Source organism: Streptomyces sp. NPDC002853 (genome assembly GCF_053591915.1).
Genome location: NZ_JBSFUS010000019.1, coordinates 54,986 through 109,066, shown reverse-complemented (window position 1 = coordinate 109,066; position 54,081 = coordinate 54,986). Strand labels below are relative to the sequence as shown.

Annotated in this window: 58 protein-coding genes and 2 pseudogenes (1 of these 60 running past the window's edge); 37 read left to right on the top strand and 23 right to left on the bottom strand. The window is 70.1% G+C overall.

Annotated features, from left to right (window positions below; all coding sequences use genetic code 11):
- Positions 1–166, bottom strand: the beginning of a protein-coding gene (locus ACWD02_RS39535; protein ID WP_451220705.1) for a hypothetical protein. It extends 491 nt beyond the left edge of the window; 166 of the gene's 657 nt are visible here — the first part of the coding sequence; the start codon lies at positions 164–166; the stop codon falls past the left edge of the window.
- Positions 167–463: 297 nt separating this feature from the next.
- Here ACWD02_RS39535 and ACWD02_RS39530 point away from each other — a divergent pair, with 297 nt between their 5' ends.
- The 5 genes from ACWD02_RS39530 to ACWD02_RS39510 all read left to right on the top strand — a co-directional run bounded on the left by ACWD02_RS39530 (position 464) and on the right by ACWD02_RS39510 (position 5,053).
- Positions 464–1,876: a helix-turn-helix domain-containing protein gene (locus tag ACWD02_RS39530; RefSeq protein ID WP_451220702.1), complete on the top strand. Its 1,413-nt coding sequence runs from the start codon at positions 464–466 to the stop codon at positions 1,874–1,876.
- Entirely contained in the window at positions 1,873–2,442 is a 570-nt protein-coding gene (locus ACWD02_RS39525; RefSeq protein WP_451220699.1) for an NUDIX hydrolase, read from the top strand. Before ACWD02_RS39530 ends, ACWD02_RS39525 begins: the two co-directional genes overlap by 4 nt.
- Before the next feature lie 117 nt (positions 2,443–2,559).
- Positions 2,560–3,405 (top strand): LLM class flavin-dependent oxidoreductase, encoded by an 846-nt coding sequence (locus ACWD02_RS39520; RefSeq protein ID WP_451220696.1) that lies wholly within the window; start codon positions 2,560–2,562, stop codon positions 3,403–3,405.
- Positions 3,406–3,470: 65 nt separating this feature from the next.
- Positions 3,471–4,100 carry a DUF6461 domain-containing protein gene (locus ACWD02_RS39515; protein WP_451220693.1) on the top strand — a complete coding sequence of 210 codons (630 nt, stop codon included), beginning with the start codon at positions 3,471–3,473 and terminating at the stop codon, positions 4,098–4,100.
- Between the two features lie 86 nt (positions 4,101–4,186).
- The gene (locus ACWD02_RS39510; protein ID WP_451220690.1) at positions 4,187–5,053 is read left to right on the top strand and encodes an LLM class flavin-dependent oxidoreductase; all 867 of its coding nucleotides are present in this window, start codon (positions 4,187–4,189) and stop codon (positions 5,051–5,053) included.
- 70 nt (positions 5,054–5,123) lie between these two features.
- On the opposite strand, the gene ACWD02_RS39505 is transcribed toward ACWD02_RS39510, so the two are convergent.
- A complete protein-coding gene (locus ACWD02_RS39505; protein WP_451220774.1) occupies positions 5,124–5,729 on the bottom strand; it encodes a maleylpyruvate isomerase family mycothiol-dependent enzyme in 606 nt (201 codons plus the stop codon).
- Between the two features lie 135 nt (positions 5,730–5,864).
- Between ACWD02_RS39505 and ACWD02_RS39500 the strand changes: the two genes are divergently transcribed.
- Both ACWD02_RS39500 and ACWD02_RS39495 read left to right on the top strand, forming a co-directional pair.
- Entirely contained in the window at positions 5,865–6,338 is a 474-nt protein-coding gene (locus ACWD02_RS39500) for an NUDIX hydrolase (RefSeq protein ID WP_451220687.1), read from the top strand.
- A 109-nt stretch (positions 6,339–6,447) separates the two neighbouring features.
- Positions 6,448–7,392, top strand: a complete 945-nt coding sequence (locus ACWD02_RS39495) for a TIGR01777 family oxidoreductase (protein WP_451220684.1) — start codon at positions 6,448–6,450, stop codon at positions 7,390–7,392.
- Between the two features lie 116 nt (positions 7,393–7,508).
- Here the strand turns inward: ACWD02_RS39495 and ACWD02_RS39490 are convergent, their stop codons facing one another.
- Entirely contained in the window at positions 7,509–8,171 is a 663-nt protein-coding gene (locus tag ACWD02_RS39490; RefSeq protein WP_451220681.1) for a hypothetical protein, read from the bottom strand.
- Positions 8,172–8,484: 313 nt separating this feature from the next.
- The gene (locus ACWD02_RS39485) at positions 8,485–9,669 is read right to left on the bottom strand and encodes a MalY/PatB family protein (protein ID WP_451220678.1); all 1,185 of its coding nucleotides are present in this window, start codon (positions 9,667–9,669) and stop codon (positions 8,485–8,487) included.
- 226 nt (positions 9,670–9,895) lie between these two features.
- Between ACWD02_RS39485 and ACWD02_RS39480 the strand changes: the two genes are divergently transcribed.
- Positions 9,896–10,480 (top strand): MSMEG_1061 family FMN-dependent PPOX-type flavoprotein, encoded by a 585-nt coding sequence (locus tag ACWD02_RS39480; protein ID WP_451220675.1) that lies wholly within the window; start codon positions 9,896–9,898, stop codon positions 10,478–10,480.
- Between the two features lie 102 nt (positions 10,481–10,582).
- On the opposite strand, the gene ACWD02_RS39475 is transcribed toward ACWD02_RS39480, so the two are convergent.
- Positions 10,583–10,999, bottom strand: a complete 417-nt coding sequence (locus ACWD02_RS39475; protein ID WP_451220673.1) for a peptidase inhibitor family I36 protein — start codon at positions 10,997–10,999, stop codon at positions 10,583–10,585.
- Positions 11,000–11,238: 239 nt separating this feature from the next.
- Here ACWD02_RS39475 and manD point away from each other — a divergent pair, with 239 nt between their 5' ends.
- Complete coding sequence (manD, locus tag ACWD02_RS39470) at positions 11,239–12,453, top strand: D-mannonate dehydratase ManD (RefSeq protein ID WP_451220671.1); 1,215 nt, start codon at positions 11,239–11,241, stop codon at positions 12,451–12,453.
- Positions 12,454–12,634: 181 nt separating this feature from the next.
- Positions 12,635–15,067, top strand: a complete 2,433-nt coding sequence (locus ACWD02_RS39465; protein WP_451220669.1) for an RICIN domain-containing protein — start codon at positions 12,635–12,637, stop codon at positions 15,065–15,067.
- A gap of 83 nt (positions 15,068–15,150) precedes the next feature.
- Here the strand turns inward: ACWD02_RS39465 and ACWD02_RS39460 are convergent, their stop codons facing one another.
- On the bottom strand, positions 15,151–15,324 hold the full coding sequence (locus tag ACWD02_RS39460) for a CsbD family protein (protein WP_363212974.1): 174 nt from the start codon (positions 15,322–15,324) through the stop codon (positions 15,151–15,153).
- A gap of 248 nt (positions 15,325–15,572) precedes the next feature.
- On the opposite strand from ACWD02_RS39460, the gene ACWD02_RS39455 reads away from it, so the two are divergent.
- Positions 15,573–15,743 carry a hydrophobic protein gene (locus ACWD02_RS39455; protein ID WP_451220668.1) on the top strand — a complete coding sequence of 57 codons (171 nt, stop codon included), beginning with the start codon at positions 15,573–15,575 and terminating at the stop codon, positions 15,741–15,743.
- A 148-nt stretch (positions 15,744–15,891) separates the two neighbouring features.
- Here the strand turns inward: ACWD02_RS39455 and ACWD02_RS39450 are convergent, their stop codons facing one another.
- The 3 genes from ACWD02_RS39450 to ACWD02_RS39440 form a co-directional block, all read right to left on the bottom strand.
- Entirely contained in the window at positions 15,892–16,638 is a 747-nt protein-coding gene (locus tag ACWD02_RS39450; protein WP_451220666.1) for a class I SAM-dependent methyltransferase, read from the bottom strand.
- 382 nt (positions 16,639–17,020) lie between these two features.
- On the bottom strand, positions 17,021–17,692 hold the full coding sequence (locus ACWD02_RS39445) for an AIM24 family protein (RefSeq protein WP_451220663.1): 672 nt from the start codon (positions 17,690–17,692) through the stop codon (positions 17,021–17,023).
- Between the two features lie 49 nt (positions 17,693–17,741).
- Entirely contained in the window at positions 17,742–18,344 is a 603-nt protein-coding gene (locus ACWD02_RS39440) for a hypothetical protein (protein WP_451220660.1), read from the bottom strand.
- A gap of 143 nt (positions 18,345–18,487) precedes the next feature.
- On the opposite strand from ACWD02_RS39440, the gene ACWD02_RS39435 reads away from it, so the two are divergent.
- Positions 18,488–18,748 carry a hypothetical protein gene (locus tag ACWD02_RS39435; protein WP_451220657.1) on the top strand — a complete coding sequence of 87 codons (261 nt, stop codon included), beginning with the start codon at positions 18,488–18,490 and terminating at the stop codon, positions 18,746–18,748.
- 218 nt (positions 18,749–18,966) lie between these two features.
- Here ACWD02_RS39435 and ACWD02_RS39430 read toward each other — a convergent pair.
- Positions 18,967–19,290 (bottom strand): annotated as a pseudogene (locus ACWD02_RS39430) (MmyB family transcriptional regulator); the annotation flags it as partial.
- 43 nt (positions 19,291–19,333) lie between these two features.
- On the opposite strand from ACWD02_RS39430, the gene ACWD02_RS39425 reads away from it, so the two are divergent.
- Positions 19,334–19,945: an aldo/keto reductase gene (locus ACWD02_RS39425; protein ID WP_451220655.1), complete on the top strand. Its 612-nt coding sequence runs from the start codon at positions 19,334–19,336 to the stop codon at positions 19,943–19,945.
- Positions 19,946–20,026: 81 nt separating this feature from the next.
- Here ACWD02_RS39425 and ACWD02_RS39420 read toward each other — a convergent pair whose 3' ends face one another.
- Together ACWD02_RS39420 and ACWD02_RS39415 are read right to left on the bottom strand one after the other, a co-directional pair.
- On the bottom strand, positions 20,027–20,341 hold the full coding sequence (locus ACWD02_RS39420; RefSeq protein WP_451220652.1) for a hypothetical protein: 315 nt from the start codon (positions 20,339–20,341) through the stop codon (positions 20,027–20,029).
- A 250-nt stretch (positions 20,342–20,591) separates the two neighbouring features.
- Entirely contained in the window at positions 20,592–20,888 is a 297-nt protein-coding gene (locus ACWD02_RS39415) for a hypothetical protein (protein WP_451220649.1), read from the bottom strand.
- Between the two features lie 89 nt (positions 20,889–20,977).
- Here ACWD02_RS39415 and ACWD02_RS39410 point away from each other — a divergent pair, with 89 nt between their 5' ends.
- From ACWD02_RS39410 to ACWD02_RS39400, 3 genes are all read left to right on the top strand, one after another.
- A complete protein-coding gene (locus tag ACWD02_RS39410) occupies positions 20,978–22,138 on the top strand; it encodes a cupin domain-containing protein (RefSeq protein WP_451220771.1) in 1,161 nt (386 codons plus the stop codon).
- A 10-nt stretch (positions 22,139–22,148) separates the two neighbouring features.
- Entirely contained in the window at positions 22,149–23,045 is an 897-nt protein-coding gene (locus ACWD02_RS39405; RefSeq protein WP_451220646.1) for a sucrase ferredoxin, read from the top strand.
- Between the two features lie 87 nt (positions 23,046–23,132).
- On the top strand, positions 23,133–23,645 hold the full coding sequence (locus ACWD02_RS39400) for a DUF4760 domain-containing protein (protein ID WP_451220643.1): 513 nt from the start codon (positions 23,133–23,135) through the stop codon (positions 23,643–23,645).
- A gap of 101 nt (positions 23,646–23,746) precedes the next feature.
- Here the strand turns inward: ACWD02_RS39400 and ACWD02_RS39395 are convergent, their stop codons facing one another.
- Positions 23,747–23,977 carry a chaplin gene (locus ACWD02_RS39395; protein ID WP_371750002.1) on the bottom strand — a complete coding sequence of 77 codons (231 nt, stop codon included), beginning with the start codon at positions 23,975–23,977 and terminating at the stop codon, positions 23,747–23,749.
- A 175-nt stretch (positions 23,978–24,152) separates the two neighbouring features.
- Complete coding sequence (locus ACWD02_RS39390; RefSeq protein WP_451220641.1) at positions 24,153–25,397, bottom strand: cytochrome P450 family protein; 1,245 nt, start codon at positions 25,395–25,397, stop codon at positions 24,153–24,155.
- Between the two features lie 504 nt (positions 25,398–25,901).
- Between ACWD02_RS39390 and ACWD02_RS39385 the strand changes: the two genes are divergently transcribed.
- The 5 genes from ACWD02_RS39385 to ACWD02_RS39365 all read left to right on the top strand — a co-directional run bounded on the left by ACWD02_RS39385 (position 25,902) and on the right by ACWD02_RS39365 (position 29,484).
- Positions 25,902–26,099 carry a hypothetical protein gene (locus ACWD02_RS39385; RefSeq protein ID WP_363212987.1) on the top strand — a complete coding sequence of 66 codons (198 nt, stop codon included), beginning with the start codon at positions 25,902–25,904 and terminating at the stop codon, positions 26,097–26,099.
- 223 nt (positions 26,100–26,322) lie between these two features.
- Positions 26,323–27,285 carry a phospholipase gene (locus ACWD02_RS39380; RefSeq protein ID WP_451220638.1) on the top strand — a complete coding sequence of 321 codons (963 nt, stop codon included), beginning with the start codon at positions 26,323–26,325 and terminating at the stop codon, positions 27,283–27,285.
- Between the two features lie 54 nt (positions 27,286–27,339).
- On the top strand, positions 27,340–27,879 hold the full coding sequence (locus ACWD02_RS39375; protein ID WP_451220635.1) for a GNAT family N-acetyltransferase: 540 nt from the start codon (positions 27,340–27,342) through the stop codon (positions 27,877–27,879).
- 124 nt (positions 27,880–28,003) lie between these two features.
- Positions 28,004–28,630, top strand: coding sequence for a TetR/AcrR family transcriptional regulator (locus ACWD02_RS39370; RefSeq protein ID WP_451220632.1), 627 nt, complete (start codon positions 28,004–28,006; stop codon positions 28,628–28,630).
- On the top strand, positions 28,627–29,484 hold the full coding sequence (locus ACWD02_RS39365; protein ID WP_451220629.1) for an alpha/beta fold hydrolase: 858 nt from the start codon (positions 28,627–28,629) through the stop codon (positions 29,482–29,484). Before ACWD02_RS39370 ends, ACWD02_RS39365 begins: the two co-directional genes overlap by 4 nt.
- Positions 29,485–29,605: 121 nt before the next feature.
- Here the strand turns inward: ACWD02_RS39365 and ACWD02_RS39360 are convergent, their stop codons facing one another.
- Positions 29,606–30,163 carry an STAS domain-containing protein gene (locus tag ACWD02_RS39360; protein ID WP_451220626.1) on the bottom strand — a complete coding sequence of 186 codons (558 nt, stop codon included), beginning with the start codon at positions 30,161–30,163 and terminating at the stop codon, positions 29,606–29,608.
- A 127-nt stretch (positions 30,164–30,290) separates the two neighbouring features.
- On the opposite strand from ACWD02_RS39360, the gene ACWD02_RS39355 reads away from it, so the two are divergent.
- From ACWD02_RS39355 to ACWD02_RS39335, 5 genes and pseudogenes are all read left to right on the top strand, one after another.
- On the top strand, positions 30,291–30,668 hold the full coding sequence (locus ACWD02_RS39355; protein WP_451220624.1) for a helix-turn-helix transcriptional regulator: 378 nt from the start codon (positions 30,291–30,293) through the stop codon (positions 30,666–30,668).
- 668 nt (positions 30,669–31,336) lie between these two features.
- The gene (locus tag ACWD02_RS39350) at positions 31,337–31,537 is read left to right on the top strand and encodes a peptidoglycan-binding domain-containing protein (RefSeq protein ID WP_451220621.1); all 201 of its coding nucleotides are present in this window, start codon (positions 31,337–31,339) and stop codon (positions 31,535–31,537) included.
- 15 nt (positions 31,538–31,552) lie between these two features.
- Positions 31,553–31,726, top strand: a pseudogene (locus tag ACWD02_RS39345) (DUF6086 family protein); the annotation flags it as partial.
- Between the two features lie 143 nt (positions 31,727–31,869).
- Positions 31,870–32,841, top strand: coding sequence for a DUF3500 domain-containing protein (locus tag ACWD02_RS39340; RefSeq protein ID WP_451220618.1), 972 nt, complete (start codon positions 31,870–31,872; stop codon positions 32,839–32,841).
- 127 nt (positions 32,842–32,968) lie between these two features.
- Complete coding sequence (locus ACWD02_RS39335) at positions 32,969–33,844, top strand: hypothetical protein (RefSeq protein ID WP_451220617.1); 876 nt, start codon at positions 32,969–32,971, stop codon at positions 33,842–33,844.
- A gap of 56 nt (positions 33,845–33,900) precedes the next feature.
- Here ACWD02_RS39335 and ACWD02_RS39330 read toward each other — a convergent pair whose 3' ends face one another.
- On the bottom strand, positions 33,901–34,569 hold the full coding sequence (locus ACWD02_RS39330; protein WP_451220614.1) for a hypothetical protein: 669 nt from the start codon (positions 34,567–34,569) through the stop codon (positions 33,901–33,903).
- Between the two features lie 76 nt (positions 34,570–34,645).
- Between ACWD02_RS39330 and ACWD02_RS39325 the strand changes: the two genes are divergently transcribed.
- Entirely contained in the window at positions 34,646–35,476 is an 831-nt protein-coding gene (locus ACWD02_RS39325) for a class I SAM-dependent methyltransferase (RefSeq protein WP_451220611.1), read from the top strand.
- Here ACWD02_RS39325 and ACWD02_RS39320 read toward each other — a convergent pair.
- Entirely contained in the window at positions 35,383–36,288 is a 906-nt protein-coding gene (locus ACWD02_RS39320) for an MmyB family transcriptional regulator (RefSeq protein ID WP_451220608.1), read from the bottom strand. The genes ACWD02_RS39325 and ACWD02_RS39320 overlap by 94 nt on opposite strands.
- Before the next feature lie 365 nt (positions 36,289–36,653).
- Here ACWD02_RS39320 and ACWD02_RS39315 point away from each other — a divergent pair, with 365 nt between their 5' ends.
- The 3 genes from ACWD02_RS39315 to ACWD02_RS39305 all read left to right on the top strand — a co-directional run bounded on the left by ACWD02_RS39315 (position 36,654) and on the right by ACWD02_RS39305 (position 39,751).
- The gene (locus ACWD02_RS39315; RefSeq protein ID WP_451220605.1) at positions 36,654–37,964 is read left to right on the top strand and encodes a lipase family protein; all 1,311 of its coding nucleotides are present in this window, start codon (positions 36,654–36,656) and stop codon (positions 37,962–37,964) included.
- Positions 37,965–38,068: 104 nt separating this feature from the next.
- A complete protein-coding gene (locus ACWD02_RS39310; RefSeq protein ID WP_451220603.1) occupies positions 38,069–38,689 on the top strand; it encodes a DJ-1/PfpI family protein in 621 nt (206 codons plus the stop codon).
- Between the two features lie 258 nt (positions 38,690–38,947).
- Positions 38,948–39,751: a methyltransferase domain-containing protein gene (locus tag ACWD02_RS39305; protein ID WP_451220600.1), complete on the top strand. Its 804-nt coding sequence runs from the start codon at positions 38,948–38,950 to the stop codon at positions 39,749–39,751.
- Positions 39,752–39,763: 12 nt separating this feature from the next.
- On the opposite strand, the gene ACWD02_RS39300 is transcribed toward ACWD02_RS39305, so the two are convergent.
- The 4 genes from ACWD02_RS39300 to ACWD02_RS39285 form a co-directional block, all read right to left on the bottom strand.
- Positions 39,764–41,707, bottom strand: a complete 1,944-nt coding sequence (locus ACWD02_RS39300) for an amylo-alpha-1,6-glucosidase (RefSeq protein ID WP_451220597.1) — start codon at positions 41,705–41,707, stop codon at positions 39,764–39,766.
- Complete coding sequence (locus ACWD02_RS39295) at positions 41,704–43,089, bottom strand: MGH1-like glycoside hydrolase domain-containing protein (protein WP_451220594.1); 1,386 nt, start codon at positions 43,087–43,089, stop codon at positions 41,704–41,706. The genes ACWD02_RS39300 and ACWD02_RS39295 overlap by 4 nt, the downstream gene beginning before the upstream one ends.
- Positions 43,086–43,886 carry a TIM barrel protein gene (locus ACWD02_RS39290; protein WP_451220591.1) on the bottom strand — a complete coding sequence of 267 codons (801 nt, stop codon included), beginning with the start codon at positions 43,884–43,886 and terminating at the stop codon, positions 43,086–43,088. Before ACWD02_RS39290 ends, ACWD02_RS39295 begins: the two co-directional genes overlap by 4 nt.
- A 77-nt stretch (positions 43,887–43,963) precedes the next feature.
- Positions 43,964–45,010, bottom strand: coding sequence for a zinc-dependent alcohol dehydrogenase (locus tag ACWD02_RS39285; RefSeq protein ID WP_451220588.1), 1,047 nt, complete (start codon positions 45,008–45,010; stop codon positions 43,964–43,966).
- A gap of 136 nt (positions 45,011–45,146) precedes the next feature.
- Between ACWD02_RS39285 and ACWD02_RS39280 the strand changes: the two genes are divergently transcribed.
- From ACWD02_RS39280 to ACWD02_RS39260, 5 genes are all read left to right on the top strand, one after another.
- Positions 45,147–46,553, top strand: a complete 1,407-nt coding sequence (locus ACWD02_RS39280; protein ID WP_451220585.1) for an ABC transporter substrate-binding protein — start codon at positions 45,147–45,149, stop codon at positions 46,551–46,553.
- Positions 46,554–46,616: 63 nt separating this feature from the next.
- Complete coding sequence (locus ACWD02_RS39275) at positions 46,617–47,600, top strand: carbohydrate ABC transporter permease (RefSeq protein WP_451220582.1); 984 nt, start codon at positions 46,617–46,619, stop codon at positions 47,598–47,600.
- Between the two features lie 80 nt (positions 47,601–47,680).
- Complete coding sequence (locus ACWD02_RS39270) at positions 47,681–48,547, top strand: carbohydrate ABC transporter permease (RefSeq protein ID WP_451220768.1); 867 nt, start codon at positions 47,681–47,683, stop codon at positions 48,545–48,547.
- Positions 48,548–48,666: 119 nt separating this feature from the next.
- The gene (locus ACWD02_RS39265) at positions 48,667–49,887 is read left to right on the top strand and encodes an ROK family protein (RefSeq protein WP_451220580.1); all 1,221 of its coding nucleotides are present in this window, start codon (positions 48,667–48,669) and stop codon (positions 49,885–49,887) included.
- A 229-nt stretch (positions 49,888–50,116) separates the two neighbouring features.
- A complete protein-coding gene (locus ACWD02_RS39260; RefSeq protein ID WP_451220577.1) occupies positions 50,117–51,019 on the top strand; it encodes a Gfo/Idh/MocA family protein in 903 nt (300 codons plus the stop codon).
- A gap of 20 nt (positions 51,020–51,039) precedes the next feature.
- Here ACWD02_RS39260 and ACWD02_RS39255 read toward each other — a convergent pair whose 3' ends face one another.
- Entirely contained in the window at positions 51,040–51,294 is a 255-nt protein-coding gene (locus tag ACWD02_RS39255; protein ID WP_451220574.1) for a hypothetical protein, read from the bottom strand.
- Positions 51,295–51,472: 178 nt separating this feature from the next.
- Here ACWD02_RS39255 and ACWD02_RS39250 point away from each other — a divergent pair, with 178 nt between their 5' ends.
- Positions 51,473–52,159 (top strand): VOC family protein, encoded by a 687-nt coding sequence (locus ACWD02_RS39250; RefSeq protein ID WP_451220572.1) that lies wholly within the window; start codon positions 51,473–51,475, stop codon positions 52,157–52,159.
- A gap of 98 nt (positions 52,160–52,257) precedes the next feature.
- Positions 52,258–52,941, top strand: a complete 684-nt coding sequence (locus tag ACWD02_RS39245; protein WP_451220569.1) for an alpha/beta fold hydrolase — start codon at positions 52,258–52,260, stop codon at positions 52,939–52,941.
- A 41-nt stretch (positions 52,942–52,982) separates the two neighbouring features.
- On the opposite strand, the gene ACWD02_RS39240 is transcribed toward ACWD02_RS39245, so the two are convergent.
- Positions 52,983–53,993, bottom strand: a complete 1,011-nt coding sequence (locus ACWD02_RS39240; protein WP_451220567.1) for an NADP-dependent oxidoreductase — start codon at positions 53,991–53,993, stop codon at positions 52,983–52,985.
- Positions 53,994–54,081: the final 88 nt, after the last annotated feature.

Below are 54,081 nucleotides of genomic sequence, written 5' to 3'. Positions count from 1 at the left end.
GCACGTCGTTGAGTTCCAGGTCGGAGTGCATCAGGTGCAGCTCGCTTCCCGCCCGCATGAAGTGGGCCGAGCCGGTGGCGATGGGGCCGTCCACGCGCTCGTACAGGGACTGTTCGGCCACGCTGCCGTCAGGCAGGCTGGGGGCTTTGTTGCAGACCCTACTCATATAGGTCGTGCCTCCTTGGTTGTCCGATGTCGGTCGTGCGGTGTTGCGACGCCCGTCCTCCGGCGTCCGACGGGAAGCCGCACCAAACCGGCGGACGGCATTTCACGAATGCCGTAGTGACAGCCGGTGTGGTGCCCGGTCGCCGGTACGCGGGATCCGAGCGGTAGATCGATGCTCGCCCGCGTTCCGGGAGGCGATCCTCGAAATCGGGCACCGCCGGACAGGTCCGGATGGCCTCGGCCAGGCGGAGGTCTCACGGCCTCGCCCGCTGCGGGCCGGGTACGGAGGATGCGATCCATGCCAGCGGGAACGGGGGCGGCGGGACACCCGCCGGACGGGGGGCCGCGGGAGGCGACGGCAGACGTCGGCCCGGTCGATTCCGTGGACACGGCCGACGCGTTGGCCGCGCTGCTGCGCCAGTTGCGCAGGCGCGCCGCGCGCAGGGACGGGGGCGCACAGATCACCTACAGGCAGTTGGCGGCGCGAACGGGATGGGCGCATGGAGTGATCGGCGACTACTTCGCGGGCAAGACGCTGCCGCCGACGGACCGCTTCGACGCCCTGGTCCAGTTGCTCGGCGCCACCGGCCACGAACTGCGCCTCCTGGCCACGGCCCGCGACCGGGTGGAGGAGGCGCGCCGCTTGCGCCCGGCCGCCAACGGACGAGCGGGTCCGCCCGGCAAGGAGGGTGCCGCCCCCGTGCCGCCGGTGCCTCGCCAGTTGCCCGCGGACATCCCCGAACTCCCCGGCCGGGCAGGGGAACTGGACGTACTCGACGTGCTGCGCCCGGCCGCGCGCGGCAAGGGCCCTCTCGTGGTCGCCCTCGACGGCCCCGGCGGCGTCGGCAAGTCGGCGCTCGCCGTGCACGCGGCCCATCGGCTCGGTGAGAGGTTTCCCGACGGCCAGCTCTACGCCGACCTGCGAGGCTCACGCCGCGACGAGCACCCGGTTTCGTCCGACGTCGTGCTCAGGCGCTTCCTCGGCGCCCTGGGGGCGCCGCGGCCGTACCCGGGCAGCGCGGCGGACGCGGCGGCGGCCTACCGCACGCTGCTCACCGAGCGGCAGGTTCTGATCGTCCTCGACAACGCCCTGGACGCGGCCCAGGTGCGGCCCCTCCTGCCCGCCGCGCACGGCTGCGCGGTCCTGGTCACCAGCCGCGGTGTCCTCGCCGCCCTGAACGGCGCCGTCCACCTCCACCTGATGCCGCTGCCGCCGGCGGCGTCCATCGACGTGCTCGGCCTGTGGGCGGGAGCGGGTCGGCTGAAGGGCGAGTGTGCCGCCGCCGAGGTGATCGCGCGGCACTGCGATCACCTGCCGCTGGCCCTGCGCATCGCGGGCGCCCGCCTGGCGGCACGTCCCCGGTGGCCGGTACGCGAACTCGCCGACCGCCTGGCCGACCCCGGGCGTCGCCTTGCGGAGCTGTCCTTCGCGGACCTGGACATGCGCGCGGCCCTGGATGCGGGCCACCGGGAACTCCTGACCCGCGGCCCCACCGGCCGGGCAGCAGCGCTCGCCCTTCCCTTGCTGGCGGCCGTACAGGGCGAGTTGACGGTGACGCGGGCGGCAGCGACGACCGGCGGGACGCCGTCGGAGACCGAGGTGATCCTGGAGCAACTGGTCGACGTGCAGTTCCTGGAGTCCCGGGCCCCCGGCCGCTACTGTTTCCACCCGCTCACCCGGCTGTTCGCCCTGCGATCCTGTGGACCATGACTGAGTTGGTGGAACGCGTCGACGAGCACGACGAAGTGCTGGCCGTCGTGGACAGGGCCGAGGCGATACGGCACAAGTGGCTGCACCGGGTGGCGACCATCGTGTGCCGCGACACGACCGGACGCATCTTCGTGCACCGCCGCCCCGACGACATGTCGCGCTTCCCGGGCCAGTTCAACATGTCGCGCTTCCCGGGCCAGTTCAACTGGATGCTGGGTGGGGCGGCGGATGTGGGCGAGTCCTACGAAGAGGCCGCCGCGCGGGAGCTCGCGGAAGAGCTCGGTGTTCAGGGACGGCCGCGGTTCGTGCTCAAGTTCCGCTGCGCGGGGGTGATCAGCCCGTACTGGCTCGGCCTGCACGAGGTCGTGGTGAACGAGCCGGTGCGACCCGATCCCTCGGAGGTCGCTTGGCACGCCTGGATGACGGAGCGCGAGTTGGCTGACTTGGTGCGCCACAAGGCGTTCGTCCCCGATGCTCGCGAGGCGCACGAACGCTACGACCGACACCGGCGCGGACATCCCCTTCATAATCCGCTTGGCCCACCGAACCACCCGACCCTAAAGTGAGGTCACTTCGACGAGACGTTCCCCAGAAGCACGCCGCAGAGCGGGAGCGTCCCACCTCGCTGAGGTGCAGGGGAGGCGGCAGTTTCTTTGTCGACCCTTCCTCCGGAGGCTTCCTTCATGAACGTCGGTATCGGTCTGCCCATCGGCGACCCCGCCACCTTGCTCGCCTGGGCCCAGCGCGCCGACGCGGGCCCCTTCAGCACCCTCGGCCTGCTCGACCGGCTCGTCTACGACAACCCCGAACCCTTGGTCGCCCTCGCGCTCCTCGCCGGCGCCACCTCTCGCATCCGTGTCCAGACCGAGGTCCTGCTCGCTCCGCTGCGCGACACTGCCCTCCTCGCCAAGCAGGCCGCCACCCTGGACCAGATGTCCGGCGGGCGGCTGGTTCTTGGGCTCGGCGTCGGTGGCCGCGACGACGATCACCAGGTCGCCGGCATCGACATCCACACGCGGGGCCGACGTCTCGACGAGCAGATGGCAGTCATGCGCCGCCTGTGGGCCGGCGAACCGTACGGCGACGGCATCGGCCCGATAGGCCCCGCGCCCGCCAGGCCGGGCGGCCCCGAGGTCCTCTTCGGCGGCTTCAAGCCCGCCGCTGTCGAACGCGTCGCACGCTGGGGCGACGGCTTCCTCGCCGCCGCGCCGCCCGCCTGGGCAGGTGGTCTGTTCGACACCGCCCGCAAGTTCTGGAAGCAGTACGACCGCGAAGGCGAACCGCGCATCGTCGCCCAGATCAACGTCGCGCTCGGCCCGGACGAGGTGATCGAGGACGCCCGTACGAACATGCACGCCTACTACGCCTTCACCGGCACGCCCGACCGCATGGTCGCCGGCCTGTGCACCACCCCGTCCGAAATCCGCGAAGCCATCGCCCGCTTCGCCGACCTGGGAGCCGATGAGGTCATGCTCTACTGCTACGGCCTCGACCCCCACCAGGTGAACCGGCTCGCCGAGCTCGTGTGACGGGTCTACGGGGGCGGATCGGGGGTTCTGCCGTGATGGGTCATCAACTGCCGGAAGGACAAGTAGTGGGCAACGGGCTTCGATGGATAGCGAACACGTACGACGGGAGCTACACCTTCACCTTGTGTCAGGGCATCACGCCGCGGGAGCTGCTGGTGCGGATCGGAGCAAAGCCACACCACGTCCACGAGCTGACCGACCTGGCGGTCACAGAACTGCTGGTGCGGCCGGAGGACGGCCATCTGAGCGATCTGGAATTCCTTAACTGGGAGGACGAAGCCCTGGTGACCCAGCTGACCGAGGCCGGGTTTCTGTCGCACCCGGACACGATCGTGCGGGCCGGGGCCATCCCGGGCTGGGCCTACGCCCTTGAGGCCTTCTCCTCTCACTCGCGCGACCAACTGGGCGAACTCTCGCGCGGCACGCGGGCATACACAGTCTTCAGTTCCGGCGCAGGCATGCAGTTGGTGGGCCATGCGTGCGACGGCCGGGTGCTGACCGACTACGAACCTCGGGAGGCGGGCCAGGAGGTCGCCCCGACGGACGAGCAGGTGCCCGGGTTCACCTACACCGGTGAGGAGACCGCCGACGTCGCCTTCCTCGGCTTCCTGGAGGAAGAGCTCGGGATCCACATCGCCTGGGAAGACACCCTGCTGCCGCTGCCCACCGCCGCCTTCGGACATACCTTCTCCTGACGCAGCCCGTCAGGCGGGCCCGAAGGACGCCCCTCCCAAGCGGATGCGCGGTTGCCGGTCGTGGTGTCGTGCAGCAGGATGCGGGGATGCGATTCTCGGTGAACATCCCGAACTTCGGTGACTTCGCAGACCCCAGGACCGTGGCGAAACTGGCCGTGGCGGCGGAACAAGCAGGGTGGGACGGGCTGTTCGTCTGGGACCACGTCCTGCATCGCAAGCACGCGGGCAGGCCCTTCGGGGATCCCTGGATGCTGCTGACCGCCGCCGCGCTCGCGACCTCCCGGATCAGGCTGGGCACGCTGGTCACACCGGTCGCGCGCCGGCGCCCGCAGCAGCTCGCACGCCAGGTGGCGACCCTGGACGTCCTGAGCGGCGGCCGGGTCACCTTCGGTGCGGGCCTCGGCGGGCCCGTCGAGGACGAGTACGCCAGCTTCGGCGACACCACCGACGCGAAGGTGCTGGCCGAGCGACTCGACGAGGGCCTGGACCTGTTGCGGCGCTACTGGTCGGGCGAGCCGGTGAACCACGACGGACGCCACTACCAGGCACGTGACGTGACGCTGCTGCCGGCCACGGCGCAACGCCCCCGGCCGCCGATCTGGGTCGCCGGTTTCTGGCCCAACCGTCCGCCCATGCGCAGGGCCGCCCGCTGGGACGGCGCCGTCCCGCTGTTCACCGACGCCAAACACGGACACGTGCCGCCGATCGACCAGGTCCACGACTTGGTGGCCTACGTGGAGAAACAGCGCGAGGGCCGGGCCGGTACACCCTTCGACATCGTCCTCGGCGGTGCGTCGCCGGGAGAGAACGCGGCCAAGACCCGTGACCTGATCGGCCCGTTGGCCGATGCGGGAGTCACCTGGTGGGACGAGCGGCAGATCCAGACCAGCGACGGACTCGACCAGTTCGAGCCCGTGCTGCGCCGCGTCGAGCAGGGCCCGCCGGTGATGTAGACGTGGCGGGGAGAGCGAGGTGCCGCGCTCGTGGCGTCCGCTGCGGCCATCCCGCCGAACCGGCAGGCCGTCAGGCGGTTTTCCTCAGTGTGGCGGCTCCCGGCCCGTCCAGCTCGTCCAGCGCTCCCGAGCGCCCGGAGATGGCCAGCAGCAGGGAGAGGGCGGTTCCGTGCACCTGCGGGCCCTCGCCGATCGTCAAGTCGGAGTCGGTGGAGGTCAGTTGCAGACCGGCCACCTTCTCCTTGGCTCCACCGAAGGACGCCGACGTACGGGCCTGCAGGCGCAGTGATCTGTTGACGGCCTCCGGCAGGTAGGTGTGGGTGAGCCCCAAGGGGCGACGGATGTCCTCGCCGTGTACGACCTCCTCGACCAGCCGGGTGTCGAGCGGTGCCGGAGGGGCCGATGTACGCGTGGCCACCTGACGCAGGCGCTCCAAGGTTTCCTGCGGTGAGGCACCACGCTCGCGCCGCACGCCGCGTGTGTTCTGACGGTCGAAGTCGAAACGTGCACGGACCATGGCACCCACGAAACCCAGGCGCGTGGTGCGAGCCGTGTCGATCAGGTGGGCGACCACGTCGTGCACGGTCCACCCCTCGCACAGGGAGGGGTGATCCCACTGCTTGTCGTCGAGGTGCGTGAGATCCTCGATGAGCGCCGCACGCTCCGCGTGGACCATCGCCCAGACATCATCGTTCACGGCTGTTCCTTTGCTCGATCCCAGTGTCTGTCAGGGGAAGACCCATGGCGCGGCAGGAACTCATCGCAAGGCAAGGGGCGCGTGGTGGTTCGTAGCTTCGCAGGGGAGGCAGGAATGAGTTTCAGGCTGGCGGCGTACGCGGTGTGTGTCGAGGACGGACGGGTGCTGCTCGCCCGGCACGTGTCGCCCCGCGGTGAGTCGACTTGGACGCTTCCGGGCGGCCGGGTCGAGCAGGGCGAGGACCCGTTCGACGCGGTCATCCGGGAGATCGCCGAGGAGACCGGTTGTCAGGCGGTGGTGGAGAGCTTGTTGGGCGTGGACTCAAGAATCATCCCAGCAGCCGAGCGCAGTTTCCCCGGCGGGCCGGAACACCAGAACCTGGGCATCTACTACGCGGCGCGCATCACCGGGGGCCAACTCCGGCCCGAGCCGAACGGCGGGATCGCCGAGTCGGTCTGGACCCTGATTCCCGATGTCGCCGGCCTGCGCCGGTCATCGCTGGTCGACATCGGCCTCACCTTGGCGCTGACCCGCCCCGCGACCGGCCACGTCGCTCCTGTCGCGGTCGGCGGCCTGATCCAGCACTGAGGCACCTGTGCCGCGCGGCGTGAAGTCACCGCCGAGCCCGGCCCACTGCCAAAGCCCCGGTTTAGGCTCATGCGGGCAGAGTGGTCACCGAGCGAGGGGGGGAAGCGCGATGAAGGTCGTGCTGGCTGGAGGGACCGGGCAGGTCGGAGCTGTTCTGGAGCGGGTGATGACCGCCGCGGGGCACGATGTCGTCGTGCTGACCAGGAGTCCCGGGCGTGAGCGTCACGTGGGCTGGGATGGGCGGACACCGGGTTCCTGGACCGCGGAGATCGATGGCAGTGATGTCGTGGTCAACCTGGCGGGGCGCAGTGTGAGCTGTCGCTACACCGAGGCCAATCTGCGGGACATGATGGACTCGCGGGTGCAGTCCGCCGAAGCCGTCGGCGAGGCCATCGCGGCGTCGGCCAAGCCGCCTGCGCTCTGGCTCCAGATGAGCACCGCCACCATCTACGCGCACCGCTATGACGCACCGCACGACGAGGCGACCGGTGTCATCGGCGGTACGGAGACCGGGGTCCCGGACTACTGGGAGTACAGCGTCCGGATCGCCAGGAACTGGGAGCGCGCACAGCAGGACGCCGACACCCCGCACACCCGCAAGGTCGCTCTGCGCGCGGCCATGGTGATGAGCCCCGACCGGGGCGGTGTCTTCGACGTCCTGCTGCGGATGGCACGGCTGGGTCTGGGTGGGCCGGTCGCGGGCGGATCCCAGTACCTCTCCTGGATCCACGACGAGGACTTCGTGCGCGCGGTGGAGTTCCTGATCGCCCGCGACGACATCACGGGCCCGGTGAACCTGGCCGCGCCCGGCCCACTCCCGCACCGCGCGTTCATGCGCGCGCTACGGGCCGCGGCAGGCGTCCGGGTGGGACTTCCCGCCACCAAGTGGATGGCGGAGATCGGCGCCTTCGTGCTGCGCACGGACACGGAACTGCTCCTCAAGAGCCGCCGCGTGGTCCCCGGCCGGCTGCTCGAAGAGGGCTTCGTCTTCGAGCACGCCGCCTGGCCGGACGCGGCGGCCGACCTCGTACGCAGGGCACGGGAGCGCCGCTGAACGGTGCGGTGACTCGCTGCGGCGAGAAGGCGCGGCCAGGGACCAGACGACCGCAGTGGCAGCTACGGGCAGTTGCCCACCAACAGTGCCGTGCGCGTGTCCGTGCCGAGGCTGACTCAGCCGGCGTCACCCGCCGGCTGCGGCGCGGCTGCCGCGTCCGCGGGGGCGACCGCGGTGTAGAAGACGGAGGAACCCTGCTTGGTGCGCTGAGCCCGGCCCTTGGCGACCAGACCCTCCACCGTGGTGCGCACCACGGTGGTCTTGATGGTGCGGTCCGGGAGTTCCTGGGAGAGCGCGCCGGTGATTTCGGCGGCGGAGCGCGGCTCCTTCTGCCGGCCGAGGTGGTTGCCGATCAGTTCGACCAGCGTCGGCCCCGCCGTTGTGTCGGCAGACTTCTTCGCGGTGGCCTTGGGCGCACTCTTGGCTGCCTTGTCCTTGGCCTTTTCGGCGCCCTTGGCCTTGGTGGCAGCGGGCTTCTTCGTTCGGGCCGCACCGGAATTGTTCGCACTTGCCCGTGGGGCGGGTACCGCCTTCTTGCCCGTTGACGCGCGGCTCGTCGCCGCCTTGGCGGTAGGTGCCGGCGTTCCGGAGGTGCCGAGCGCCTGCTGCATGCTCAGCAATACCGCGTGGTCGTCCTCCAGCGTCTGCAGCTGCTGTTGCAGTGCTGCCAGCTCAGCCCCGACGCGCTCTTGTTCCTTGCGGTTGCTCTCCAGGTCCGTGGCCACGCGCGTGGCGTATTGGGCCTGAACTCCGGCGGTTTCTGGCTGAACGTCTGACATGACAGTGACCTCTTCGTGAGCGCACGCGGTCGTGCGGATGGCGGATCGTGCTCACGACTGAGCACTCCTGATGGGGGGCGCATGTGCTGCACCCCTGAATGTTGGCTGCCCAACTTGCAACTGCAGTAACTCATGTGTTGGGCCATGAAGGCTACGTTCTTGAGTCTGCCGACGAACACCCGAAAGGGAAAACTGACCCTCGCCCACACATCAAGTCGATACCGCGTTCGAAATAATGGTGGGTGGTGAGGCGAAAGGTATGCACCTATGTCTCATGCGGGTGTTGGTAATTCCATCGGCTCGGTGCTTGCCCTCAGGCGACCGCAGAACCCATCCGTCGGACCGCCTCGGTGAGGACCTCAGGTGAGGCGGCCAGGTTGAGACGCACGAAGCCCTGCCCGCCCGTTCCAAAGGTGTTGCCGGAATTCAGGGCGACGCGGCCGCGCCGCAGGAAAACCTCGGCCGGGTCATCGCCCAGATCCAACTCCCGGCAGTCGAGCCAGGCCAAGAAGGTGCCTTGCGCGGGTGTGTAACCGATGGAGGGCAGATGCTCTGCCAGCAGAGCGGCCAGCAGCCGGCGGTTGTCGTCGAGGCCCGAGAGCAGGGCGTCGAGCCAGTCACCTCCGTCGCGCAGGGCTGCCGTGTGGGCGATGATGCCCAGGTGACTGGGTCCGTGGCTGACCTCTTCGGGCATGCGGGCGAGGTCGTCGGCGGCCTCGGGGCCCGCGATGGCGAGGGCCGCCTTGATCCCGGCCAGGTTCCAGGCCTTCGACGCCGACATCAACGACAGCCCGTTCTCCGCTCCGGGCACGCTCAGGAGGGGCACGAACGACGCCCCTGCCGCCACGACCGGAGCGTGGATCTCGTCCGCCACGACGCGTACGCCGTGTTCGCGCGCCAGGTGCGCGATCCGCGTCAACTCGGCGGCGGTGTGCACGGTCCCGGTCGGGTTGTGCGGACTGCACAGCAGATACACCGGCCGGGCGGCACGTCGTACCGCACGCCGGAAGACGTCCTCCAGCACGGCGAGGTCGACCCGCAGGTCCGGGCCGAGCGGCGCCTCGACCACGGGCCGGTCGAGGTTGCCGACGAACTGGTAGAAGGGCGGATAGACGGGGGAGTTGACGATGACGGGGTCGCCGGGCGCGGAGACCAGCTTGAGCATCTCGACGACTCCCAGCATCACGTCGGGCACGATCGCCGTACGCTCGACCGCGGGCCCGTCCCAGGCCCAGCGCTTGAGGGCGAACTGGGCCAGCGCCTCGGCGTAGGCCGTCCCGGCGGGATAGCCGGTGTCGCCGAGCCGCACGGCATCGGTGATCGCCTCGGCGACCGGCTCCGCCAACGGGACGTCCATCTCGGCCACCCACAGCGGCAGCACGTCGTCCGGGTAGGTCCGCCACTTCATGCTCGTACGCCGCCGCAGCTGCTCCAGTGAGAGTCGGCGCAGTGGATTCGCGCTGTCGGGCGCGATGGGGTCACGCGACACATTCTCCATGGGTAGAAAGTAGGCAGGGCCGAGCGGATTCATGCCTGCCTCGACGCGATCAGGTGTCGGTCCTGGGGTGAGCGCGGTGGGCGCGCCGTTCATGGCCGGCGTCTGCGTGTCGGGCCGCAGGGCATGCACCGGGCCACTTTCAGCTGCGGATTTGCATTCCAGTAAGGTGCGCCTTACTGGTTGGATCATCGGCCGGTCGCCTGCCCGTCGACCCTTGAGGAACCCCGTGCCCGACGCCGCGACACCCGCAACCGTTCCGCCCCTGAGCGGTAGCGCCACGGCGCCGTACACCTGGCAAGAGCTTGGCTCGGAGGACGAACTGACCGAGCTGCTCGGTGAGCCGCACCCGATTGTCATCGACAAGGTCCACGACGAACTGACCGAGGGTGACCTGGGGATACTGGCCCGTTCCCCGTTCTGTCTTCTCTCCACGGCGGACGCGGAAGGGAACTGCGACACGTCCCCGCGTGGCGACGCGCCGGGGTTTGTCCAGGCGCTCGACGCGCGCACCGTCGTCCTGCCCGACCGGCCCGGCAACCGTCGCGGCGACAGCTTCCGCAACATCCTGCGGAACCCGCACGTGGGTCTGCTGCACCTGGTGCCGGGCAGCGGCGACATCCTGCGCATCAACGGCCGCGCCCGGATCCTGACGGACGCCCCGTTCTTCGACTCGATGACCGTCAAGGGACAGCGACCCCGCCTGGCGATCGTCGTCGGCATAGACGAGATATACCTGCACTGCTCTCAGTCGCTGCGGCGCGCAGGGCTCTGGAAGCCGGAGTCGTGGCAGCGGGACAGTCCGCGGCCTTGAGGGTGACCGTCGTGGTCGCGCCGTGCAAGACCGCCGGCGCGGGGCCGGCGGTCTGGGGCAAGCGTCGGCCTCTGGTGAGGTCTGCCAGGTGACCGGGCGGGCTCAGCCGCCCTCGCCGGGCGGCGTGCCGCAGCTCGGGCCACCCGGCCCGTCGAATTGCACCGAACTCAGCAAGTCGCGGTAGGCGGGGAAGAAGTTCCCCTTCCCGGTCGGGCCGGCGGAGGTCACGACCGTACAGCCGGAGTAGTGCGCGTCCGACCAGAGGTAGATGGTCGAGGACGTGCGGTTCCAGTCCGACTTGGCCCGGTCGTCCATGCCCAGCGCCGCGAGGTCGGGGGCGCTGCCCTTGAGAGTGATCATGTCGCCGGTTCCGTCGAGGCCCGAGAACATGCAGTAGGAACCCGCCGGACGCCGGTCGTAGCCGTCGGCTGCGTGTGCCGTGGAGACCGGCAGCCCGGTGGCGGCCGCCGTCACGAGCAGCACGGCGAGTTTGTTCCTCAGTGCGTTTGCCCTGCGCATATCGCATCCGCCTTCGTCATCAGGGCCCACGGGTCCGCTGTGTGCGGGCACCGCAACAGCGGTGCGCGGGCTGCCGTCCCGGGTGGTCACCCCGGGCCACGAGTGCTGACCTGTTCGTGCGCGAGTGGCTCAAGAACGGTTCGATCGACCTTGAGCGCCCCAAGACGCGATGCTATCCACCTCGTCAGGCCCACAAGGGACGAACAACTCACTCCCACCCCGCCGGAAAGAGCCCGCACATGAAGATCGTTGACGCGAAGGTCATCGTCACCAGCCCGGACCGCAACTTCGTCACCCTGAAGCTCACCACCGACGAGGGCATCACCGGCCTCGGTGACGCCACCCTCAACGGCCGTGAACTCGCCGTCGTCAGCTACCTCTCCGACCACGTCCTGCCCCTTCTGACCGGACGTGACGCGCACCGTATCGAGGACACCTGGCAGTACCTCTACCGTGGGGCCTACTGGCGGCGAGGGCCCGTCACCATGGCCGCGATCGCCGCCGTCGACGTCGCCCTGTGGGACATCAAGGCCAAGGTCGCGGGGTTGCCGCTCTACCAGCTTCTGGGCGGCGCCAGCCGCGAGCACATCCGTACCTACGGGCACGCGAACGGCCGCGACATCCCCGAACTCCTGGACTCCGTAAGGGCCAGGCTCGCCGAGGGCTACCCCGCGGTGCGCATCCAGTCGGGCATCCCCGGCCTGAAGGGCGTGTACGGCGTGCACAGCACCGGCGAGGGCGGCGAACCCGTCCCGCACCAGCAGGCCCGCCCCCTCGTGGAGGACTGGGACACCGACGCCTACCTGCGTCACACGCCCACCGTCTTCGAGGCGGTACGGGCGGAGTTCGGCGCCGAGCTCCCGCTGCTGCACGACGCGCACCACCGGCTCACCCCCGTTCAGGCGGCCCGGCTCGGCAAGGACCTGGAGCCCTATCGGCCGTTCTGGCTCGAGGACTGCACTCCGGCCGAGAACCAGGAGGCGCTGCGTCTCGTGCGGCGGCGCACCTCGACACCGTTGGCCATCGGCGAGGTCTTCAACACCGTCTATGACTACCAGGCCCTGATCACCGAGCAGTTGATCGACTACGTGCGTTCCGCGGTCACCCACTTCGGCGGTGTCACGCCCCTGCGCAAACTCTTCGACTTCGCGGCGCAGTACCAGATCAAGACCGCGGTGCACGGCCCCGAGGACATCTCCCCGGTGGGGATGGCGGCAGCCCTGCACCTGGACCTCGCCGTGCACAACTTCGGGATCCAGGAGTACTCCGGCCACACCCGTCTCACCGATGAGGTCTTCAGGCACGCCTACACGTTCACGGACGGCCATCTCCACCCGGGGGAGGCTCCCGGCATCGGTGTGGACCTGGACGAGGAGCTGGCGGCCGCGCATCCCTACGAAGCGGCCTACCTGCCGGTCAACCGGCTGCGGGACGGAACCGTGCACGACTGGTGAGCGGGGGAGCGCGGGCTGACCTCATCCTCCCCTCTGGACAATGCCGCCGCACGGTGCTGAGATGCCAACTGCCCCTGTTTCCAACGTTATAGAGATTTCGCACTCTCAGTTTTCCAACGTTGTAAAGCGTTTTGGGCGGCAGCAGCCACCAGCGGACACGGACGACGACGGGACGGTAATCATGACGCAGCTCGGCCGACGCCACTTCCTCCTCAGCTCCGGCGCGCTCACTCTTGGCGCGGCCGGCGGGATGACCGCCGTCACTGGCCCCACCGCACACGCGGCGGCCCCGGCGCGCGGCGGCCTGTACGGTCCGAACGTGGCACCGCTGGCCCCCACCGCGTTCCAGAGGCTGCCGGTGGGCAGTGTCACCGCGCGCGGCTGGCTGCGCGGACAGCTCGACCTCCTGCTCGGCGGGCTTTTCGGGCGGTACGCGGAGGTCTCCCACTTCCTCGCGTTCGACGACTCCGGCTGGGTGCACCCGGACAAGGCGGGATGGGAGGAAGTGACGTACTGGCTGCGCGGTCACGTCGATCTCGCCGCCCTCACCCAGGACCCCGCGGCCCTGGCGCAGAGCCGCCGGTGGATCGACGCCATCATCGCCACCCAGGAAGCGGACGGCTTCTTCGGCCCGAGAAGGCTGCGCACCCAGCTGAACGGCGGCCCGGACTTCTGGCCCTACCTGCCGCTCCTGCAGGCGCTGCGCTCGCACGAGGAGTTCACCGGGGACGAGCGGATCGAGCCGTTCCTGCTGCGCTTCATGCGCTTCATGAACGCACAGGGACCCGGCGCCTTCGACTCCAGCTGGGTCTCCAAACGGTGGGGCGACGGCCTGGACGTCGCCTTCTGGCTCTACAACCGCACCCGGGAGAACTTCCTGCTCGACCTCGCCGACAAGATGCACACCCACGGCGTGGACTGGGCGGGCGGCATCGCCGACTGGCACAACGTCAACGTGGCCCAGGGCTTCCGCGAACCCGCCCAGTACGCGCTGCGCTCCGGCAGACAGGCCCACACCCGGGCGGCCTACCGCAACTACGCGACCGCGATCGGAACGTACGGGCAGTTCCCCGGCGGCGGCTTCGCGGGCGACGAGAACGCGCGTCCTGGCTTCGGCGACCCCCGTCAGGGCTTCGAGACCTGCGGAACCGTCGAGTTCATGGCCAGTCACGAACTCCTCACCCGCATCACCGGCGATCCGGTGTGGGCCGACCTGTGCGAGGAGCTGGCCTTCAACATGCTGCCCGCGGCCACCGACCCCGCCGGATCGGGCGTCCACTACGTCACCAGCGCCAACAGCGTCGACCTGGACAACTCCCGCAAGACACAGGGGCAGTTCCAGAACGGGTTCGCGATGCAGGCCTTCCAGCCAGGCGTCGATCAGTACCGCTGCTGCCCGCACAACTACGGCATGGGCTGGCCCTACTTCACCGAGGAGCTGTGGCTCGCCACTCCGGACCGCGGTCTGGCGGCGGCGATGTACGCACCATGCAGCGTCACGGCGAAAGTCGGCGACGGCACCTCCGTCACGATCACCGAGGACACCGACTACCCATTCAAGGAGACCATCACCCTCACCCTGAGCCTGGACAAGCCGGTGCGCTTCCCGCTGCGGCTGCGCATACCGGGCTGGTGCGAAGGCCCGCGACTCGCCGTCAACGGCCGTCGGCTGCGCGCACCGGCGGACGGGCCCGCCTTCGCCGAGGTGGAGCGCACCTGGCGCGACGGTGACCGCGTCACCCTGCGGCTGCCGCAGCGCACCTCGGTGCGCACCTGGAGAAACGGCGCGGTCAGCGTCGACCGCGGCCCCCTGACCTACTCCCTGCGCATCGGCGAGTCGTACGAGCGGTACGCGGGCACGGACGACTTCCCGCACCAGGCGGTGCACGCGACCACCCCCTGGAACTACGCGCTTGCCCCCGATCCGGCGGACGGCCTCTCCTTCACCGCCGACCCCGGGCCGCTGAAGGGCGACCCGTTCACGCACGAGGGCGTGCCGGTACGCATCCGTGCCCGCGCCCGGCGTCTGGAGGAGTGGGTGGCGGACGACGAGCACGTGGTGGCGCCCCTCCAGCGAAGCCCGGCCCGTGCCACGGGCGCGCCGGAGGACGTGACGCTCATCCCGATGGGCGCGGCACGGCTGCGCGTCACCTCATTCCCCACGGCCGCTCCCGACGGGCGCCCCTGGACGCCTGAGCCGCCCTACCGCCGGATCGAGAACCGGCACAGCGGCAAGGTCTTGGCGGTCGACAACATGTCCCTGGACGACGGCGGGCGCGTGGTCCAGTTCGACAACTCCGGCACCGGCGACCACGCGTGGCAGCTCATCGACCGGGGCGAGGGCCGGTACACGCTGCGCAACGGGCACAGCGGCAAGGTGCTCGGCATCGAGGGTGCCTCAACGGCCAACTCGGCCAGAGCCGTGCAGTTGACCGACGGCGGTGACGCGCATGTGCGCTGGGAGAAGGTGGACCAGGGAGACGGCTGGTTCCTGCTCCGCAACCGGCACAGCGGCAAGGTCCTCGGGGTGGACGGGATGTCGACGGCCAACAGTGCTCAGGTCGTGCAGTTCGAGGACAACGGCACGGCGGACCACCTGTGGCGGCTGACCTGACACAGCATTGCCTGATACCGCACGCCGTTGGGGCGGCCCCACAGGAGTGGGCCGCCCCAACGGCGATTCTTGGCGTGGGCGCGTCAGTGCTTGCCCATGTCCTTGGTCTTCTCCTTGGCCTGGCGCGCGTCGCCCTTCATCTGCTGGGCGCGGCCCTTGGCGGCGAGGCTTTCGTTGCCCGTGGCGCGTCCGGCGGCTGCCGCGGCGGCACCGGTTGCCTGTTCGAACTTTGCCTTGGCCTTCTCGTTGGTGGCCATGCTCCGCTCACGCTCCTTGGCATCGACATCATGTGCTGTCAGTTCGCCTGGCCGCTCAGCCGCCCGGTAAACATCATCGGCGCGATCGGATCACGCGGTCGTCCGGTGTCGCGGCCGTGCGCATGACCGGGGCGGAAGGGGGTACTCCGTACTGCGGGCGCGTGCCCTTCATTTTGTGTGGAAAACGCGACTTTTATGTGTTTGTGGAGGAAATCCGGGAGCACCAGAGTGGCTGGAGGTTGATAACAATGGTTCCCTTGATTCTGGTGCTTCTTCTTGCTCTGCTTCTCTTCGGTGCGGGTTTCGCGCTGAAGGCGCTGTGGTGGATCGCGGTCATCGTGCTGGTGGTGTGGCTGCTCGGCTTCGTGCTCAAGCCCGCCGCACGTGGCGGCCGCAAGGGCCGCTGGTACCGATGGTGACGCGATCCTGATACCAGCACAGACCTGATTACGGCACAGAGCGGCACGACGCCACGGGCGGTGGCGTAGGTGCCTGAGGGTGGGCCCGACCTGGGACGGTCGGGCCCACCCTCTTTTGTGCCCCGGGAAGTGTTCGCCTCGCGGCCGCTCAGGCGCGGCAGCGCAGCATCTCCAGCGGAGGGTTGGCGTGGAAGCCCGCCCAGTAGTCCGCGCCGAACTCACGTACACCGGCTTCCGTGACGGTCAGCGACACCCAGGCCAGGTCACTGAAGCCGGCTGCCTGGAGGCACTTCTCGTAGACCTCGCGGCGCGGCAGGTTGGCGACGAACGAGACCGGTTCCGGGTCGAGCAGCGCCGTGGTCCGAACCTGTCGCCCCGTCTCCACTTCCTCGCCGGTGAGTTCGGTGCGGAAGCCGTACTTGTCCGGGCCCGGCCCTTCGAAGAGGAAGTCGGGCGACTGGTTCAGCAGGAACAGTTCGCCGCCCGGCTTCATGCTCCGGTGGATGTTGCGGCACATGCGTTCCGTCGTGGCGATGTCCGAGGCGTAGTTGAGCAACTGGACGGCCAGTGCGACATCGAAGCGGCGGCCGGGCGGCCGCAGTGCGGCCACGTCACCGACCTCGTAGCGCACCCCCAGCGGATCGCGCTCCTCCAACTGCCGGGCCACGGAGACCATTTCACCGGAGATGTCGATGCCGAGGACGTCGGTTGCGCCGCGCCGCTTGAATTCCCTGCTGTAGAAGCCGGTGCCGGAGGCCAGGTCGAGCACCGCCTTGCCCCGCACCTCGCCGACCATCGCCAGGAAGCTGGGCACCACGGCGTACTGCTCGAGCGGCAGCGCCTTGAACCCCTCGTACGCCTCACCGATCTCGTCGTACTGCTGCTGCGCGCTCATGGTGCCGTCCTCCGTAGGTATGCCCTTGGACGCGGACCCCCGTCGCCGGGGCAAGTCGCGGCTCTTGTCCGGCAGTCTCTACGGCTCCCACCGAACCTCCGTATTGGCAGAAACCACGAAGATCCGGCCACCGTCCCGGCTCCGGGCACAAGCGAGCCGCTGAATAGGCTTCCGACGTGAACGACACCACACATGGCATACGAATCAGACCGGGCGACCTGGCCGGGGCAGGTGCTGGCGCGGCCAGGTCGCCTGACGGCGTGGCGAGGGGGGCGCCCTTGAGGCGCCCCCCTCGGCTCGTTCGCACTTGCCTGCCCGCTCTACTGCCTGCCTGATTGCCCCCGGCCGGTGGAGGCGGCGTGCGGCGGACGCGTTCAGGGCGTCAGGATGGCGGGGCCGGCTTGGGCTCGCCCGGGTTGACCACCGCGATGCCTTCCCCCTCCAGCTTCAACTGCACGGCCTCGCCCGAACCGCCCTTCACCATCGAGCCGACGCTCTGGGACCGGTGCAGCGACGGGCGCAGCGTGGGGCTCCAGGCGACGACGGCGTCGGTGTCCACGTAGACGGGCGCGTCCGGCGTGACCGGCAGTACCAGCGGGATGCCCGCACTGGTCAGCGCCAGTCGGCCGGTACCGGTGAATGTGCAGTTGAACAGGCCACCGCCTGCCATCCCCGCACCCTTGACCGTGGTGATGTCGTAGTTCAGCGAGGCGTCGAAGCACAGGACGTTCTTGCCGTTGACCGTGAGGCCGCGGTTCTCGTCCACGTCGACCAGGAAACAGTGTGCCGCGTCGGAAGCGAACCACGCCTCGCCCTCACCGCTGACCGTCATCAGGGCCAGGCCCTCGCCGGTCACCGCGCGCTTGAGGAAGTTGCCCACGCCCTGGCCCTGCCGCTCGAACTCCAGCGAGCCCCGCCAGGCGACCATCGTCCCCTGCCGGGCCCGTGCCTCGCCCTTGACGGCGTAACGCACCGCCATGGCGTTGTCCTGCGTGAGCCCGGGGGCCGACGCGGGTTGGATGAGATTCTCGGGATCGAAGAGATTTCGCTGCATGCACCCTCCCGTACCCCGGCAAGTCGCCCTCAGGCACGCGCAGTTGAGGCTACGCGCCGAGTCCTGCCTTCTTCGCGTCCTCGACCCGGGTCCGGCGGCCCCAGGAGGTGAACGGTGGCCGGACGTACAGCAGTTCATCCCCATCCGGATGGACGAGGACGCCGCGGCCCCCAGGGCCAGGGCACCACCACACCGAGCCGTCCTGCTCCGCGACGGCCTGCCGGGCCCGCTGCCGGGTCGCGAGGACGAGCAGCGGGCACAGCTCACCCGACGGGTCACGCAGGACGACCCCGGCGCCCTTCCAGCGGCTGGGCGGGAACTGATGGGCGCGTCGGGTAAGCCACGGGCCTGCCTTGAGGAAGCGCCGCATCCGGGAGTTGGCGTACAGGCCACTCGCACCCAGCCCGATGCACACGACACCGCCGGCGGCCAGACGACTGCCCACGCCTTCGATCCACTCGATGCCGCGGGTCGCGCCCAGCCAGGCCGCGACAACACACACGGCGGTCACGACGACGCCGAGGACCAGCCACCGCAGGGCATGGCCGCGGTGGCGCGCCAGGGCGCGGGCGGTACGCGAAGTGTGCAGTGCGGGTGAGTCCGTCTGCGGCTTCTCGTGCTTTGTCGCCTGACCCTCTGTGCGCTCGCTCATGGTTCTCCCACCATGTGTCACTGCGGAGGCGTCCAAGTGACTCCCGGTTACCCGGTTGCGGGTGCTCCAATCGAGGTTGTGTCGTCGCGCGGTCTGCGGGTACTTGCTCCGGCCAGGACCCGAAGGGCCAAGGAGGAGACACAGTGAGCGATCGGATTCCGGCTTCCCCCGGCGAGGACGGCAGCACGCCCATACCCCGGGATCCCCCCGACCAGCAGGCGACGGACGAGCCGGACGCCTGGGACCTGGACGTGGGCAAGGCCGCCGAGGAGGCCGAAGGCGGAGAGAGCGACAAGGCCGCCGAGGTCCCCGACACGAACGAGGGAGGCACCGCCAGGCGCGGCGAATCCCGGGCCCTGGAAAGCCACGCGGAGAAGCCGGTGCCGGACGAGCCCTCCGGGTGACATGGGACTGTTCGAGGGGGCGGCTGCCTGAAGGGGAGGTTGCCTGAAGGGGAGGCTGCTTGAAGGGGAGGCTGCTTGAGGGGATCGAGCTGAGGCCAGGTCTCAACCCAGGCCTCAGCTCTCCCCGCCCCCGCAGTCGACAATCCGTCCAGCGCCAACCGGCTCTCCTCGTCCGCGGCGCGATAGATCACCAACTGCTGGTCCGGGTCCTGGAGTGGCAGCAGCGTCTCGAAATGCACCGCGAGCTCGCCGACGACGGGATGCCGCATCACCTTGCGTCCGCGCCCGTTGACCCTGACGTCTCGCCGGGCCCACCACCGCGCGAATTCCTCGTCGCGAGCGATGCACTCGGCGATGAGGTCGGCCAGCACCTGATCCTCCGGATGTGCGGCCCACGCAGTACGCAGGTGGGCGATCGCCTCCCGTACGACGCGTTCGCGGTCGACGTAGAACTCCCGCATCTCCGGACGCAACAGGCACAGCCACATCGCATTGCGCCGCTCCGGCGGCAGGGTGTCGAAATCCAGCAGCAGCCGTGCCATTTCGGCGTTCCAGGCCAGGATGTCGTAGCGGTGGTTCATCACCATGACCGTCTACGTGGCCATGTCCAACACCCCGGCCTGGCAGGTGTCGCGGATGCAGACGGTCGCCGATCTGCGGGGCTGGTCACCGCTGGTCGCGTTGCAGATCGAGTACAACCTGATCGAGCGCACCGGGGAACGCGACCTGATCCCCATGGCACGCGAGATGGGATTGGGAGTGATCCCCTGGTCACCGCTGGCCGGCGGGGTGCTCACCGGCAAGTACGGGCGCGGCGACCGGACCGCGCCGGACGTCGCGTCCGGCGACGGCACCCGCAAGAGCCTCACCGTCGCGGGAGGCGCGCTCACCGAACGGAACCACGCCATCGTGGACGTCGTGAAGGAGATCGCCACGGACCTTGGCCGCACACCCGCTCAGGTGGGCCTTGCCTGGACCCTGCGAAACCCGGGCGTGACAGCGCCGATCATCGGCGCCCGCACCCCCGCGCAGCTGGAGGAAAACATGGGCGCTCTGGAAGTCGACTTCACTGCCGCCCAGCTGGAGCGCCTCGACGAGGTCAGCGCGGTCGCACTCGGCTTCCCGCACGACATGCTCGCCGGTGGCAGGGTCCGCACGCTGATCCGCGGCGACCAGAAGGTGGAAAACCGCCGCTGACGGGCGGACGAGCGGGGCCGACGACGACTCGGCGCAGGTGCAGGTGTCTATGCCGGAGTCGGTGAGTCCGCGTGTCAGGCGTCAGGGATGTCCGTCCGCCTCCAGTCGGCGCAGGCAGTCCTCCCAGCGCTCGCTTCGCTGGGCCGGGGTCTGCTCCCACCAGGCGGTGCCGCGTTCCCCCAGCCCCACCTTGGCGAGCTGCACGCGGGCTCTGGCCGACTTCCGTGCGTCCTCGTCGTCGCCAGCGGCGGAGACAGCCCGGCGGGCCGCCATGAGGTGGTGCGTCAGGCGCGTTTCGACGTCGTCCGGCAGATTCGGGTCGGTGGCCCGCCACCGTCGTCCCTTGATGATGATGAAATGGCCGTCTTCGGTGTACTGCTTCTTGTCCGTCGCCACGTGGCCATCATTACCCGGAGCCGGTGAAGAGGGTCCGCCATCGGCGGGACGGGTCCGATATCGGCGAGACAGTTCGAGGCAGTTCTCCGGACATCGTCGGCTACGTCAGGCCCGCCAACCGGCCTTCCCGTCATTCCTTCAGGTTGCCGACCGGAATTGCGTGAGCGAGCTTGGTGAAAGCAGAGAGGGCTCTGCTTGAGGAAAGCAGAGAGGGCTCTCGAGGGTGTGCCCGATCCCAGCCGTTCGATTCTCAGGAGGAACGATGACCAACCCCGAGCAGGATCCGAACCAGAACGAGGGTCCCGCCGACGGCGGTGCGGCGGGCACACCGGGCGTTCACGACGGTGGCGCCGACGGTGGGGCCGAGGGTCCCGCGGACGGCGGCGCCGCGGGTACGCCGGGTGTCCATGACGGAGGTGCCGACGGCGGGGCCGAGGGCCCTGCGGACGGCGGTGCGGCCGGTACGCCGGGCGTTCACGACGGTGGCGCCGACGGTGGGGCCGAGGGTCCCGCGGACGGCGGCGCCGCGGGTACGCCGGGCGTGCATGACGGAGGTGCCGACGGCGGAGCCGGCGGCTCTTGAGCATCCCCGCGACCGAGCTTCAGGACGCCGACGCCCCACCGGGCGTCGGCGTCCTGAAGACGCTCCTGGAGACACGGCTGACCGGCCTGAGTCAGGACGAGTTCGCCCGCGACGTCTGGGCGCGCACAGCGCTGCTCACACGCCGTGCGAGCGACTTCTCCGATGTGTTCTCCGCCGAGGCCGTGGACGAACTGACCTCGCGTCGCGGGCTGCGTACGCCCTTTCTCCGCGTCGCCAAGGACGGCACCACGCTGCCTGACTCGTCCTTCACCTCACCCGCCGGTGTCGGCGCCACCATCGGCGACCAGTTGGACGACACCGCTCTGTGGCGCATGTTCGCCGACGGCGCCACCCTGGTCCTGCAGGCTCTGCAGCGCACATGGGGGCCGGTCGCGGACTTCAGCGCACGGCTGGGCTCGGAGCTGGGCCATCCGGTGCAGGCCAACGCCTACGTCACTCCGCCGCAGAACCGCGGGTTCGACGACCACTACGACGTACACGATGTGTTCGTCCTTCAGATCGAGGGCACCAAGCGCTGGCTGATCCGCGAGCCGGTCCATCCCGATCCACTGCGCGATCAGCCGTGGACCGATCGCCGCCGGGCCGTCGCCGAGGCGGCGAAGGGCGATGCGGCCATCGACACCGTCCTGGAGCCCGGAGACGTCCTCTATCTGCCGCGCGGCTGGCTGCACGCCGCCCAGGCGCAGGGCGAGGTCTCGATCCACCTGACGCTGGGAATCCACACCTGGACGCGTCACGCCCTGGCCGAACAGCTCGCCCAGGCCGCACTGGCGGTGCTGCGCGACGACCCCCACATGCGGGGCACCCTGCCGCTGGGCGTGAGCGGGCCGGACGGCGAGATCGACAGCGTCCGCGAAAGCCTCGTCGCCGCCATCGCCAAGGCCGATCCCGCTCCGCTGTTCCACCGCGCCCGTCGAGGCCAGGGGCGGCCCGCGGCACTGGGACCGCTCGCCCAGCTCAAGGCCGTCGACGGCCTCGGACCCCACTTGCGGGTGCGGCTTCGCGGGGAGCTGGAGGCGCGGCTCGAGGGCCGGCGCCTGGCCACGCGCGTGGGCTGGCTGGACTTCCCGGAAACCGATCTGCCGTCGGTGGCCCGCATGCTCGACGGTGAGGCCCGCACCGCCGGCGATCTCGGCGTCGAACTCGTCGGGAGACTGCTGCGCGCGGGTGTACTGGTGCCCGCGGAACAGTGACATGGCCCCGGTGACAGCGGCAGAACGCTTCTTCTGTGCCGACGCCGCGCGCAAACGCGCCGACTCACTCGCGGGAACGGCACCGTACGGCTCTGTCTGGGTCCTCATCGAATACCGGGGCGGCTGGCCCGCCAACGGCTTCGACGGCCTCGACCTCGACCCTTCCACCAAGAAGCTCGTTTTCTCCGCCGCCCAGGCGGTGCGGGCACGCGTACTGCTCATCAGGCGGCCCGGACGCCGCAACCACGACGGCCCCAAACGCTGGGCCGTGCTGCGCCACGAGAACTCCGGCGCCTACCGCCAGCGATGGGGCACATGGAGCCACGACCAGGACCTGGCGGGCATCGCCGACGCCCTCAAGACCCCCGGAGATCTCGGCTGCCCACCCGTCGTCCTCGTCTGTGCCCACGGCCGGCACGACACCTGCTGCGCCGTGCGCGGCCGCCCGGTGGGAGGTGCTCTCGGCGAGCGATGGCCGCACCTGGTGTGGGAATGCACCCACGTCGGCGGCGACAGGTTCGCGGCCAACGTCGTCGTCGCTCCCGACGGCGTCTACTACGGCAATCTCGACGCCGCCTCATCGGTGGCGGTGATCGAGGAGCACTTGGCCGACCGCATCAACGCGAAGCATCTGCGCGGCTACACGGACCTCTTCCCGCCGCAGCAGGCTGCTCTCTCGGCCGTACTCGAACGCTTCGGCCCGGCCGGCCGCCACGACTACGAGGTCGTCGACACGGCCCGCGAAGACAGCCACTGGCGCATCCGCTTCACCGGCCGCCCGCCCCATCCGACGTCCGTCGACGTCGAGGTGCACTCCCACCGCACACCACCGTGCCAACTCACCTGCCGCGGCCTGTCCATGAGCTCCGCCGCCGTCTATGAGGTCACCTCGATCGACGTCGGCTGAGCCGACTTCTCCTGCGATGGTGTGGCGTGATGGGGCGCAGGGGTGGGGAGGTGAGGCGAAGTAGAGGTACGGCGGGGGAGTTTGCTGGTGGAAGTCGCGGCCTTGGTGGTGTCGTTGCTGGCCTTCGGGGTGTCGGGGCTGGTGTCCCTACGGCAACTGAGGCTTTCGCAGCACGCCAACGCGCTGCCCGTGATCGTGGACTTGTTCCGGGAACATCGCAGCCTGCGGCTGGCGCAAGCGCGGAGCTTCGTACATGAGGAGTTGCCCGCCTACGACCTCTCCCTCGGCTTGGCCGGGCTTCCGCAGGAAGGCCGCGACCTGGTGCGCGAGCTGGGCTGGTACTACGACAACCTCGGCGCTCTTGTCACCCACGGAGTGGTGGCCATAGAGCCGGTCTCCGGCTACCTGGGAGGATCGGTGCTCTCGGTGTGGGAGCACATGGAGCCACTGGTGAGGGCAGAACGGGCCCGGCGTGCACGGAGTGCCCTGCCGGATCCCGACCGGTGGCAGGCGTATTTCGAGAACCTCTATCACCTGGTCCGCGAGATGCCTGCGGAACGAGCCCGGTCACAGGCCGCGTTGTGGCGCCCGCGCAACTGACCGCAGACGAACAAGCGAGCGTGCCACCGAAAAGGAGGGTCGGTGGCACGCTCGCTCAGGCCGCGTCGAGCCGGTGGGCTCTTACGGTGTCATGAGGCTGTTCAGCGGTTGACGCAGGTGTTGCCGAACGCCGGGTTGAGCAGGCCGATGACGTCGACGGTGTTGCCGCACACGTTGACCGGGATGTGGACCGGGACCTGAGCCTGGTTGCCCGAGAGCACGCCCGGCGAGCCCACGGCAGCACCCTGGGCACCGGCGTCAGCGGATGCCAGACCAGCAGCGCCCATCACGAGGCCACCGGTGGCCAGCACCACGCTCATCGTCTTCTTCATGGCAGACATACTTCTTTCTCCTTGGTTCGATCAGGCAGAAGGCGCCAAGCCAGCCTCAACAGACGTCGCGCGGCCGGAGCACCCCGCTTCTTTGGCGCCTGCGCTGGTCAACGCCCTGACCGAACCCCGGACACGCTGATTCCCCCAAATGCCGAACCCGAGGCGGAATCGTGCGTCAGTTCGCCTTGCCGGGGCGGAGGATGACCGGCAGTTCCCGGTGGCCGTTGGAGATGAAGGACTCTCCGGGGCGCAGCGTGGACGTGGGGGCGGCCAGGGCGAGATCCGGGTAGCGGGTGAACAGCGCCCGCAGCGCGGTCTCGGCCTCCGTCCGCGCCAGGGCGGCACCGAGGCAGACGTGGACGCCGTGGCCGAAGGCGAGGTGGTTCTTGCTGATCCGGGTCAGGTCGAAGGTGTCGGCGCTCGGGCCGTGGAGGTCGGGGTGACGGCCTGCCGCCGCGTAGGAGGCGAGGATGGCCTCGCCCTGCCGGATGGTGATGCCCTGCGCCAGCGAGATGTCCTCGACCGCGAACCGCATGGGCAGGTGTGCGACGGGCGCCTCGTAGCGCAGCGTCTCTTCGACGACGTCCGCCCAGGTGTTCTTGCCCTCGCGGATCAGGGCGAGCTGTTCGGGGTGGCTGAGCAGCGCCGCGATGGCCTGGTCGAGGAGGTTGACGGTGGTCTCGTAGCCCGCGCTGATGACGAGGAGGAGGGTGTCGAGGAGTTCCTGTTCGGTCAGCGCGGAACCGTCGCCGCCCTCGGCGTCGTCGCGGGTGGCGATGAGTACGGAGGTCATGTCCTCGCCGGGCTCGGCGCGCTTGGCGGCGACCATGTCGGCCAGGATCGCGTACAGCTCCTTGGTGTTGTCGGCGGCCTGGTCAGGGCTGAGCGTGGTGTCGAAGACGCCGTCGACGGTACGGCGGAAGTCCGGCTGGGAGTGCTCGGGAAGCCCCATGAGTTCGCTGATGACCCGGATGGGGAGCGGATAGGCGAAGCGGTCGCGCAGGTCGGTCGGTTCTCCGGCGGGGATGGTGGCGAACTCGTCGAGCAGCGCGTGGGATATCGCCTCGATGCGCGGCTGCAGGGCGGCGATGCGGCGCGCGGTGAAGGCGGGGCTGACCAGCCGCCGCAGGCGTCGGTGGTCGCCTCCGAAGGCGGTGAACATGTTGTCGACGGCTACCCACAGGGCGAGCGGCCAGGTGCCGAGGATCTTGTCGGGGAACAGCGGCCAGTGCCGGCGGGGGTCTTTGGAGACCCGCGGATCGGTGAGGAGCTGTTTGAGCAGGGCCGGGTCGGTCACGGCCCATGCCTCGACCCCCAGGACGTCGACGCGGGCGGCCGGGCCACGCGAGCGTAACTCGGCGTCCTCCGCGTGCCGGTCGCTGCCGGTGGCGTCCAGGACGAGGATCTGGTGCTGGTCCATGCGGGAGCTCCTCAAGATGTGGGGGACACGAAGGTGCGCGGCGGTCGACGGCAGGGAATGGCAGGCTCCATCTCGGCTGGTACGTCGCGGAGTTGCTCAACGGTGGCGGCCTGACGGATCAGTGGCCGGTCGGTGGTCTGGGCCGGGCAGGAGACACAGTAGTTGTCCATCTGCGGGCGGGTGAAGGCCACTTCGGGGCGGGTGGTTCGGGCGGCTCGCGTTGGTGCGGGTTCCGCGGTGGTGCGGTGACATCCCGGGCCGATGCATCGGCCGTAGCGGCCGAATGGCCGCGTCCTTCGGGTCGGTCGTGCGAGAGATCGAATCGCTGCGGCGCGTTGACCGTGGAGGGTACGCGGTGCCGGTGGATCATCGGACTGTACGGCGCATGCTCGAGCCCCCTGGTCACCTGGGAGGCGCTGCTGGAAGAGCGCCAGGAGAGAGAACAGGAAGAGAGCTGCGAGCGCGCCGAGCGCGACCGTCGCCGCGCGGAGGAAAGAGACTGCAATGACCGACGCCATCGTCCTGCTCGGAGTGGTCATCGGATTGTCTGTGCAGATCCAAGCGGTGTGGGACCTGAGCCGTGCCCCTCGGGAGGGGGAGGACGCGGATGCCGTGCAGGCCCAGGCGATCCTCCTGGCCATGGCGGGAGCGCTGTGCGCTGTCGTGGCCCTGGGCGTGGCGCTTTTCGTCCCCGCTTACTGAGCGGCCCCGGGTCCCTGCGGGCGCGCCGGGGTGGTCGCATGACGGAACGCATCCCACTATTACCCGTGGGTAACTTGACGTAGGGTGCTGCAGGCGCGGGCCGTCGGCCCGCCGGCTGTACAAAAGGCAGCCACCGTACGGAAGACGGGCTGTCGCACCACCGCAGCCCGGGGAACAGGAAGGACCCGTCCTCATCACCGCATCACGTCGGCTTCGCGCCGCAGTGCTCCCGCTGGCCCTGGTCGTCTCCGCAGCCGCTCTGGGAACCGGCGCCGCAACGGCCGCACCAAAGGACGAGACCTCCAAGGCCGCACCGAACGCGGCCGAGCAACGCCCCACCTGGGCCATCGCCCACCGGGTGCTGACCACGGGCGGGGTGACCACGGCGCTCTCCAACGGGGCCAACGCACTGGAGATCGACGCCACGGCCTGGCGCAAGGGCTGGTGGGCGGACCACGACGGCACCCCCACCAGTGCCGGCGACACCATGTCGGACATGTTCGACCAGGTGGCGAGGGAGCACGAGGGCGGGCGTCGCGTCTCCTTCGTCTGGCTCGACATGAAGAACCCCGACTGGTGCGACAGCAGCGACCCCGAGTGGCGTCACTGCTCCGTGGCCGCCCTGCGGGACATGGCGCGCGAGAAGCTGGAGAGCAAGGGGATCCGGGTCCTTTACGGCTTCTACGGCACGGAGGGCGGCAGCGGTTGGAAGAGCCTTCTCGGTGACCTGAAGTCCAAGGAAGCGGTCAGCTACAGCGGCGGCTACGCGCAGGTCCGGGACGGCTTCGCCGAGCACGGACCCGATGTCCCCGGCAATCAGCGGGTGATGGACAACGGCCTGTTCAACATGGCGCTGAAGTTAGGCGGCATCCGCCAGGAGCTCGAGGCCGGCCGGCAGGCCAGGGATGCCGGAAGCCTTGCCCAGACCGTCGGTTGGACGGTGAGCAAGGGCGACGGGGAGCGCGCCGCCACGCTGCTCGACTCCGCCGACGGCAGCGCCGCCGTGGACAGCCTGATCTACGGCAACCGGATGTCGTGCTACCCCGACGGCGTCAACGGCCCGAAGGGCTGCGGCACCGACGACAGCGCGGTACGGGAATCGCTCTCGTACATCACTGACTACGTCAAGGCCCACCCCGACACCCGCCGGATGGCCACCCCGAAGGACATCCCCTTCGGCAGCTGACAGCGGCAGCTGACGGCGATGGGCGCCGCGCCGGGGAGAGATCATCATGTAGGGATGACTGAGCACAACGAATCCTCGACAGCGCCGACCACGGTGCGGCTTGCCCGGTACACGAAGACGGAGCAGAGCGAGATCCTCGGCGGCGGGGGCGATCCCTTCGGCGTTGCCGAGACCGGCTTGACCTGGCTGCCCAAGGAAGAACACTTCGGGGTCAGGCTCGGCGAACGGCTGGTGGCGCACGCGGGCCTGCTGCGGCTGCCGGTTGCGGTCGGCGACCTCCGGACGGACGTGGTGGGTGTCGGTGGCGTGGCCGTCGCGCCGGACGTGCGGGGCCGGGGGCTTGCTCGGCTCGTCCTCGGCGCGGCGCTCGACCACGCGCGCACCATAGGGCCGCAGTACGCGCTCCTCTTCTGCCGACCGCCCCTCGTGCCGCTGTATCAGCGCCTCGGATGGCACCCGATCGACGAGGACGTCCTCGTCGAACAGCCCGAAGACCGCCTGGTGACCATGCCGCTGCGGACCATGGTGACGCCCCTGCGCGACAACGCGTACTGGCCTGCGGAGCCGGTGCGTCTCTTCTCTCTGCCCATGTGAGGGCCCGGGGCCTGGCAGCAGCTGGGAAGGCGGAGGGCAGGCGCCGTGCTTGCCCTCTCCTGAAGACACCCCTAAATTTAGAGAGTTCTCTAAATTCGAGCGGTGTCGAGTGGTGGGGGTGGCCATGGTGCCGGGGAACGACGGAGGACTGCGCGAGCGGCACAAGGCACGGCGGCGCTCACGGATCGTGGAGGCGGTGCGTGAACTCCTGCGCGAGGGACCGGAGTCGGGGATCAGCGTCGAGCGGATCGCCGAGCGCGCGGAGGTGGCGCCGGCAACCGTCTACAACCTGATCGGGCCGCGCGAGAGGATCTGGGAGGCGCTCGCGGCCGGGTTCATGGAGGAGCTGGAGCACCGCCTGACGGGGCAGCAGACCGGCGACCCGCATGTGGTCGTCCGTACGACGGTGCAGCTCTTCGTGGCCGATCCGGTGGTCTCGCGTCGCATGGTGCGCGCGTGGGAGGCGAGCGGTCTGGTACTCGACCACAGCCCGCTCACCCGGCTCCGTGCAGCGATGGAGGAAGCGCGGGCCCAGGGCCTGTTGCGCGCGGACGTCGACGTCGACGCGCTGGCCGCGGTGGTGGCCGCCGCATGCGTGGGCGCGCTGCATCAGTGGGTGGCTGCCCTCATCGACGCCGACCGGTTCCTTTCGCGCGCACTGTTCGCCCTGGATGTCGCACTGGCCGCGGCGGCCACGGACCCTTGCCGCGAAGAACTGCTGGAGCCGCTGCGCCGCCGGAGTACGGGGTGACGGCGGGGGCACGTCCCGCGCCTCGCGGCTTCGTGGGCGGCGGCGGACTCGCGCTGACGGCGGATGTGTGGGGCGAGGAGTCCCGGCCGCCGCTGGTCCTGCTGCACGGTGGTGGTCAGACGAGGCACGCCTGGGGCGGTACCGGTCCTCGGCTGGCCGCGCTCGGTTGGCGGGTCATCGCCCCGGACCTGCGCGGGCACGGGGACAGCGGATGGTCGGCCGACGGTGACTACGATCTGGACCTGTTCGCACAGGATGTACGGGCGCTGGTCGCAGAGATCGGCGGCCGACCGGTGCTCGTCGGCGCCTCGCTGGGCGGCCTGAGCGCGCTGCTCGCCGCCGGGGAATCCCCCAGGGCGGCGGTTCGGGCTCTGGTGCTCGTCGATATCGCCCACCGCCCCGACCCCCGCGGGTTTCGCCGGATCGTGCGGTTCATGCGCGGCGCCCCGGAGGGGTTCTCCAGCGTGGCGGAGGCGGCCGCGGCGGTCGGCGCTTATCTCCCACAGCGCCCCCGGCCGGACGTCAGCCCCAGCCTGAAGAACAACTTGCGGCGCCAGGGCGATCGGTGGGTCTGGCACTGGGACCCGAGGATGCTGGACAGCTTCGAGGGCCGGATGGACCCGCCGGGCATGGCGGAGCGTCTGCTGTCGGCCGGACGCCACGCCGACGTGCCGCTCCTGCTCGTCCGGGGCCAGGTCAGCGATGTCGTACGCGAAGACATCGCCGAGCAGTTCTGCGAGCAGATCCCCGGTGCGCGGCGGGTGGAGGTGCGAGGCGCGGGACACATGGTGGCCGGCGACCGGAACGAGCACTTCCTCGACGCGATCATCCCGTTCCTGGACGACATCGGTTGAGCGTGCGGCTGGGGGAGAGCACGCCCGAGGAACGGGCGGGCGGTGATCACTGGAGCTGAGATCTCTGGCGCTGCCCCCTCATCGCGCATGCCGAAGCGAGCCGCGACGGCCTGTCCTCAGGTCATGTGCCCGGCGGAGGCACGGGAGGCGCGGTGGCGGCCGAGCTCGGCTGCGGCGCGGCGCCGGGCTGCTCTGCCGGTGCCGCCCCCGACTGTGGCGGGGCGCACACCTCGAGCTCGCTCCCGTGGCTTAGCTCTGCGCACGGCTCGCGGTCAGGCGACTCGCTCGGCTCGAAAAGACCACGAATCGCGGTCAGCTCGAACACCCGGTCCACCGCGGGGCTGCTGGAGAGCACCGTCACGGTCTTGCCGTGTCGCAGCGCCAGTTTGCGCAGCTCGAGCATGAGGTTGGTCCCCGAGCAGTCGCAGAAGGTCACCTCCCTCAGATGCAGGTCGATGCCTCTGGCCGAGACGCTCAGGGCACGCAGCAGGTCGGGCCGGAGCTGCTGGCAGGTATCCAGATCAAGTTCTCCGCGCATGATCACGGTCACCCGGGCGCCGTCCGGCACGGTATCGACCGTGGCCGGCAACTGAAGTCGGGGCAGCAACGGATGGGTGTCCCATGCGTGCGCAGCAGCCTCCCCACCGGGGAACTGCTCTGAGTGTGCAGGCTCCGGCATGGCTCTCCCTCTCGTCTTGCCCAGCGCCGCTCCTAGGCTGCACTCCACAGGCCAAGCACGTCAACTAATACCTGAAAAGGAGTACGTGTTTTTGAAAACGTGTACGTCCGGTCGCTAGAGTTGGCGCATGGATGAAGTGCCCGAGGCTCACACCGGATGGACGTTTCTCACCAACCACGCGCGGGTCCTGGCGGCCATCGCCGACAACCGCAACGCCCGCATCCGCGACATCGCCGCGCGCTGCCGGCTCACCGAACGCGCCGTACAGAAGATCATTTCTGATCTCGAGCAGGACGGGTACCTCTCCCACGTCCGGCAGGGACGCGGCAACACCTACCGGATCGCGCCCAGCGAGGCACTGCGCCACCCGGCCGAGTCCGGACTGCCCGTCGCCTCGCTCCTGTCCCTGCTGCTGAGGGACGAAGCCGGCCGCGCCATGTATGCGGATGCCGGGGCTCGACCCGAGGACCACAACGAGGGCCGCCACGACACGATCAGTGCCTGACGCGCGGGCGACGGGCGACCAGGCATCGCGGGCTGCGCTTATCCGGTCCTGAGACAGCGGTCAACGCAACCTTAAGGATCACGTCCCGGGGCCTTCAGCGAGAGATCGGCGGCGCGCTGACGTCTACGTTCGGTCGTGTGAGTTCCGAAGCAACCGTCCCAGACCCGTCCATGTACCCGGCGCTTTCCGCCTACCTGACGCGGACAACAGACCGCCGACCGCGTACGGCGTTCAGGGTCCCGCGCCCGGTGGACGGGCCGACGTACACGACACCCGCAAGCGCGTCGCCCCCTCCCGACAGAGACACGAAAGGGCGCCATCGCGCGGCCGCCGCCACGCGTCGACAGCCGCGCCTGCCCATCTCCCGCCACGGCGCGCCCAGATCCCGACGGAGCATCCCACCGCTCTCGTACGGCTACGCCTCCGCGGCCCTGCTGACCCTCACCGCCGCGCTCCTGGCCCAGACCCACGGCCCCGCCCCGGTCAGGCCGCATGCCGCGCCACCCGCGCAGCAACCGGCAGCTCCCCACCGCCAGTCCCCACCCGCGCCCGACAGGGCGCCTGCCACACCCCCCAGCAAGCCCACGCCTCCGAGCCCCCCGGCGCACTCCGACGCCACCCCTGACCACGCGAGGACGTCGGCCGACAACACATCCAGCGTGCTGCGCGTGGGCAACACAGGCGGCTCCGTACGGCAGCTGCAGGAGCAGCTGCGACAACTCCGCCTCTACACGGGCCCTGTGGACGGCTACTACAGCCACGACGTCGCAGCCGCGGTCGCGCGCATGCAACAGGCACAAGCCATCCCCGAACCACTCGGCGTCTACGGCCCCGGCACCCGCACCGCCATCAGGACCGCGGCCATGTAAGGCTGCGCGAAGGGCCTGGCCGACCGGCATTGCCGGACGCGCCACCCCGTGATCCGCACTCTCTCTGAAGGGTTCGTGGCGACAGCGCTCGCGCTCGCGCGGCGCGCGGGCATCGAGGTCGAGATGCCCGGGCCAGGGGCCGACTGCGCGGCCGTGGCCGACGCAGTGGACGCGCGGGCACTGCAGGTGGACCCCTGGATGGCCAACTGCTGCCGGTGGGCGGCGGGCCGGGATCCGGTGTCGCGGTCCGGCCGGATGACGCATCATGGGCCCCAGGGGACGACATCGCCTCGCGGGAGCGCCGGGGACGGCGCGGTGGGGGAGGAGGAACGGTGGACGTATATCGGTGGGAGGCGGCGGCCGCGGAGGTGCGGGAAGCCGTCCGTGAGCTGCTGCGCGTGCTGGAACCGGAGCAGGTGCGTGTGCTGCGCGCCGCGCCTGCGCGCCTGGACGCGCCCGAGCTGCGGGAGTGGACGTATCTGCCGGGCTCGCGCCCCGGGTTGTCCACCGAGAACCTGGACAGCCACCAGCGCGCGGCCGTCGATGCCGTGCTGACTGCGGCGCACAGCGCCGCCGGCGCGGAGCTGGCTCGCGGGGCGATCGAAGTGGAGCGGTATCGCCGCGCGTCGGTCGGTGGCACGGGCGGCGACCGCTACTGGGTGCGCTTGTTGGGCGACCCGGACGACGGCGGCCCCTGGGGCTGGCGGATGAACGGCCACCATCTCGCCGTGCATGTATTGGTCACGGCGACCGGGATGCGCGTGACACCGCACTTCATCGGTTCGGAACCGGCGCGCGTCCCCGACGGCCCGCAGGCCGGGCGCCGTCTGCTGGGTCCGGAGGAGGACCTGGCCCGGCAGCTGGTCACGGACCTGGACGACGGGCGGCGGGGCAAAGCCGTCTTCGCCGCGGCCCCGCCGGACGACATCTTGACGCGCGATGATCCGTTCGCCGATCCGGCCCGGCTGCCGACCGGTCTGACGTACGGCGACATGACCACCGGCCAACAGGACATGCTCGAGCGCCTGGTGCGCCGCTACCTGGACCGCGCGCCCGCCGCGTATGCGCGCCAGTGCTGGTCCGACACCGTGCAACAGGGACTGGACGCCCTCTCGTTCGCCTGGGCCGGTGGCCGCGAGCCCGGGGAACAGCACTACTACTGCGTGCGGGCCCCGGACTTCCTCATCGAGTACGACAACACCCAGGACGACGGCAACCACGCCCACTCGGTCTGGCGGCACATCCGCCACGACTGGGGCGCCGACCTGCTCCGCGCGCACTACACGGAGCAGCACGGGTCCTGACCGAAGCAGTCGTTCTGTCTACTGCAGGGAGCGTAGAAAGATCCACCGAATGCGTGGGGTGTCATGCATGGGGCACCTGAGCGCAGACCTGACACAGGCTCAGTACTTGTATCGAGGGGTGGATCCGATGATCAACGTTACGTCCCGCGCTTCCCGTCTGGCACTCCTTGGCTCGGCCGGTCTGCTGGGGGCCACCGGCCTGACGGGCTGCGGTTCCGGAGACGACGGCGACCAAGGCTCACGATCGGCGGGTGACGCCCGTGCGAAATCCCCGGCGCAGGTGGTGCAGGCCACCAACGACAAGACGTCGAAGGCGGGTTCGGCCCAGGTGAAGGTCGTGTCGACGGCCAGTTCGGGCGGCCGCAGCGAAACCGTCGAGGGAGCCGGAGTGATGGACTTCGGCGACGGGAAGAGCCGGATCGAGCTGGGTCAGCAAGGGCAGCGGATCGAGCAGCGGATCGTGGACAAGGTCCTGTACCAGAAGCCTCCCAAGGGCAGCGGCGGGCTGCCCGGGGGCAAGACATGGATGAAGATCGACCTCAAGCGGCTGCAGGCCGCCGGCGGGTCGGGCGGGGCCCAGGTCAGTGATCCCGCGGACTCGTTCTCCTACACCGGTTCGCTGTCCGAGAAGGACGTGAAGAAGGTCGGCCAAGAGCGGGTCGGAGGTGTGCAGACCACGCGTTACCGGGTCGCGGTCGACGTGAAGAAGCTGGCCAAGGGCAACCCGGAGCAGCGGAAGATGCTCCGGCAGCAGCTCGGCGACACCCTTCCGATGGACCTGTGGATCGACGGCAAGGGCCTGACGAGGCGTCAGCAGATGGAGTTGTCGATGTCGGGTGAGGGCGGCGGCACGTCGAAGGCGTCCTCCGGCAAGAAGGTCAAGGCGAAGGTGGTCATGAACTTCAGTGACTTCGGCACCGATGTCGCCGTGGAGGCACCCGAGGCCGCCGACACGGTGGACATGACCAGCAAGGTCATCAAGCAGGGGAAGCAGAAGGCCTGACGTCCGTCCCGGGGTCGGCGGCGACGCGACGGGATGCGACGCGGTGAGGCCGGGGGTCAGTTCTGGGTCACCGGCCACACCGCGGCCGGATCGCAGTGGTCCGGACACGCAAGGAGGTAGATCTCGTTGCCCAGGAACAGGGCATCGGTGTCGCCGCCGAATTCCATGCCCTCGGGCACCTGGCAGACGTACACCAGCTCCGCCCCGCACGCACATGTGTAGTGCTCGGGTTCCTGCGCCCAGGACGGCGTACCGCCGACCTTGAACGTCTGGGAGCCGAGACCTTGTGAGTCAGGGGTGTCCACGAAGGCCTTGAGTGTCAGGGGCAGGGCGCTCAGCGACGGTTCCGCCTCGGACACCGGCTCGGCGGCGCGCTGGAGCAGTACGCGCCAGAACGGACGTGGGTGGGGCGGCTGCGGGGCATCCCAGTACCGGGGCACGAGCCGGCCTCCGGACAGCTGGGGGTCGGACGGGTCGTTGTGCGTGCGGCAGTGGAAGACCAGCAGGTGGTCTCCGCCGAAGTGCTCCACATCCAGGGGTATGTCGAGCTGGAAGAACAGGGCCATCCGCTCGCCGCAGAAGCACTCGGGCCATGGCTGGGCCTCATCGAGGAACGGCCGACCGCCCACCGAGTTCCGGGCCGGCCGGTCCAGCGGCCCGACACCGACCTCGATCGCGTGGGCGGGCAGCACTGTCGGCGATGTCGTCGCGTCACTTTCGGCCATGGGGACACCTTAGAGCGAGGTCGGCGTCGTGTTCCGGGCGGCCGGTGGCGCAAGGGATCGTGCCAAGATGCTCCGTATGCCGGATCGCGCGCTGAGCTTCGGATCGATGGCGGATACGTACGAGCGGTTTCGGCCGGGGTATCCCGCGGAGCTGGTCGACAGAGTGATGGCGTACGCGGGCGGGCCGGTTCGGAGCGCCCTTGAGATCGGCGCCGGGACAGGCAAGGCGACCCGCCTGTTCGCCCGGCGGGGCGTCGCGGTCACCGCGACCGACCCCGATGGGGAGATGCTCGCCGAGCTGCGCAAGCACGTCCCGGCAGGTGTCCGGACGGTGCGGGCCGCGTTCGAGGACTTGCGAGCGGGTGACACGTACGGGCTGGTGTATGCGGCAGCAGCGCTGCACTGGACGAGACCGGAGGGCCGCTGGTCACGCGTGGCCGCGCTCCTGGAGCCGGGTGGCGTGTTCGCCTCGTTCGGTGGGCCGATGTCCTTGGCAGACCCAGCGGTGCGGGAGGCAGTCCGGGTGGCGCGAGCGCCGTTCCTGGAGAGTGATGAGATTCCGTCCCCGGACGGAACGCCTCCGGAGCAGGACATGCAGTGGCCGGGTACGGAGCTGCAACACACCGCGTTGTTCACCGACGTCCGGCAGTCCCTGGTGCGCAGGCGCCTGACGATGAGTGCCGCAGACTACGTCGGCCAACTCTCCACCATCTCGGCCTATCTGATGCTGCCGCCCGCGGAGCGAAAGCAGGTGCTGCGGCACATCGCACAAGCCCTGCCGGAGACGGTCGAGGTCGCCGCCGACATCACTGTTCATCTCGCCCGTCGGTGCTCCGGGCAGGACGCAGCCGCCAGCGGCTCGAAGACGAGGAAGAAGAACCGCGCTCCAGGCGAGGCGTCAGGCTGAGCCGTGCACATCGTCACGTTGCCCAGCTGTGAGGGGGTGTGCCGGTCGCAGCAGGGGTCCCGCAGGTCGGCGGCGCCCTCCGGGGCGGTGAAACCGGCGTGCCGCATGGGGCGTTCGTCCCCGTCGGGCTGTACGTAGGCGATGTTGCGGTTGTGGTAGATCGGCCCCGCGACCGGGTCGTCGCTGACCTCCTGGGCAAGGAGCCGGAGGTTTTCGTTCTGGGGGTGCGCGGCCACCGTGGTCCGCAGCTTCGCGGCCACCGGTTCGGCCCACCGCTTCTCCCAGTCCACCAAGTGGTGTTCGCGTGCCTCCTCGCGCAGCAGCATCCACCGCATGAGGTTCTGTTCCGGCAGGCGGGGCGGCTTGCCCGGTTCCTGCGGGAACATGTGGATGAAATCGTCGTTGGCCGCCAGGATGTTCCACGCGATGTCGTTGATGTAGCAGGGCTGCCCGGTCACCTTGCGCACGGCCTTCCGCCAGGCGCTCGGCACGTCCGTTCCCGCCGCGGGATCCATGGAAGTCGGCGGCTCGTGCCCCAGGGCGTAGGCGTAGAGGGCCGAGCGCTCGCGGTCCTCCATGCGCAGCACCCGCGCCACGGAGTCCAGGAGCTCCGGGGTCGGGGACGCGATGGTGCCGCGTTCGAGAGCCGCGTACGTACGCTCCGACACATGCAGGGCCCGCGCGACCTGGACCTGCGAGAGGCCTTTGGCGCGGCGCCCTCGTCCGGCACGCTGTGGCCAGCCGAGCTCGACCGGGTCTATCGCTTCGCGTTTACGCCGCAGCAGGTGCTGCTGGGCCTCTTTGTTGTTCACTGCGAACCCTTCCCCCATGGTGGCTGTGCGGCAAGTGGCCCACCTCGCGACGCCGACAGACCGCCCTCGGGCACGCCCGCGCATGGCTCAGGGCGCCGAAAGGTCCAGAGAGCGTATAACCGCGCGCCCTCGATCTCCTAGATCTTTTGCGATCCGGAGTGGGCGCCCGCACCACGGCGCAGGCCGTTCTCAGGGCCCGGATCACCGCTGCCACCAGGCGATATGCCGTGGGCCGCGTGGCTTTGGGGGAGTCGCGGGCACCAAGGTCGGCCGTTGCCGCACCCGCACATCTATGGCCGTATTACTGACGGGTCAGTACGGTGCTGGCCAACCCCCCTTGCCCACAGGAGAGTTGGGAGAGCCGCATGATGTCAGCCCTACGCAGACGACCGGTGGCCGCGAGCGCCGTCCTCGCGGTCGCGGTGCTCGGGCTTCCCGGGTCCGCTGCCGCCGAGAGCGCGCACGCGCCGGCCGGCGCCCCACACGCCGCCCCCGCGGCCGAATCGGCGGCGCAGGCTGCCGGAAAGGCCCCCAGCGCCGCGCAGCACGGCAAGCACAAGCATCACGGCCATGGCCAGGCCAGGAAGCACCCCGGCAAGAAGAAGACCCCCGGCAGGATTCTCAGCTCGAAGCCGTCCTCGTTCCAGTACACACCCGGCGTCCCCACCCCCACCAAGGCCTGGAAGATCACCTACAGGTCGACCCGTGCCGACGGACGACCCAACACGGTCTCCGGCACCGTGATCGTCCCCGACGACGGCAAAGCGACCGCGCGCCCATTGATCACCTACGCCGTCGGCACAGTCGGCCTCGGCGACAAGTGCGCGCCCTCCGCCGGTTTCCCGGGCGGTACGACGGCCGAGGCGCCGCTCGTCAACGCCGCGCTGGTGCGGGGTTACGCCGTCGTCGTCACCGACTACGAAGGCCTCGGCACCCCCGGGGACCACACCTACATGGTCGCCAAGGCGCAGGGCAGCGCCGTCCTCGACGCGGCGCGCGCGGCGCAGCGGCACCCGGGGGCGGCGAAGTACGGGGTCTCCGCGGGCGCGCCCGTCGGGATCATGGGCTACTCGCAGGGCGGCGGCGCGAGCGCGAAGGCCGCCGAGATGGCCGCGACGTACGCCCCCGAACTGAAGGTCAAGGGGACGGCGAGCGGCGGGGTCCCCGCCGATCTCGCCAAGGTCGCCGAATCGCTCGAAGGCGGGGACAGCGCCGGCTATCTGCTGATGTCCGCCGTCGGCCAGAACGCCGCCGACCCGTCCTTGGCCCTCAACAAGTACCTCACCAAGGAGGGCCGCAGGCTCGCCGAGGTGGTGCGCAACGAGTGTGTCGGCACGGTCCTGGAGGCAGGGCGCGGCAAGACCATCGAGGACGTCACCACATCCAATCCGCTGGACCGGCCCAACTGGAAGAAGGCCATCGCCAAGCAGCTGATCGGCAGTAAGAGCCCGTCGGCGCCGACCTTCGTCTACCACGGCGACGCGGACGAGACGATCCCCTACGCGGTCGGGCAGAAGCTGCGGGCCGACTGGTGCGCGAAGGGCAACGCCGTGGAGTGGAAATCCTTCGCCGGGCAGTCCCATGTGGGAACGGCGATTCAGGGCAATGGCCCGGCACTTGAGTGGCTGGGTCGACGCTTCGCCGGCGAGCCGGCATCGGGCAACTGCGGGACCTGAGCCACCGGCCCACTCCCGCCGCCTCTCCACCGCCGCCCACGGACGGTGGGGGAGGGGCGGCGGCCTCGGCGAGGCCCGGCGGTGCGGTGGCTAGGCTGCGGCGCATGGACATAGTGATCCCGCTCTTCGACGACTTCGAGCCGCTCGACGCGATCGGTCCGTACGAGATCCTCGGGTACGTCCCCGAGGCCACCGTGCGGTTCGTCACGGCTGAACCGGGCCTGGTGCAGGACGTGTTGGGCTCCCTGCCGGTGCACGTCGCGACGGGATACGCCGAGGTGGCAGCCTGCGACGTCCTGCTGATCCCGGGCGGGGGCAGTTTCCTGACCATGGCGGCCGATGACGCCTTCCTCGACTGGGTGCGCCGGATCCACGCCGGTACCCGCTTCACCACCTCGGTCTGCACCGGCTCCCTCGTGCTGGGAGCGGCCGGCCTGCTGGACGGCCTGACCGCCACCACGCACTGGGACGCGGCCGCGCAACTGGAGTCGTACGGCGCCCGCTACACCTCCGAGCGTGTGGTCCGGCAGGGCAGGATGATCACCTCGGCCGGGGTCTCCTCCGGCATCGACATGGCCATCCAACTGGCCGCTCTGCTCAGCGACGAGGTGACCGCGCAGGCGATCCAGCTCTACACCGAGTACGATCCGCAGCCCCCCTTCGACACCGGCTCGGTGGCCAAGGCGCCTGCCGAGGTGCTCGAGCGGGCTCGCGCACTTGGCTGACCGGCTCGCTGGACCCGCCGGGCCTGGTGCGGCAGGCGGCCCGAAGTCGACAAGAGGGCTGCGCCCGGCGGGAGTTGGGCCGTTTCCTGTGGAACTCTGCTTCGTTGGCCAAGGTGTGTCGCCGAGCAGTCAGCAACGCGTGGTGCGGGCAGGGGGTGCAGTGCGGATCACCCTCGCGGCAGCCTCGCCACGGGCCACGCCTGCCCCGCTGTCCCGGCACGAGACGCACCCCCCCCGCCCCCAGATTCAGAGATCCCCATGATGAATACCTGGACCACGCCTGACCGCCCCGGTGAACCCCTCGCCGACCGCTACGCCCGTCGCAGCAGTACGCTCCGCGGCGCTGTCCGACACCAGCTCGTCGATCGTGCGCTGGCCGAGCACCTGCCGGACGGACGGCCGCAGCAGATACTCGATGTCGGCGGCGGCACCGGCGTCCAGGCCCGGATGCTGGCCGGGCGCGGCCACCACGTCACCGTGCTCGACCCCGACGAAGCCATGCTGGCCAGAGCTCGTTCCTCCTGGCTGCCGCACGCGAACGACGCACCGGGCAGCATCACCTTCCGCCGCGGCTTCGGCGAACAGGCCCCGCAGCTGGTCGGCACCGGCTGGGATGCGGTGCTGTGCCACGGCGTCCTGATGTACCTCGAGGACCCGGCTCCGCTGTTGCGCGTGCTGGCCCAGTGTCTGCGGCCCGGCGGCATCATCTCCGTCCTCGCCTATCAGGCCGACGCCCTGGCCATACGACGAGGACTGGCCCGTGACTGGAGCGGCGCGCTGCAAGCGCTGCACAGCCCGGTCGAGGACAACAGCATCGGCACGGTCAGCCGCGGCGTGGACCGCGCGATGGTCCTGCGGATCTTCGCCGAACACGACCTGGAACTTCTGCAGTGGTACGGGGTGCGGGTGTTCACCGACCATCTCGAGGACGAGAGCTCCGGTGACGACTTCGCCCAGGTGCTGCAGGCGGAGTGGGAAGCCGGCCGGATCGACCCCTACCGGCGCGTCGCCCGTCACTTCCACCTCATCTCCCGTGCCGGACAGGTCCGGACGGCGACGTGATCGACCCGGCCGCTACGACACCGTGTTCAGGGCGGTGAGGACGGCCAGCGGCGTTGCCGCGGCCCACGCCTGCGGGGAACAGGAGTGGGGGTAGGGGACCGGCTGCTGGTGCTGGGTGCGGTCGTACCCTGCCATGACCTCGGGCAGTCGGTGGTTCTGGTGTGTGGACGCGGCCACCAGACCGTGGGCGATGCTGAGTGCCTCGTGGGTGAGGCCGCAGTGGGCGAGACCGAGCAGGATCACCGCGTTGTCGTGCGGCCAGCAGGTGCCGCGGTGGTAGGAGAGCGGGTGGTATCCGGCTTGCCCCGACGCCAGCGTCCGGATGGCCCACCCGGTGAAGAAGTCGGGCTCCAGCAGGCGTTGGCCCACGCGACGGGCCTGTGCCGCGTCGAGGATGCCGGACCACAGGAGGTGGCCGGCGTCCGAAGCCAGGGAGTCGACGTGCCTCCCCTCGCCGTCCAGTGCGAGAGCCGGGAAGTCGGGTCCTGCCATCCAGAAGTCGCGTGCGAAGCGTGCTCGCAGCTGGGCCGCCGCCTCGTCGAGCCGGTCGGCGTAGGGGGCGTCGTCCCACAGTGAGCGGGCGAGGCGCGCGGTCCGTACGAGCGCGTCGTAGGCGTAGCCCTGCGCTTCGGCGACGGCGATCGGCCCTTCGGCCTGTGTGCCGTCACGGAAGCAGATCGCCCCTGCGGAGTCCTTCCAGTTCTGGTTGACCAGGCCCTGCGGGTCGGGCGAGTAGACCAGGTAGCCGCGATCGTCCAGACCGCCGTCACCGAACATCCAGGCCACGGCGGCCCGTGCCTGCTTCTCCAGGCGAAGGGCGAGGCCGTGGTCGCCGGTTGCCTGCGTGTAGCTGTCCAGGAGCACCAGGAAGAGCGGCGTGGAGTCCACCGAGCCGTAGTAGCGGCCGTAGGGCACCTGGTGGAAGTGGGCCAGCTCGCCGTGCCGGATCTCGTGGACGATGCGGCCCGGCTGCTCGTTGCGGAAGGCGTCGTACGTGGTGCCCTGCGTCGCGGCGAGGGCGCTGAGCGTGCCCGCCGCCAGCTGTGGCCGGTAGGGGAGCGCGAAGAGGGAAGTGAGCAGCGAGTCCCGCCCGTAGAGGGACAGGAACCACGGGACCCCGGCGCCCGGCACGCGCACGCTCTCCCCGTCCGGGCCGGGAGCGGAGACCCGCAGCGACGCCAGGTCGCTCAGCCCCTGGGCGCACGCGGCGGCCAGTCCGGCGGGGGCGTTCGGCGGCATCGCCGGCGGTGCGCCGACGAAGTCCGCGCGGTCGGCGGCCAGGTCGGCGGCGGCCTGGGACGGTGTGCCGGCCGTGGCGGTCACCGGCGCGCCGGGGGCGTGGGCGGTGGCGGTCAGGAGCAGTTGGGCGGAGCCGTGCGCGGGCAACTCGATGTGCCACTCCAGCCGGTGAGCGGTGTCGTCCTGCGGCTGCACGGTCGTCGGCGCGGGGGCAGCCGACACCGTGGTGCGCGCGAGCCAGTCGTCGCGCTCGTAGGTGAAGGTGATGCCGTCGGGGTCGACCGTCGTGGTGCGCCGGGCGCCGTCCTTGGCGTAGTGCCGCTTGTCGGAGCGGAGCTCGAGCTGGTCGGCGAAGTCGGCGTCCACGGTCAGGCCGAGGACGGCGGTGGTCGGAGCTGGGCGGTTGTTGACCAGCTGGATGGATTCCGTCAAGGACCCTTCCGCGAGGGCCTGTTCGCGGAAGACGGTGTAGGCCGGGGGCTCGTCGCGGGTGCCCGGCGGGGTGAGCGCACACTGGGCGGACACCTCGCCGGTGCAGGGGACGAGCACGAGGGGCGCGGTGCCGTCGACCGTCAGGGTCCACCGGCTGACATGGCGTGCGTCGCGGTGGAACAGCCCGTCGGGCGAGGAGCCGCGGCGGCCGGTCAGTCCTCCGTCGGCGCCCAGGACGGCGAAGGTGCCGCCGTGGATCAGAGTGGTGTCCGCTGCGCCGTTCACGTACGCGCTCCGTTCGAGGGGCTTGGGTGGCCGGGGTCCGCGGGCCGCTGACCGGCCAGCAGGTCGAGGGTGAGGGCCGCGGTCCAGCCGAAGTCGCGGGTGCCGCGGGCCTGGGCGGTGACCGGGTCCACGTACTCGGCGAAGCCGGTGGCGCCCGCGGCCCGGAGCATGGCCGTACGCAGCACGTCGGCCGTGCGGGACTGCCCGTACTGGCGCAGGCCGTGTTCCAGGAGCCAGCTGGTGTTGAACCAGGCAGGCCCGCGCCAGTAGCGGGAGGGGTCGAAGGCGTGCCCGTCGAAGGCGTAGCTGGGCAGCATGGGCACCGAGCCGAGCCGGAAGCCGGGTCCTGCCGCTGTGGTGAGCAGGGCGTCGACGATGTCCTGGGGGAGGCCGGGGACGATGAGTGGCACCAGGCCCGCGATGCTGCGGTCGGCGATGAGTTCGCCGCCGACCAGGTCGCGGTTGAGGAACATGCCGTCGGCCGGCGACCAGAGGCGCTCGACCAGCGCGGTCGTCAGGCGGGCGGCCCGCTCTTCGTGCGGTGCCGGGTTCGCGCCGACTTCGGCAGCGATTTTGGCGAGGGCGTGTTCCGAGACGATCAGCAGGGCGTTGACGCACGGGTCCTCGACGGCGAAAGTGTGGTTGCCGCCCGCGTCCGCGTAGCCGCTGTCGCGGTAGTCGGTGGCCAGCCGCACATAGCGTCCGTAGTCCAGGTCGGTGGGGCGTTCGGCGGGCTGCCCGTGGTCGAGGTCGGCGCGCCGGTAGGAGCCGGGGGCCACGGGGTCGATGCGCGCCAACGGGCCGTCCCAGCAAGGGCTGTTGTCCATGCCGGGCTCCCAGGGATGCACCATGGAAGCCAGCCCTCCGTGACCGAGGTCGCGCGGCCCGGTGAGGTAGTCGTGCCAGGCGGCGAGCCGGCCGTACAGGCGGGGCAGAAACCCCCGGCGGCGCGAGGACTGCGGATCGGCCTCGTGCACCAGCCAGGCGGCCAGGGCGTGGACCGGAGGTTGCACGATGCCGGAGGTCTGGGTGTAGGCGGGCGCTCCGGCGGCGGCGCCGGCCGTGGAGGAGCGCCAGAAGTCGGGGCTGGGGAAGTAGGCGTCCAGCGGCACCAGCGGGTTGAAGACGATGTGGGGGACGCGTCCGTCGGCCCACTGGGCGCCCAGCAGACTCTCCAGCTCGCGCTGGGCCCTGCGTACGGAGAGATGGCGCAGGCCGATCGCGATGAAGGCCGAGTCCCAGCTCCACTGGTGCGGGTACAGGCCGCGGGAGGGGACGGTGGAGATGCCGGTCCAGTTGCGGAGCAGGACCCGTGCCGCGCCGCGCCGAAGCGTCAGGTCATCGGCTGCGGCGGGCACGGGGGTTTCGAGCAGCGAGGTCACGCGCCGGACCTCCGCAGGAACGCGGGGATGGAGCGCACCGCCTCGACGGGGTCGCCGGTCAGCCGGCATTCGGCGGCGAGGTAACCCTCGAAGCCGATGGTGTGCAGGGCGCCGAGCCAGGCGGGCCAGTCGAGGTGACCGGCTCCCGGCTGGAACCGGTTGGAGTCGCTGACCTGGGCGTGCCCGATGTAGGGGGCGGCGGCGATGATGGCGGCGGCCGGGTCGGATTCCTCGATGTTCATGTGATAGCTGTCGATGCCGATGCGCACGGAGTCAAGGCCCACGGTGCGGATCAGGTCGGCTGCCTGGTCGAGGCGGTTGACCATGTGGTCCTCGTAGCGGTTGAGCGGCTCCAGGTAGAGGGTGACTCCTTCGGCGCGTGCGTGCTCGCCCAGTTCGGCCAGTCCTTCGAGGAGCACCTCGCGGTCCTGCTGCTCGGAGCGCGGCGGCTCGAACGGCGGCAGCCTGCGCGAGAACATGCCGTACGAGGCGGGGGTCTGCACGCCCAGCGCGCCGATCTCGGCTGCCACGGTGAGCTGTGACTTCAGCTGCTCCAGCGCGTCGCGGCGCAGGTCGTCGTCGAACGCGGCGAAGAAGTGGAGCATGTCGACGCAGACGGTCGGCATGACCACACCGTCGGCGGCGGCCTGCTTCAGCTCGGGAAGGCGGTCGCGGAAGTGGAAGTCACCCTTGGAGCGCAGTTCGACGGCGTCGTAGCCGGCGTCCTGCGCGAACGCCCACTTCTCCTGGAGCGTGTCGCCCGGGAGGAGTTGTTCCTGGCAGGCGGTTTTCAGCATGGTGGAGCCTTTCAGCGCTGAGGGTCAGCGATCTGGTGTGTCTGGGTGACTGTTCGTGGGCCGGGTGGTGAGCGGGCTCAGAACTCCAGCACGATCTGCAGGGCGTCGGCGGGGCGTTCGTCGAGCAGCACGTAGGCGTCGGCGGCGTCCGCCACCGGGACGACGTGGCTGACCAAAGACTTCACGTCGACCTGGCCTTCGGCGACCAGCGACAGGAAGGTCTGCTGCAGTCGCTCGACACTCCACCGTCCGGCCAGCTGCGGGGGGACGCCGCCGATCTGGGAGCAGATCAGCTGCACCCGGTTGTGGTGGAACTCGTCGCCCAGGCGCAGTCCCGCGCCGTCGCCCTGGTAGAAGCCGGAGGCCACCACGCGGCCGCCGACGGTGACCGATCGCAGGGCCTCGTGCAGGGCCGGGTACACGCCGCTGATCTCGATGGCGACGTCGGCGCCCGTGCCGCCGGTGGCCTCGCGAATGCGTTCGGCGACGGTGTCGGTGCGGGCGTTGAGGGTGTGCCGTGCGCCGTACTCACGGGCCGTGGCCAGCCGTCCGTCCAGGGCGTCGACCGCGGTGACGCGCGCGCCGTTGAGCTGGGCGAGGCGGGTGGTGAGCAGACCGATGACGCCCTGACCGAAGACCGCCACGTCCTCGCCGAGGTGGATGTCGGCGGCGAGCACCGCGTTGTACGCGATGGCGCCGACCCGGGCGAAGGCCCCGGCCAGCGGTTCGAGGCCGGAGGGCAGGGTGTGGCCGATCATGCGCTCGGCCGGGACGATGCCCTCGCTGCGGTGGCCCCAGATGCCCCAGACCAGGTCGCCGCGGGCGGGCATGCCCGGTGTGCCCACGAGTTCGGGGGAGACCTCGGTGACCTCGCCGACCTCGGAGTAGCCCCACCCGGCGACCGGGTACTCGATGCCCGCCGCGCCGTCGCGGAAGATGCGCGCCTCGGCGTCCCAGGTGCGCGTCAGATAGGGGTTCGTGCCCCGGTAGGCGGTGAGTTCGGTGCCCGCGGAGATGCCGGAGTAGCGGGTGCGCACCCGCAGATGGCCGGTGGGCAGCGCGGCACTCTCGTGCTCGGCTACTTCGACCTGGCGGGGGCCGGTGAACTGGACGACGCGTTCCACGGGAGCTCCGGTAGTGCTGGGAGTGGGTACTTCTCGATGACTTACGTCGAAGATATCTCAGAGTTATGTCTTGTCAATACGCAAAAGTGATGCTGAGATGCTCGGGAAAAGTGCGTGAGTGGCGTGAGGACACAGCATGTTGATGAAAACCCGGCGGTCGAGGGCAGCCCGCCTCGGGCTCGCCGCGACCTTGGCCGCGGGCCTGCTCGCCGGCTGCTCCGGCAGCTCCACCGCCGAACGGCAGGCCGACAACACGATCACGGTGTGGTCGCAGGAGAACCTGCCTCCCCGGATGGCGGCGACCGAGAAGATCGTCAGCCGCTTCGAGAAGGAGACCGGCGTCAAGGTCGACCTGGTCGGCGTGGACGAGGCCCAGCTCCCTCAGCTGATCATGTCGGCGGCCGCGTCCGGCAAGCTCCCCGACGTCATCGGCGCCGTCCCCATGGGGCAGGTCTGGCAGATGTACGGCAACGGCCTGCTGAACACGAAGGTCGCCGACCAGATCGTCGAGGACCTGGACCCGGACACGTTCAACGCCAACGCCCTGTCCCTCACCGAGGACCACGGCACCCGCCTCGGCGTCCCCTCCGACGCCTGGCTCCAACTGCTGGTCTACCGCAAGGACCTCTTCGCCGACGCGGGCCTGAAGGCGCCGGACAGCTACGCGACGGCCATGAAGGCCGCGGCCACTCTCGACACGGACGGCAGGGCGGGCATGTCCGCAGCCACCGACCCCTCGGACGTCTTCACCCAGCAGAGCTTCGAAGACCTCGCCCTGGCCAACGACTGCCGCCTGGTCGACCCGGCGGGCAAACCCGCCCTCGACTCACGCCAGTGCCGCAGGGCCTTCGCCGCGTACGACGCCCTCGCACGCGAACACGGCGCCTCCGGCACCCAGAGCGTGGACACCACCCGCGCCACCTACTTCGCCGGCAAGTCCTCGATGATGATCTGGTCGTCCTTCCTGCTCGACGAGATGGCGGGCCTGCGCTCGGACGCGCTGCCCAGCTGCCCGCAGTGCAAGAAGGACCCCGAGTTCCTGGCCCGCAACACCAAGGTGATCACCGCTCTGCAGGGCCCCGACGGCAAGGAACCCGCCCAGTTCGGCGAGATCACCTCCTGGGCCGTCACCAAGACCGCCGAGAGCGGTGCCTCGCGCAAGTTCATCGAGTACATGATGAGCAAGGGCTACGAGGACTGGTTCGGCATGGCCCCCGAGGGCAAGATCCCCGTCCGTACCGGCACCAGGAGCGAGCCCGGCACCTTCGACCGGGCCTGGCGCTCCAGCGTCATGGGCGTCGATCGCCGCGCCTCCATGCAGAAGGCCTACCCGCCGGAGCTGTTGGACCGGCTCGTCGCGGGCGTGGGCAACATGAAGCGCTGGGGCCTCACCGAGGGCCAGGGCGCGCTGGTGGGCGCGACCAACGGCGAGCTGCCCGTGGCCAAGGCCATCGGCTCGATGACCAGCGGCCAGATCTCGCCGGACGAAGCCGCCAAGGAGGCCAACGACGAGGTGGCCGCGCTCCAGAAGTCCCTCCAGTAGCCAGCCGCGCAAGCGCCCCTCTCCGCGTTCCGCCAGGCGCTCCTTCACCGAGGTAACCCATCCATGAGCACACTCCAGAGCGGCGCGAACAAGCGCCGTACCCCTCAACCCCAGTCCGCGGGCAAGCGGGAGAACCGTGCCGGACTCGCCTTCGTGACCCCCACCTTCCTGGTGGTCCTGGTCGTGGTGATCCTGCCGATCCTGTGGACCGTCCTGCTCGCCTTCCAGCACGCCAAGCTCGTCAACATCCAGGACAACGGCCTCTTCGGACGCTGGACCCTCGACAACTTCGAGCAGGTCTTCGGCTCGCCCGGCTTCTGGAGCAGCCTGGGCACCACGCTGGTGTACACCGTCGGCGCGACCGCGGGCTCCGTCGTCCTCGGCCTCATCGCGGCCCTCGCCCTGCGCAAGCCCTTCCGCGGCCGGGGCATCCTGCGCGCCGCGATGCTCCTGCCGTACGTCGCGCCCGTGGTCGCCGTCGCCTTCGTCTGGGAAGTGGCGCTCAGCCCCCAGTTCGGCATCGTCAACGAATGGGGCCACAAGCTCTTCGGCTGGGACGACCCGATCGCCTTCCTCTCCACCCGCTCCTACGAAGTGGGCGTGTTCGGCTTCCACTTCGACATCCCGCTGGCGCTGCTCACCGTCATCGCCTTCGAGACCTGGCGCTACTTCCCCTTCGCCTTCCTCTTCATGCTCGCCCGCCTTCAGGCCGTGCCCAGCAGCCTCGAAGAGGCCGCGGAAGTCGACGGCGCCACGCTGACCCAGCGCTTCCGGCACATCCTGCTGCCGCAACTGATGCCCGTCATCGCGCTGCTGTCCGTCCTGCGCTTCATCATGACGTTCAACAAGTTCGACGACATCTACCTGCTCACCGGCGGCGGCTCCGGCACGGACGTCGTGGCCGTACGCGTCTACGACTTCCTCACCTCACGCTTCGACGTGGGCGCCGCATCCGCACAGGCACTGGTCCTGGCCGTCGCCCTCATGGCCCTCCTGGGCATCTACTTCAAGTTCTTCGGCAAGAAGGTGCAGGAGGAGTCGGCATGACCCGGACCCAGACGATCACCCGCGAACGGACCGAACGGCCTGAGCGCCCCTTGCCCCCACCGCGGCGCACCACCACGCGCCTGACCCGCGCACAATTCGAGGAACGCCTCTTCGGCGTCCTGCGCTGGGTCGTGATCGCCTTCCTGGCCGCGATCACGATCGTGCCCTTCTACTACATGCTCATGCTGTCGGTGAAGCCCATCGACGCACTGCTCCTGGACCCCGGCAACCTCTGGGTCTCGGCCAAGGACTTCACCCTCAGCACCTACGAGAACGTGCTCAAGCCGTCCTCCGAGGGCGGCCAGGGCTTCCTCGCCATGCTGCTCAACTCGGCCCTCGTCGCCGTCGCCACGGTCCTGCTCACGCTGGCCGCCGCGGTGCCCGGCGCCTACGCGGTCAGCCGGCTGAAGTTCTTCGGCAACCGTCACGTCAGCGCCCTCTTCCTGGCCGTCTACCTCTTCCCCGCGACACTGCTCGCCGTGCCGCTCTTCGTCATGTTCGCCAAGATGGGGCTCTCCGGAAGCCTGGTCGGCCTGGCCGTCGTCTACATCGCCCAGACGGTCCCCGTCTCGATCTACATGCTCAAGAACTACTTCGTCACCATCCCGTACAGCATCGAGGAAGCGGCGGCCATCGACGGGGCCTCACGGCTGCAGACCGTCCGCAAGATCATCCTGCCGCTCGCCACACCGACCCTGATGGCCACCGGGCTCTACGTATTCATGATCGCCTGGAACGAATTCCTCTTCGCCCTCCTCTTCCTGGCCGCCGAGCCCGACAAGTGGACGGTCTCGCTGGGACTGCAGCAACTGGCCAACGGCATCGAAGTGTCCAAGACCGTACTGATGGCCGGGTCGGTCATCCTCACCATCCCCGTGGTACTCCTGTTCTTCGCCGCCGAACGGCTCCTCACCGAGGGCCTGACCAGCGGCGCCGACAAGGGCTGACGCCGGCTCAGCACGGCGGCAGCAGAGTGCCGTACGGCTCGACCGGCCGACGGCACGCACCACACGCACCATCACGCTTCACACGCACAGATCGACAGGACAGGACGGGGACAGCGGGCATGGCAGGAAACCAGGCCAGCGCAGGGCACCTGCTGCAGCTCATCCGCAGCGGCGAGGCCACCACGCGCGGAGCGCTCCAGCAAGCGACGGGACTCTCCCGCTCCACGGTGGGCCACCGGCTCGATCAGCTCTTCGCGGCCGGCTGGCTGCGCGACGCGACGGGCGCCTCCACCGGTGGACGCCCCTCCGTCCGCCTGGAGTTCGACCCCACGCACGCCGCGGTGATCGCGGCGGACCTGGAGACGCGGCACGCGCGGGTCGCCGTGCTCGACCTGGCGGGCAACATCCTCGCCGAACACAGCGGCGCGCTCCTCATCGGCGACGGACCCGATCGCGTCCTCGACGAACTGGCTCGCTGGTTCGCCCCGCTGCTCGCCGAGGCCGAGGTCGACGCCGCGCACATCTGCGGCATCGGCCTGTCCGTACCCGGCCCCGTCGACTGGGAGACCGCCCAGATCGTGCAGCCGCCGATCATGCCGGGCTGGGACCGCTTTCCCGTACGGGAACGCCTGCGCGAGGCATGGTCCGAGCACGTCGTCCCGGGGGCCGACGCGGGGCATCCGCCTCCGCCCGTCTACGTCGACAACGACGCCAACCTGATGGCCCTGGCAGAGCAGCGGGCCGGCCACCCCGACTGCAGCGCCTTCGTTCTCATCAAGGCTTCCACGGGCATCGGCGCGGGCGTCATCGTCGGCGGCGAGGTCTATCGAGGCATCGACGGCGGCGCGGGCGACATCGGCCACATCCGACTGCACGACCGCCCCGACGCCCTGTGCATGTGCGGCTCCTACGGCTGCCTCGCCGCGGTCGCCTCGGGTGGCGCCATCGCCCGACAGCTCACCGCCGCCGGCGTGCCCACCGCTTCGGGCTCCGATGTCCGCGCGCATCTCGCCACCGGCCACCCGGACGCCGTGCGCTTCGCCCGCGAGGCGGGCCAGCGCGTGGGCGAAGTCCTGGTCACCGTCGTCACCCTGCTGAACCCGGGCGTCCTGGTCCTCACCGGCGACCTGGCCGGCACACCCTTCCTCACCGGCGTACGCGAACTCCTCTACCAACGCGCCATGCCCCGCACCACCTCCCACCTCCAGGTCGTCACCTCGGAACTGGGTGACCACGCCGCCCTGATGGGGGCCACCCTCATGGTCGTCGAACACCTCTACGCCCCGGCCACGGCGGACGCACGGCTCGCGCAGCTCATGGCGCCGGACCAGACAGGGTGAACCGGCTTCGCGCGTGCGGGCCGGACGTAGCGCGTGGGGCGTGATGGCCATGGGGACGGCGCCGAAGGAGGGCAACAGAGTGAGGCCTGTCCCCGCAAGCAGCAAGAGGGCCCCACACCGCACCTGAGGCTGCATATCACCGCGCGCGATGCGACGGGGGACGCCCGCCCCCGCACGCCGCCCGACGACACCTGCTCACCTGCTCACCTGCTCACGACGGAGAAGCACCATGTCCCACACCGCCTCCGACCCCACCACCACCTGGGCCCACGCGCCTGTCCGCGTAGGGCTCGTGGGCGCCGGCCCCTGGGCCCGCGCGATGCACGCCCGCATGCTGGCCGCCGGTCCCGAGACGACGCTCGCGGCGGTCTGGGCGCGTCGGCCCGAGGCGGCCGCCGAGGTCGGCGCGGCGTACGGCGCTCCGGCCGCCGCCTCCTTCGAGGAACTCCTCGACATGTGCGAGGCAGTGGCTTTCGCGGTACCTCCCGCCGTGCAGGCCGCTCTGGCTCCGCGTGCCGCGGCGGCCGGACGCGCCCTGCTCCTGGAGAAGCCGCTCGGCGCCGACCTGGAAGCCGCCCGCGCCGTCGCGGACGCCGTCGCCGAGCACCAGGTGATCTCGCAACTCGTCCTCACCAAGCGATACCACCCGGCCACCCGCGCCTTCCTCGCCGAAGCGGCGTCGCGCGACGTGACCGGTGCACGCTCGTGCTACCTCCACGGAGCGTTCCTGGAGGGCGACTTCGCCACCGCCTGGCGGCTCGAACACGGCGCACTGCTCGACCTGGGCCCGCACCTCCTGGACCTGCTCGACACCGCCGTCGCACCGATCTTCTCCGTACGCGCCACGGGCGACCCCACGCGCTGGATCGAACTGACCTGCGAACACGAGAATGGTGCGGTCAGCCAGGCGTCCCTGTCCGGCAGCGTGAAACTCCCACGCGCCAGGACCCGCGTGGAGCTCTTCGGCCCCGGCGAGGAACTGGTCTACGACACGGCCGACATCGACCACGAGGAGTGCTGGCCCATCCTGCGCCGCGAGTTCGCCACCGCGGTCCGTACCGGCCAGGGCACGGGGATCGACGCGGCTCACGGCCTGCACATCCAACGGCTGCTCGACAGCGCCAGGTCGTAGACGCCGCAGGTCTTGAGACGCTACCTGGGCGGTACGTGGGTGAAGTGCTGCCGGATGCCGTCCCTGGCGTCATTGTCGAGAAGGAGGCGCCATTCCAGGCGTCCACAGTTCGCGCAGACCAGCGCCGACGTCGGCACGGTCTCTCCGCGGAGCGCTCCGAACTTCAGACGCACCTTGGGCAGGGCCTGTCCGTAGTAGGCCTGCCCTTCGTACACCTCGTTGCCGCCGCAGCCGGTGCATACCCCGTGCGCCATTCCCGCCCCCTGATCGCTCATGCGCCCACCCTAGGCCCGGTGGCGCCCGGCCTGGTCGCGAGGGGCGCAGGTAACCCCACGCGACAGCGGCGCAGTTGAAATCACTTGCGCTGCCGTCCGGACGCCCGGTATCCAGCATCGTGAGGACAAGGAGCGCCGGATGACGACCCGTGTTGGTTCATTTCACGAGTTCTGCTGGATGGACCTCAAGACCCGCGACCCGGCCGCCACCGCCGCCTTCTTCTCCGCGACGCTGGGTTGGCGTTTCGCGGTCGACGAGACGGACTGGCGCAAGGCAACCAAGATAGACGTCGACGGGCACCTGATCGGCGGCGTGAGTGACCTGGCGAACCCTGTCTATCCGCCCGGAACACCCGCCCACATCGCGTACTACTTGGCGGTCGAGGACGTCGATCGCCGCACCGAAGCGGCGACGAAGCACGGCGCTCGCCTTGTCGTGCCTCCCTTCGACGCGGGCGATCAGGGCCGCCTGGCGACATTGGTCGATCCGTTCGGTGCCGCCTTCTCGCTCTGGCAGTCGAACCGCTTCACCGGGTGGACGTTGCCATCGCGGTTGGCGGGCGCTCCGCACCGCCTGATCTTGGCGTGCGACCAGCCGGATGATGCTCAGCGCTTCTACGAGGAGACGACGGGGACGCTCCTGAGCCGCGCTGACTTCGTCGCCGCTGGTTCCGGTTCCGGTGCGTCCGCCCCACGGTGGGAGCTCGTGGTCGGCGTCGACGATCTGGACGCCGTGATCGCGCGCGCACGCGACCACGGCGACGACCCGCGCCCCTCCATCTGGTCCGAGGAGACCGGGCGTCACTGCGTCCGGTTGAGCAGCCCGGAAGGGCTGACATTCCACCTCCGACGTCAGGATCCGTGACCCGTTGGGGGCCTATCGGTGAGAGCCTGGCTGCGGAAAGGTGGGCGCCACGTGCCGTCGTCCGGTCGTGTCGCCACCCCTAGGACGGGAGCCCTGCTGTGAGTACGTTCGTGCTGATCCACGGTGCCGGCGACGTCGGCTGGTCCTGGCATCTGGTCGAGGCGGAGCTGCGGGCGCGAGGGCACGACGTCGTGGCACCGGACCTTCCGGGCGACGATGACTCGCTGACGCTCGACGACTACGCGGACGCCGTGGTCGAGGCGGTCGGTGACGGTCGCGATCTCGTGGTCGTGGGCCATTCCTACGGCGCGTTCACCGCGCCCCTGGTCGCCGCCCGCCGTCAGGCCGAGGCGCTGGTCCTGGTCGCCGGGATGGTCCCCGCGCCGGGTGAAACACCGGACGAGTGGTGGAGCAACACCGGCTACGCCGAGGCCGCGCGGCGCCGGGCCGACCGGGACGGCGGTCTCACCGGCGCAGATGACCCGTACGTCTCCTTCTACCACGATGTCCCGCGCGCGCTCGCCGAGGAAGCGATGAGCAAGGAACGAGCACACCCGTCCTCGGCCGCGTCAGCGCAACCCTGGCCGCTCGATGCCTGGCCGGACGTGCCGACCAGGTTCGTGGTGTGCGCCGAGGACCGTTTCCTCCCGCCGGAGTTCCAGCGCCGGCTCGCGCGGGAACGCCTCGACGTGACCCCCGACGAGATCGCGGCAAGCCATTGCGTCGCTCTCAGCCGCCCCGTGGAACTGGCGGACGTTCTGACGGCGGTAGCCAAGGGCTGACGTCGTTTCACTTTTCGCGGTCGGACGGACGGGCACCCTGCCTACGGGACCGTGAGCACGATCTTTCCGCGGATACGGCCTCGGGCGGCGCGCTCGTGCGCGGCTCGGGCATCCGCGAGCGTGAACGTGCTGTCGATCGCCACGCGGACCGTGCCCGCATCGAGCAGGCGCGCCAGTTCGGCAAGCTGCGCGCCGTTCGAGCGGACCTGGGTGCCCGTGACCGTGACGCCCAGCTTCGCGGTCTCTTCCTCGTCGAACTCGCCGAAGAACACGGGGAACTGGGAGCCGCCGCGCTTGAGCGTACGCAGGAAACGCTTGCTGTCGGGGCCACCGACGGTGTCGAGAACGAGGTCGACGTCACGCACGACTTCCTCGGGACGACGCTTGGTGTAGTCGATGAACTCATCGGCGCCGAGCTCGTGCAGGAAGGATTCGTGCGCGCCCGATGCCACCGCGATGACCCGCGCGCCCTTCCATTTCGCCAGCTGTAGCGCGAGGTGCCCCACGCCGCCCGCGGCGCCGTTGACGAGCACCGTCGTGTCGGCGTCGAGTGCTGTGGGACGGTGCCGGGCCGCCTGGAAGGGCGACGGGTGGTCGTGTCCGACGTCGATCAGGAACTGCCACGCGGTGAGGCCGGACATGGGCGCCCCGGCGGCCTGCACGTGATCGATGCCGGCGGGCTTGAGTGCCAGGTCCGACGCGGGCGCGGCCACGTACTCGGCATAGGTGCTGCCTTCGAAGCTGGGGAAGCGCAGGAGACCGAAGACTTCATCACCCGCGGAGAAGCCGTCCACATCCGCGGCCACGGCCTCGACGACGCCCGACAGGTCCGTGCCTGGGATCACGGGCAGTTCGAACTTCGGCCTCGTCTCGGGAGGCAGGTTGGACATCCCGTCGCGCAGGTACCAGTCGGGCGGGTTGATGCCGGCCGCGTGGACGCGGACGAGTACCTCGCCCGGCCCCGGCTCGGGAAGCGGCACCTCCTCGTGACGCAGAACTTCAGGGCCGCCGTGCTCGTGGAGCCGGATGGCCCTCATCGTGTGTGCAGGCATCGTTCTTCTCCTGTCAGCGCCGCGAGATACGCTTATTCGGATCGGCGATCCACATAAGTGGACCAGTGATCCGAATATATGGACCAGT

What these genes read in the sequence shown, in the direction of transcription:
- ACWD02_RS39530 (WP_451220702.1), top strand. Translation starts at nt 464, where the DNA reads ATGCCAGCGGGAACGGGGGCGGCGGGACACCCGCCGGACGGGGGGCCG.
- ACWD02_RS39525 (WP_451220699.1), top strand. Translation starts at nt 1,873, where the DNA reads ATGACTGAGTTGGTGGAACGCGTCGACGAGCACGACGAAGTGCTGGCC.
- ACWD02_RS39520 (WP_451220696.1), top strand. Translation starts at nt 2,560, where the DNA reads ATGAACGTCGGTATCGGTCTGCCCATCGGCGACCCCGCCACCTTGCTC.
- ACWD02_RS39510 (WP_451220690.1), top strand. Translation starts at nt 4,187, where the DNA reads ATGCGATTCTCGGTGAACATCCCGAACTTCGGTGACTTCGCAGACCCC.
- ACWD02_RS39505 (WP_451220774.1), bottom strand. Translation starts at nt 5,729, where the DNA reads ATGGTCCACGCGGAGCGTGCGGCGCTCATCGAGGATCTCACGCACCTC.
- ACWD02_RS39500 (WP_451220687.1), top strand. Translation starts at nt 5,865, where the DNA reads ATGAGTTTCAGGCTGGCGGCGTACGCGGTGTGTGTCGAGGACGGACGG.
- ACWD02_RS39495 (WP_451220684.1), top strand. Translation starts at nt 6,448, where the DNA reads ATGAAGGTCGTGCTGGCTGGAGGGACCGGGCAGGTCGGAGCTGTTCTG.
- ACWD02_RS39490 (WP_451220681.1), bottom strand. Translation starts at nt 8,171, where the DNA reads ATGTCAGACGTTCAGCCAGAAACCGCCGGAGTTCAGGCCCAATACGCC.
- ACWD02_RS39485 (WP_451220678.1), bottom strand. Translation starts at nt 9,669, where the DNA reads ATGGAGAATGTGTCGCGTGACCCCATCGCGCCCGACAGCGCGAATCCA.
- ACWD02_RS39475 (WP_451220673.1), bottom strand. Translation starts at nt 10,999, where the DNA reads ATGCGCAGGGCAAACGCACTGAGGAACAAACTCGCCGTGCTGCTCGTG.
- manD (WP_451220671.1), top strand. Translation starts at nt 11,239, where the DNA reads ATGAAGATCGTTGACGCGAAGGTCATCGTCACCAGCCCGGACCGCAAC.
- ACWD02_RS39465 (WP_451220669.1), top strand. Translation starts at nt 12,635, where the DNA reads ATGACGCAGCTCGGCCGACGCCACTTCCTCCTCAGCTCCGGCGCGCTC.
- ACWD02_RS39460 (WP_363212974.1), bottom strand. Translation starts at nt 15,324, where the DNA reads ATGGCCACCAACGAGAAGGCCAAGGCAAAGTTCGAACAGGCAACCGGT.
- ACWD02_RS39455 (WP_451220668.1), top strand. Translation starts at nt 15,573, where the DNA reads ATGGTTCCCTTGATTCTGGTGCTTCTTCTTGCTCTGCTTCTCTTCGGT.
- ACWD02_RS39450 (WP_451220666.1), bottom strand. Translation starts at nt 16,638, where the DNA reads ATGAGCGCGCAGCAGCAGTACGACGAGATCGGTGAGGCGTACGAGGGG.
- ACWD02_RS39445 (WP_451220663.1), bottom strand. Translation starts at nt 17,692, where the DNA reads ATGCAGCGAAATCTCTTCGATCCCGAGAATCTCATCCAACCCGCGTCG.
- ACWD02_RS39440 (WP_451220660.1), bottom strand. Translation starts at nt 18,344, where the DNA reads ATGAGCGAGCGCACAGAGGGTCAGGCGACAAAGCACGAGAAGCCGCAG.
- ACWD02_RS39425 (WP_451220655.1), top strand. Translation starts at nt 19,334, where the DNA reads ATGACCGTCTACGTGGCCATGTCCAACACCCCGGCCTGGCAGGTGTCG.
- ACWD02_RS39415 (WP_451220649.1), bottom strand. Translation starts at nt 20,888, where the DNA reads ATGCACGCCCGGCGTACCCGCGGCGCCGCCGTCCGCGGGACCCTCGGC.
- ACWD02_RS39395 (WP_371750002.1), bottom strand. Translation starts at nt 23,977, where the DNA reads ATGAAGAAGACGATGAGCGTGGTGCTGGCCACCGGTGGCCTCGTGATG.
- ACWD02_RS39390 (WP_451220641.1), bottom strand. Translation starts at nt 25,397, where the DNA reads ATGGACCAGCACCAGATCCTCGTCCTGGACGCCACCGGCAGCGACCGG.
- ACWD02_RS39385 (WP_363212987.1), top strand. Translation starts at nt 25,902, where the DNA reads ATGACCGACGCCATCGTCCTGCTCGGAGTGGTCATCGGATTGTCTGTG.
- ACWD02_RS39375 (WP_451220635.1), top strand. Translation starts at nt 27,340, where the DNA reads ATGACTGAGCACAACGAATCCTCGACAGCGCCGACCACGGTGCGGCTT.
- ACWD02_RS39370 (WP_451220632.1), top strand. Translation starts at nt 28,004, where the DNA reads ATGGTGCCGGGGAACGACGGAGGACTGCGCGAGCGGCACAAGGCACGG.
- ACWD02_RS39360 (WP_451220626.1), bottom strand. Translation starts at nt 30,163, where the DNA reads ATGCCGGAGCCTGCACACTCAGAGCAGTTCCCCGGTGGGGAGGCTGCT.
- ACWD02_RS39355 (WP_451220624.1), top strand. Translation starts at nt 30,291, where the DNA reads ATGGATGAAGTGCCCGAGGCTCACACCGGATGGACGTTTCTCACCAAC.
- ACWD02_RS39335 (WP_451220617.1), top strand. Translation starts at nt 32,969, where the DNA reads ATGATCAACGTTACGTCCCGCGCTTCCCGTCTGGCACTCCTTGGCTCG.
- ACWD02_RS39330 (WP_451220614.1), bottom strand. Translation starts at nt 34,569, where the DNA reads ATGGCCGAAAGTGACGCGACGACATCGCCGACAGTGCTGCCCGCCCAC.
- ACWD02_RS39325 (WP_451220611.1), top strand. Translation starts at nt 34,646, where the DNA reads ATGCCGGATCGCGCGCTGAGCTTCGGATCGATGGCGGATACGTACGAG.
- ACWD02_RS39315 (WP_451220605.1), top strand. Translation starts at nt 36,654, where the DNA reads ATGATGTCAGCCCTACGCAGACGACCGGTGGCCGCGAGCGCCGTCCTC.
- ACWD02_RS39310 (WP_451220603.1), top strand. Translation starts at nt 38,069, where the DNA reads ATGGACATAGTGATCCCGCTCTTCGACGACTTCGAGCCGCTCGACGCG.
- ACWD02_RS39305 (WP_451220600.1), top strand. Translation starts at nt 38,948, where the DNA reads ATGATGAATACCTGGACCACGCCTGACCGCCCCGGTGAACCCCTCGCC.
- ACWD02_RS39290 (WP_451220591.1), bottom strand. Translation starts at nt 43,886, where the DNA reads ATGCTGAAAACCGCCTGCCAGGAACAACTCCTCCCGGGCGACACGCTC.
- ACWD02_RS39280 (WP_451220585.1), top strand. Translation starts at nt 45,147, where the DNA reads ATGTTGATGAAAACCCGGCGGTCGAGGGCAGCCCGCCTCGGGCTCGCC.
- ACWD02_RS39275 (WP_451220582.1), top strand. Translation starts at nt 46,617, where the DNA reads ATGAGCACACTCCAGAGCGGCGCGAACAAGCGCCGTACCCCTCAACCC.
- ACWD02_RS39265 (WP_451220580.1), top strand. Translation starts at nt 48,667, where the DNA reads ATGGCAGGAAACCAGGCCAGCGCAGGGCACCTGCTGCAGCTCATCCGC.
- ACWD02_RS39260 (WP_451220577.1), top strand. Translation starts at nt 50,117, where the DNA reads ATGTCCCACACCGCCTCCGACCCCACCACCACCTGGGCCCACGCGCCT.
- ACWD02_RS39255 (WP_451220574.1), bottom strand. Translation starts at nt 51,294, where the DNA reads ATGAGCGATCAGGGGGCGGGAATGGCGCACGGGGTATGCACCGGCTGC.
- ACWD02_RS39250 (WP_451220572.1), top strand. Translation starts at nt 51,473, where the DNA reads ATGGACCTCAAGACCCGCGACCCGGCCGCCACCGCCGCCTTCTTCTCC.
- ACWD02_RS39240 (WP_451220567.1), bottom strand. Translation starts at nt 53,993, where the DNA reads ATGCCTGCACACACGATGAGGGCCATCCGGCTCCACGAGCACGGCGGC.